General features: G+C 71.9%; 56 protein-coding genes and 1 pseudogene (1 of these 57 only partly in view). 33 read left to right on the top strand and 24 right to left on the bottom strand.

The genetic code is table 11. From position 1 onward, the window contains the following. The 13 genes in view from LO762_RS27770 to LO762_RS27710 are tightly spaced (at most 47 nt apart) and all read left to right on the top strand, a layout consistent with a single transcriptional unit that may run on beyond the window. Nucleotides 1-19, top strand: partial view of a CaiB/BaiF CoA-transferase family protein gene (locus LO762_RS27770; RefSeq protein ID WP_230619068.1) — the 3' end only. The gene continues 1202 nt to the left of window position 1, outside the view; only the last 19 of its 1221 coding nucleotides appear in the window; the start codon falls outside the window, past its left edge; the stop codon is at nt 17-19. Continuing rightward, the gene (locus tag LO762_RS27765) at nt 16-849 is read left to right on the top strand and encodes an NAD(P)-dependent oxidoreductase (protein WP_230619066.1); all 834 of its coding nucleotides are present in this window, start codon (nt 16-18) and stop codon (nt 847-849) included. The genes LO762_RS27770 and LO762_RS27765 overlap by 4 nt, the downstream gene beginning before the upstream one ends. Next, the gene (locus tag LO762_RS27760; RefSeq protein WP_230619065.1) at nt 846-1694 is read left to right on the top strand and encodes an NAD(P)-dependent oxidoreductase; all 849 of its coding nucleotides are present in this window, start codon (nt 846-848) and stop codon (nt 1692-1694) included. Before LO762_RS27765 ends, LO762_RS27760 begins: the two co-directional genes overlap by 4 nt. Next, entirely contained in the window at nt 1691-3157 is a 1467-nt protein-coding gene (locus LO762_RS27755; RefSeq protein ID WP_230619064.1) for an aldehyde dehydrogenase family protein, read from the top strand. The genes LO762_RS27760 and LO762_RS27755 overlap by 4 nt, the downstream gene beginning before the upstream one ends. Nucleotides 3158-3200: 43 nt before the next feature. Then, complete coding sequence (locus tag LO762_RS27750; protein ID WP_230619063.1) at nt 3201-4061, top strand: mycofactocin-coupled SDR family oxidoreductase; 861 nt, start codon at nt 3201-3203, stop codon at nt 4059-4061. A 25-nt stretch (nt 4062-4086) separates the two neighbouring features. Continuing rightward, nucleotides 4087-4278: a ferredoxin gene (locus tag LO762_RS27745; protein WP_230619061.1), complete on the top strand. Its 192-nt coding sequence runs from the start codon at nt 4087-4089 to the stop codon at nt 4276-4278. Between the two features lie 37 nt (nt 4279-4315). Continuing rightward, a complete protein-coding gene (locus LO762_RS33735) occupies nt 4316-5692 on the top strand; it encodes a cytochrome P450 (RefSeq protein ID WP_230619059.1) in 1377 nt (458 codons plus the stop codon). A gap of 47 nt (nt 5693-5739) precedes the next feature. Continuing rightward, complete coding sequence (fdxA, locus tag LO762_RS27735; protein WP_230619057.1) at nt 5740-6060, top strand: ferredoxin; 321 nt, start codon at nt 5740-5742, stop codon at nt 6058-6060. After that, complete coding sequence (locus LO762_RS27730; protein WP_230619056.1) at nt 6060-7730, top strand: OB-fold domain-containing protein; 1671 nt, start codon at nt 6060-6062, stop codon at nt 7728-7730. The genes fdxA and LO762_RS27730 overlap by 1 nt, the downstream gene beginning before the upstream one ends. A 45-nt stretch (nt 7731-7775) precedes the next feature. After that, a complete protein-coding gene (locus tag LO762_RS27725) occupies nt 7776-9257 on the top strand; it encodes an NAD-dependent succinate-semialdehyde dehydrogenase (protein WP_230619054.1) in 1482 nt (493 codons plus the stop codon). A 34-nt stretch (nt 9258-9291) separates the two neighbouring features. After that, nucleotides 9292-9594, top strand: a complete 303-nt coding sequence (locus LO762_RS27720; protein ID WP_230619052.1) for a hypothetical protein — start codon at nt 9292-9294, stop codon at nt 9592-9594. Between the two features lie 24 nt (nt 9595-9618). Then, a complete protein-coding gene (locus LO762_RS27715; RefSeq protein ID WP_230619050.1) occupies nt 9619-10806 on the top strand; it encodes an FAD-dependent oxidoreductase in 1188 nt (395 codons plus the stop codon). A 7-nt stretch (nt 10807-10813) separates the two neighbouring features. Further along, a complete protein-coding gene (locus LO762_RS27710; protein ID WP_230619049.1) occupies nt 10814-11332 on the top strand; it encodes a DoxX family protein in 519 nt (172 codons plus the stop codon). Nucleotides 11333-11380: 48 nt separating this feature from the next. Here the strand turns inward: LO762_RS27710 and LO762_RS27705 are convergent, their stop codons facing one another. Together LO762_RS27705 and LO762_RS27700 are read right to left on the bottom strand one after the other, a co-directional pair. Then, nucleotides 11381-12703, bottom strand: coding sequence for an amidohydrolase family protein (locus tag LO762_RS27705; protein ID WP_230619048.1), 1323 nt, complete (start codon nt 12701-12703; stop codon nt 11381-11383). After that, entirely contained in the window at nt 12700-13860 is a 1161-nt protein-coding gene (locus tag LO762_RS27700; protein ID WP_230619047.1) for a nitrate ABC transporter substrate-binding protein, read from the bottom strand. The genes LO762_RS27705 and LO762_RS27700 overlap by 4 nt, the downstream gene beginning before the upstream one ends. A gap of 252 nt (nt 13861-14112) precedes the next feature. Here LO762_RS27700 and LO762_RS27695 point away from each other — a divergent pair, with 252 nt between their 5' ends. The 4 genes from LO762_RS27695 (at nt 14113) to LO762_RS27680 (ending at nt 17487) form a co-directional block, all read left to right on the top strand. Then, nucleotides 14113-15144 (top strand): isopenicillin N synthase family oxygenase, encoded by a 1032-nt coding sequence (locus tag LO762_RS27695; protein WP_230619045.1) that lies wholly within the window; start codon nt 14113-14115, stop codon nt 15142-15144. A gap of 2 nt (nt 15145-15146) precedes the next feature. Continuing rightward, nucleotides 15147-16352 (top strand): FAD-binding oxidoreductase, encoded by a 1206-nt coding sequence (locus LO762_RS27690; protein ID WP_230619044.1) that lies wholly within the window; start codon nt 15147-15149, stop codon nt 16350-16352. 416 nt (nt 16353-16768) lie between these two features. Continuing rightward, nucleotides 16769-17110 (top strand): hypothetical protein, encoded by a 342-nt coding sequence (locus LO762_RS27685; RefSeq protein ID WP_230619042.1) that lies wholly within the window; start codon nt 16769-16771, stop codon nt 17108-17110. Next, nucleotides 17107-17487, top strand: coding sequence for a hypothetical protein (locus LO762_RS27680; protein ID WP_230619039.1), 381 nt, complete (start codon nt 17107-17109; stop codon nt 17485-17487). The genes LO762_RS27685 and LO762_RS27680 overlap by 4 nt, the downstream gene beginning before the upstream one ends. 211 nt (nt 17488-17698) lie before the next feature. On the opposite strand, the gene LO762_RS27675 is transcribed toward LO762_RS27680, so the two are convergent. The 7 genes from LO762_RS27675 to LO762_RS27645 form a co-directional block, all read right to left on the bottom strand. Next, nucleotides 17699-18361 carry a GntR family transcriptional regulator gene (locus LO762_RS27675; protein WP_230619037.1) on the bottom strand — a complete coding sequence of 221 codons (663 nt, stop codon included), beginning with the start codon at nt 18359-18361 and terminating at the stop codon, nt 17699-17701. Between the two features lie 76 nt (nt 18362-18437). Further along, nucleotides 18438-19433 carry an isopenicillin N synthase family oxygenase gene (locus LO762_RS27670; RefSeq protein WP_230619035.1) on the bottom strand — a complete coding sequence of 332 codons (996 nt, stop codon included), beginning with the start codon at nt 19431-19433 and terminating at the stop codon, nt 18438-18440. A 24-nt stretch (nt 19434-19457) separates the two neighbouring features. Beyond that, on the bottom strand, nt 19458-20306 hold the full coding sequence (locus LO762_RS27665) for an ABC transporter permease (RefSeq protein ID WP_230619033.1): 849 nt from the start codon (nt 20304-20306) through the stop codon (nt 19458-19460). Nucleotides 20307-20312: 6 nt separating this feature from the next. Further along, nucleotides 20313-21095, bottom strand: a complete 783-nt coding sequence (locus LO762_RS27660) for an ABC transporter ATP-binding protein (RefSeq protein ID WP_230619032.1) — start codon at nt 21093-21095, stop codon at nt 20313-20315. Nucleotides 21096-21433: 338 nt separating this feature from the next. Then, nucleotides 21434-21646: a hypothetical protein gene (locus LO762_RS27655; RefSeq protein WP_230619031.1), complete on the bottom strand. Its 213-nt coding sequence runs from the start codon at nt 21644-21646 to the stop codon at nt 21434-21436. A gap of 106 nt (nt 21647-21752) precedes the next feature. Then, complete coding sequence (locus LO762_RS27650; RefSeq protein ID WP_308104705.1) at nt 21753-22352, bottom strand: permease prefix domain 1-containing protein; 600 nt, start codon at nt 22350-22352, stop codon at nt 21753-21755. Nucleotides 22353-22396: 44 nt separating this feature from the next. Further along, nucleotides 22397-22726 carry a helix-turn-helix transcriptional regulator gene (locus tag LO762_RS27645; protein WP_230619028.1) on the bottom strand — a complete coding sequence of 110 codons (330 nt, stop codon included), beginning with the start codon at nt 22724-22726 and terminating at the stop codon, nt 22397-22399. A 104-nt stretch (nt 22727-22830) separates the two neighbouring features. On the opposite strand from LO762_RS27645, the gene LO762_RS27640 reads away from it, so the two are divergent. The 3 genes from LO762_RS27640 (at nt 22831) to LO762_RS27630 (ending at nt 25213) form a co-directional block, all read left to right on the top strand. Further along, the gene (locus tag LO762_RS27640) at nt 22831-23274 is read left to right on the top strand and encodes a hypothetical protein (RefSeq protein ID WP_230619026.1); all 444 of its coding nucleotides are present in this window, start codon (nt 22831-22833) and stop codon (nt 23272-23274) included. Between the two features lie 110 nt (nt 23275-23384). Further along, on the top strand, nt 23385-24551 hold the full coding sequence (locus LO762_RS27635; protein WP_230619024.1) for a sensor histidine kinase: 1167 nt from the start codon (nt 23385-23387) through the stop codon (nt 24549-24551). Continuing rightward, a complete protein-coding gene (locus LO762_RS27630; RefSeq protein WP_308104669.1) occupies nt 24548-25213 on the top strand; it encodes a response regulator transcription factor in 666 nt (221 codons plus the stop codon). Before LO762_RS27635 ends, LO762_RS27630 begins: the two co-directional genes overlap by 4 nt. 5 nt (nt 25214-25218) lie before the next feature. Here the strand turns inward: LO762_RS27630 and LO762_RS27625 are convergent, their stop codons facing one another. Then, a complete protein-coding gene (locus LO762_RS27625; RefSeq protein WP_230619022.1) occupies nt 25219-25623 on the bottom strand; it encodes a TraR/DksA family transcriptional regulator in 405 nt (134 codons plus the stop codon). A gap of 137 nt (nt 25624-25760) precedes the next feature. Here LO762_RS27625 and LO762_RS27620 point away from each other — a divergent pair, with 137 nt between their 5' ends. Together LO762_RS27620 and LO762_RS27615 are read left to right on the top strand one after the other, a co-directional pair. Beyond that, entirely contained in the window at nt 25761-26615 is an 855-nt protein-coding gene (locus LO762_RS27620; RefSeq protein WP_308104667.1) for an aldo/keto reductase, read from the top strand. A 58-nt stretch (nt 26616-26673) separates the two neighbouring features. Further along, nucleotides 26674-27129 carry a peroxiredoxin gene (locus LO762_RS27615; RefSeq protein ID WP_230619020.1) on the top strand — a complete coding sequence of 152 codons (456 nt, stop codon included), beginning with the start codon at nt 26674-26676 and terminating at the stop codon, nt 27127-27129. A gap of 175 nt (nt 27130-27304) precedes the next feature. On the opposite strand, the gene LO762_RS27610 is transcribed toward LO762_RS27615, so the two are convergent. Then, entirely contained in the window at nt 27305-29173 is a 1869-nt protein-coding gene (locus LO762_RS27610) for a hypothetical protein (protein WP_230619018.1), read from the bottom strand. A 102-nt stretch (nt 29174-29275) separates the two neighbouring features. After that, nucleotides 29276-29980, bottom strand: a complete 705-nt coding sequence (locus LO762_RS27605; protein WP_230619017.1) for a hypothetical protein — start codon at nt 29978-29980, stop codon at nt 29276-29278. Between the two features lie 180 nt (nt 29981-30160). On the opposite strand from LO762_RS27605, the gene LO762_RS27600 reads away from it, so the two are divergent. Together LO762_RS27600 and LO762_RS27595 are read left to right on the top strand one after the other, a co-directional pair. Next, complete coding sequence (locus LO762_RS27600; protein ID WP_230619016.1) at nt 30161-30982, top strand: ABC transporter ATP-binding protein; 822 nt, start codon at nt 30161-30163, stop codon at nt 30980-30982. Between the two features lie 363 nt (nt 30983-31345). Further along, nucleotides 31346-32518 carry a winged helix DNA-binding domain-containing protein gene (locus LO762_RS27595; protein ID WP_308104664.1) on the top strand — a complete coding sequence of 391 codons (1173 nt, stop codon included), beginning with the start codon at nt 31346-31348 and terminating at the stop codon, nt 32516-32518. Nucleotides 32519-32547: 29 nt separating this feature from the next. Here LO762_RS27595 and LO762_RS27590 read toward each other — a convergent pair whose 3' ends face one another. Beyond that, the gene (locus LO762_RS27590) at nt 32548-32880 is read right to left on the bottom strand and encodes a helix-turn-helix domain-containing protein (protein WP_230619015.1); all 333 of its coding nucleotides are present in this window, start codon (nt 32878-32880) and stop codon (nt 32548-32550) included. Nucleotides 32881-32926: 46 nt separating this feature from the next. Between LO762_RS27590 and LO762_RS27585 the strand changes: the two genes are divergently transcribed. After that, nucleotides 32927-33880 (top strand): NAD(P)-binding domain-containing protein, encoded by a 954-nt coding sequence (locus LO762_RS27585; RefSeq protein WP_308104663.1) that lies wholly within the window; start codon nt 32927-32929, stop codon nt 33878-33880. A 51-nt stretch (nt 33881-33931) separates the two neighbouring features. Here LO762_RS27585 and LO762_RS27580 read toward each other — a convergent pair whose 3' ends face one another. Genes LO762_RS27580 through LO762_RS27570 form a run of 3 tightly spaced genes read right to left on the bottom strand, consistent with a single transcriptional unit; the run spans nt 33932 to nt 37892 of the window. Beyond that, nucleotides 33932-34762: a 1-aminocyclopropane-1-carboxylate deaminase/D-cysteine desulfhydrase gene (locus LO762_RS27580; protein WP_230619014.1), complete on the bottom strand. Its 831-nt coding sequence runs from the start codon at nt 34760-34762 to the stop codon at nt 33932-33934. A 2-nt stretch (nt 34763-34764) separates the two neighbouring features. Beyond that, nucleotides 34765-35814, bottom strand: coding sequence for a low specificity L-threonine aldolase (locus tag LO762_RS27575; RefSeq protein WP_230619012.1), 1050 nt, complete (start codon nt 35812-35814; stop codon nt 34765-34767). After that, the gene (locus LO762_RS27570; RefSeq protein WP_230619010.1) at nt 35811-37892 is read right to left on the bottom strand and encodes a DUF6421 family protein; all 2082 of its coding nucleotides are present in this window, start codon (nt 37890-37892) and stop codon (nt 35811-35813) included. The genes LO762_RS27575 and LO762_RS27570 overlap by 4 nt, the downstream gene beginning before the upstream one ends. Before the next feature lie 104 nt (nt 37893-37996). Here LO762_RS27570 and gltX point away from each other — a divergent pair, with 104 nt between their 5' ends. Together gltX and galT are read left to right on the top strand one after the other, a co-directional pair. Then, the gene (gltX, locus tag LO762_RS27565) at nt 37997-39385 is read left to right on the top strand and encodes a glutamate--tRNA ligase (RefSeq protein WP_255687950.1); all 1389 of its coding nucleotides are present in this window, start codon (nt 37997-37999) and stop codon (nt 39383-39385) included. A gap of 50 nt (nt 39386-39435) precedes the next feature. After that, a complete protein-coding gene (galT, locus tag LO762_RS27560) occupies nt 39436-40491 on the top strand; it encodes a galactose-1-phosphate uridylyltransferase (protein WP_230619008.1) in 1056 nt (351 codons plus the stop codon). A 13-nt stretch (nt 40492-40504) separates the two neighbouring features. Here galT and LO762_RS27555 read toward each other — a convergent pair whose 3' ends face one another. Then, the gene (locus tag LO762_RS27555) at nt 40505-41359 is read right to left on the bottom strand and encodes a hypothetical protein (RefSeq protein WP_230619006.1); all 855 of its coding nucleotides are present in this window, start codon (nt 41357-41359) and stop codon (nt 40505-40507) included. A gap of 78 nt (nt 41360-41437) precedes the next feature. Here LO762_RS27555 and LO762_RS27550 point away from each other — a divergent pair, with 78 nt between their 5' ends. Further along, complete coding sequence (locus LO762_RS27550; protein WP_230619005.1) at nt 41438-42094, top strand: hypothetical protein; 657 nt, start codon at nt 41438-41440, stop codon at nt 42092-42094. Here the strand turns inward: LO762_RS27550 and LO762_RS27545 are convergent. The 4 genes and pseudogenes from LO762_RS27545 to LO762_RS27530 all read right to left on the bottom strand — a co-directional run bounded on the left by LO762_RS27545 (nt 42091) and on the right by LO762_RS27530 (nt 48901). Then, the gene (locus LO762_RS27545) at nt 42091-43014 is read right to left on the bottom strand and encodes a sulfite exporter TauE/SafE family protein (RefSeq protein ID WP_230619003.1); all 924 of its coding nucleotides are present in this window, start codon (nt 43012-43014) and stop codon (nt 42091-42093) included. The two genes, LO762_RS27550 and LO762_RS27545, sit on opposite strands and share 4 nt — an antisense overlap. 195 nt (nt 43015-43209) lie before the next feature. Beyond that, entirely contained in the window at nt 43210-44271 is a 1062-nt protein-coding gene (locus LO762_RS27540) for a DUF3616 domain-containing protein (protein WP_230619001.1), read from the bottom strand. Between the two features lie 101 nt (nt 44272-44372). Beyond that, nucleotides 44373-44792, bottom strand: a pseudogene (locus LO762_RS27535) (two-component system response regulator); the annotation flags it as partial. Between the two features lie 8 nt (nt 44793-44800). After that, the gene (locus LO762_RS27530) at nt 44801-48901 is read right to left on the bottom strand and encodes a HAMP domain-containing protein (RefSeq protein ID WP_230619000.1); all 4101 of its coding nucleotides are present in this window, start codon (nt 48899-48901) and stop codon (nt 44801-44803) included. Nucleotides 48902-48969: 68 nt separating this feature from the next. Here LO762_RS27530 and LO762_RS27525 point away from each other — a divergent pair, with 68 nt between their 5' ends. The 3 genes from LO762_RS27525 to LO762_RS27515 are packed head-to-tail and all read left to right on the top strand — an operon-like array spanning nt 48970 to nt 50911. Further along, entirely contained in the window at nt 48970-50151 is a 1182-nt protein-coding gene (locus tag LO762_RS27525) for a PP2C family protein-serine/threonine phosphatase (protein WP_230618998.1), read from the top strand. A 17-nt stretch (nt 50152-50168) separates the two neighbouring features. Continuing rightward, the gene (locus LO762_RS27520; RefSeq protein WP_230618996.1) at nt 50169-50480 is read left to right on the top strand and encodes an STAS domain-containing protein; all 312 of its coding nucleotides are present in this window, start codon (nt 50169-50171) and stop codon (nt 50478-50480) included. Between the two features lie 11 nt (nt 50481-50491). Beyond that, complete coding sequence (locus LO762_RS27515) at nt 50492-50911, top strand: ATP-binding protein (protein WP_230618994.1); 420 nt, start codon at nt 50492-50494, stop codon at nt 50909-50911. On the opposite strand, the gene LO762_RS27510 is transcribed toward LO762_RS27515, so the two are convergent. Then, nucleotides 50883-52223, bottom strand: a complete 1341-nt coding sequence (locus LO762_RS27510) for a class II 3-deoxy-7-phosphoheptulonate synthase (protein WP_374201602.1) — start codon at nt 52221-52223, stop codon at nt 50883-50885. The two genes, LO762_RS27515 and LO762_RS27510, sit on opposite strands and share 29 nt — an antisense overlap. Before the next feature lie 49 nt (nt 52224-52272). Further along, on the bottom strand, nt 52273-53250 hold the full coding sequence (locus LO762_RS27505) for an RNA polymerase sigma factor RpoD/SigA (RefSeq protein ID WP_230618991.1): 978 nt from the start codon (nt 53248-53250) through the stop codon (nt 52273-52275). Nucleotides 53251-53412: 162 nt separating this feature from the next. Between LO762_RS27505 and trxA the strand changes: the two genes are divergently transcribed. Together trxA and LO762_RS27495 are read left to right on the top strand one after the other, a co-directional pair. Then, nucleotides 53413-53769, top strand: coding sequence for a thioredoxin (gene trxA, locus LO762_RS27500; RefSeq protein ID WP_230618988.1), 357 nt, complete (start codon nt 53413-53415; stop codon nt 53767-53769). A 64-nt stretch (nt 53770-53833) separates the two neighbouring features. Next, nucleotides 53834-54640, top strand: a complete 807-nt coding sequence (locus LO762_RS27495; RefSeq protein WP_230619187.1) for a putative RNA methyltransferase — start codon at nt 53834-53836, stop codon at nt 54638-54640. Nucleotides 54641-54714: 74 nt separating this feature from the next. On the opposite strand, the gene LO762_RS27490 is transcribed toward LO762_RS27495, so the two are convergent. Continuing rightward, nucleotides 54715-55419: a hypothetical protein gene (locus tag LO762_RS27490; RefSeq protein ID WP_230618987.1), complete on the bottom strand. Its 705-nt coding sequence runs from the start codon at nt 55417-55419 to the stop codon at nt 54715-54717. Between the last annotated feature and the right edge of the window lie 612 nt (nt 55420-56031).

Below are 56031 nucleotides of genomic sequence, written 5' to 3'. Positions count from 1 at the left end.
CGCGGGTGCCGTCACATGAGCACCGCCCCGATCGGAAAAGTGGGCTTCATCGGCCTGGGCAGCCAGGGCGCGCCGATGGCCCGCCGGATCATCGACGCCGGGTTCCGCACCACCCTGTGGGCCCGCCGCCCCGCCACCCTCGACCCCTTCGCCGGGACGTCCGCCGCGCTCGCGTCCGCGCCCGCCGAACTCGGCGCGGCCAGCGACCTGGCCTGCGTGTGCGTCCTGGACGACGCGGGCGTCGAAGAGGTCGTCTCCGGCCCTCAGGGCCTCCTGGAGGGCATGCGGCCCGGCTCGGTGATCGCCGTGCACAGCACGGTCCACCCCGACACCTGCGCGTCCCTGGCAGCCCGCGCGGCCGAGCGCGGCGTGCGTCTCGTGGACGCCCCGGTGAGCGGCGGCGGACCGGCCGCCGAGCAGGGCACCCTGCTCGTCCTGGTCGGTGGCGACACCGCGACGGCCGAACGCTGCCGCCCCGTGTTCGCCGCCTACGGCGAGCCCGTGCACCTCGGGCCTGTCGGCGCGGGACAGCGCGCCAAGCTCATCAACAACCTGCTTCTGGCCGCCAACCTGGGCGTCGCCGAAAGCGCGTTCGCCCTGGCCCGCGACCTGGGCGTCGATCCGGAACAGCTCGCCGTCGTGCTGGCGCGCGGCTCGGGCTCCAGCTTCGCCACCGGCATGATGGGCAGGTCCGGCTTTGTGCTCGGCCCGATGGGCGACAAGGCGGGCCCGCTGCTCCGCAAGGACGTCCGCATCGCCGCCGAGCTGGCCGAAGCCACGGGCGCCGAGGCCGGATCGGTCTTCGACGCCGCCGACGCGGCCCTCGCCTCGATGGGGTGCGCCCGATGAGGCTCGGGTTCGTGGGCGCCGGACGGATGGGCGGCCAGATGGTCCGGCGGCTGCTCGCCGCCGGGCACGAGGTGACCGTCCTGGAGGCATCCGAGGCGGCCCGCGCCGAACTGGCCGAAGCGGGCGCGCGGACCACCGCCGACGTCGCCGACCTCGCGCCCGCCGCGATCGTCGGGATCTGCGTGCACACCGACGCGCAGGTGCGGGCGGCCTGCCTGGACGGCGGCCTCCTCGACACCATGGCCGAGGGCTCCGCTCTCGTCGTGCACACCACGTGCAGCCCCCGCACCGTCGAACTGCTCGGGAGCTACGCCCGCAAACGCGGCATCGCGGTCGTGGACGCCGCGATCAGCGGCGGTCCGCACGACGTCGCGGCGGGCCGGATCACCCTGCTCGTCGGCGGCGCGGACGAGCACGTCGAGCGGGTCAGGCCGTTCCTCGCCGCGTACGGCGACCCGATCCTCCACCTCGGCGGACTCGGCGACGGCCAGCGGATCAAGCTCCTCAACAACGCGGTGTTCGCCGCCAACATCGGCGTCGTCGGCCAGGCCGTCGCCGTCGCGCGACGGCTCGGCGTCTCCGAGACGGCGCTGCTCACCGCGCTGGAGCACGGCAGCGGCGGCAGCCGGGCCCTGGCCGGGATCGCCGGACGCGGCTCCGTCGCCGGGTTCGCCTCCGCCGTCGCGGAGTTCCTCGGCAAGGACCTCACCGTCGTCCGGGAGACCGCCGCCGACCTCGGCGCCGACCTGGGCGCGCTGACCGCCGCCCACGACGTCCTCGCGCACCTGCTCTGGCCGGACCGCGCCCCCACCCCACCCCACCTGAACCCCGGGAGCCCGCAGTGAACAGACTCGGCGAGCGCATGCTCATCGGCGGCGACCTCGTCTCCGCCGGACGCGGCGGCGCCTTCGACAACGTCAACCCGGCCACCGAGGAGGTCGTCGGCGCCGCCCCCGAGGCCGACGCCACCGACGTCGAACGCGCCATCGGCGCCGCCCGCCGCGCCTTCGACACCACCGACTGGTCCACCAACACCGAGCTGCGCCGCCGCTGCCTCGTCCAGCTCCGGGACGCGCTGCGCGCCAACGTCGAGGAGCTGCGGGCGGGCCTCGTCGCCGAGACCGGCACACCGGTCCGGCTGACGGGCGGCGTCGCGCTGGAGGACGCCATCGGCTACCTCGACCACTACATCGGCCTGCTGGAGACGTACGAGTTCGAACGCAGGCTGCCGACCAAGACGATCGGCGGCGCGCCCACCGAACGCGTCGTGCGGCGCGAGGCGGCCGGGGTCATCGCCGCGATCACCCCGTGGAACTACCCGTTCTACCTGAACATCTGCAAGGTCGGCGCCGCCCTCGCGGCGGGCTGCACCGTCGTCCTCAAGCCCGCGCCCGACTCGCCGTGGAGCGCGCTCGCGCTCGGCGAGATCGCCGCCGCGCACACCGACCTCCCGGCCGGGGTGCTCAACGTCGTCACCACCTCCGACAACCGGATCGCCGGGCTGCTCACCGCACACCCCGACGTGGACGGCGTGACGCTCACCGGCTCCACCCTGACCGGCCGCAAGGTGATGGCCGCAGCCGCCGACACCATCAAGCGCGTCACCCTGGAGCTGGGCGGCAAGTCCGCCGCCGTGCTGCTGGAGGACGCCGACTTCATGGCGGCGATCCCCATGCTGGCGGGCTCGATCTGCGCGCACGCGGGGCAGGGCTGCACCCAGCTCACCCGGATGCTCGTGCCACGCACCCGCCTGGACGAGGCGCTCGCCTACGCCAAGGGCACCATGGAGCGCATCCCCTGGGGCGACCCCACCGACCCGGCCAACCTCATGGGCCCCGTCATCAACGCGCGGCAGCGGGACAGCATCCTGCGCTACTACGAGTCCGCCGGACGCGACGGAAGGATCGTGTTCGGAGGCAAGCCCACCGAGAGGTTCTCGCGCGGGTACTACGTGGAGCCGACCCTCATCACGGACGTCGACCCCAAGGCGTCCGTCGCCCAGGAGGAGATCTTCGGCCCCGCCCTCGTCGTGCTGCCCTACGACGACGAGGAGGACGCGGTCCGGATCGCCGACGACACCCCCTACGGCCTGTCCGCCGCCGTCTACGGCGCCGACGTGGACCGCGCGATGTCCGTCGCCCGCCGGTTCCGCACCGGGACCGTCGGCGTCAACGGCGCGATGTGGTTCGACGTCGAGTCGCCCTTCGGCGGCTACAAGCAGAGCGGGATAGGCCGCGAATGGGGCACCGAGGGCCTTGAGGACTTCCTTGAGGTCAAGACGATCGCCTTCCCCCCGGCCGTGGGCTGACCCCGGCCGCACCACCCCACCCAGGAAGAAGAGAGGTACCACCATGGGCCGAGTAGAGGGCAAGGTCGCCTTCATCACCGGAGCCGCGCGCGGGCAGGGCCGCAGCCACGCGGTCCGCCTCGCGGAGGAGGGCGCCGACATCATCGCGGTCGACCTGTGCCGCGACGTCGCGACTAACGACTACCCCCTCGCGACCGCCGAGGACCTCAAGGAGACCGTCCGGCTCGTCGAGGCGCACGGCCGCCGGATCGTCGCGCTGGAGGCCGACGTGCGCGAGCGCTCCCAGCTCGTGGACGCGCTCGGCCAGGGCGTGGCGACGCTCGGCGGGCTCGACGTGGTCGTCGCCCAGGCCGGGATCATGCCGCTGGGCGGCGAGCCCAAGCTCCAGGCGTGGACCGACGTCGTGGACACCAACTTGCTCGGCGTCGTCAACGCCGTGCACGCCGCGCTGCCGCACCTGCCCGACGGCGCGTCCGTCATCGCGACGGGCTCGGCCGCCGCGTTCATGGTCGGCCAGCAGGTCGCGCAGCCGGGCGCCAACCCGGGCGGCGCGGGCTACTCCTACGCGAAGCGGGCGCTGTCGGAGTTCATCCACGAGATGGCCAGGAACCTCGCGCCCCGGATGATCCGCGCGAACGCCGTGCACCCGACGAACTGCAACACCGACATGCTCAACAGCGAGCCGATGTACCGGGCGTTCCGGCCCGACCTGGAGAACCCGACCCGCGAGGACGCGCTGCTGGCCTTCCCCGCCCAGCAGGCCATGCCGATCCCGTTCATCGAGCCCGGCGACGTCAGCAACGCCGTCGTCTACCTGGCCTCGGACGAGTCCCGCTACGTCACCGGCCTCCAGTTGCGCGTGGACGGCGGCTCCTACCTCAAGTTCCACGACTTCCACCTCTGACCCGGCACCCGACAGGAGGCTCATCGTGAAGGTTCGCGTCGACCCGCAGCTCTGCCAGGGCCACACCCTGTGCGCCATGAACGCGCCCGACCTCTTCGCCCTGCGCGACGAGGACGGCCACGCCTACGCCCTCGGTGAGGACGTCCCCGCCGACCTGGAGCCGCAGGCCAAGGAGGCCGCCCGGTCCTGTCCCGAGCAGGCGGTCGTCCTGTTCTGACGCCGGGCCGCCCACAAGCAGCACGCGTAGGAGAAGAGTGAGCACTGAACAGGCGCCTACCGCGGACGCGGAGCGCAAGAAGCACGTCATCAGCCTCGACCGGCACAGCCCCCGCTACCGGCTGGAGTTCGCGGAGCTCGCGACCGAGTTCCACGCTAAGTGCCCGGTCGCCTGGAACGACACGCACGGCGGGTACTGGTTCGCCAGCGGCAACAACGAGCTGTTCGACATCGCCAGGCGCGCCGACGTCCTGTCGAACGACAACGACGTCGACGGCGTGCGGAACGGGTACGTCGGGATCAGCATCCCGCCCGCCTCCGCCTCGGCGGGCGGGAAGCGGCAGCGCGGCGGCTTCCTGGAGATGGACCCGCCCGACCAGCGGTACTACCGGCAGGCGCTGAACCCGTACCTGTCGCCCGCCGCCGTCGCCCGGTGGAAGCCGGTCATCGAGGAGATCACCCGGGCCTGCCTGGACGAGGTGATCGAATCAGGACGGATCGACTTCGTCGACGACCTCGCCAACATCGTCCCGGCGGTGTTCACCCTGGCGATGCTCGGCCTGCCGCTGAAGGACTGGACGGTCTACTGCGAGCCCACGCACGCGGCCGTCTACACCCCGCCCGGCACGCCGGAGTACGACAGGATGCGGGAACTCCAGATGGTGATGGGCCAGCACCTGATGCGGAACATGCTGGCGGTCCGGGCGGACCCGCGGCCGGGGCTCATCAACGAGCTGCTCAACGTCGAGATCGACGGCCGCAGGCCGGACGAGATGGAGGTCTTCGGCGTCGTCATGCTGCTCATCGGCGGCGGCTTCGACACCACCACGGCGCTGACCGCCCACTCGCTGGAGTGGCTGTCGGAGAACCCCGCCGAGCGGGAGCGGCTCAGCCGGGAGCGGGACACCCTCCTGGACAGCGCCACCGAGGAGTTCCTGCGGTTCTTCACCCCCGCCGTCGGCGACGGCCGCACCGTCTCCCAGGACTGCGTCATCAACGGCACGGAGTTCAAGGAGGGCGACCGGCTGTGGCTGTCGTGGGCGATGGCCAACCGTGACGCGAAGGTCTTCGCCGACCCGCACCACGTCCAGCTCGACCGGAAGGGCAACCGGCACGCCAGCTTCGGCCTCGGCATCCACCGGTGCATCGGGTCGAACGTGGCGCGGTCGGTCTTCAAGACCATGGTCACCGCCGTCATGGACCGGCTGCCGGACTACGTGTGCGCCCCCGGCGGGGCCGTGCACTACGACACCACCGGCGTCATCAACGGGATGAAGCACCTACCGGCGACGTTCACGCCAGGCCGGAGGCTCGGCCCCGGCCTGGCCGAGACGATCGAGCGGATGCAGCGCGTCTGCGACGAGCAGCGCCTCGCCGAGCCGATCACCGTCCGGGCCACGACGGCCAGGCTCTGAGCCGCCGGGTCCACAACACCAGCGAGTGAGACGAAGGGGAGTGCGTCGTGGCCTACGTGGTGGCCCAACCCTGTGTCGACGTCCTCGACAGATCCTGTGTGGACGCCTGTCCCGTCGACTGCATCTATCCGGGCGAGCGGATGGCCTACATCCAGCCGGACGAGTGCGTCGACTGCGGCGCCTGCGAGCAGGTGTGCCCCGTCGGGGCCATCTACTACGAGGAAGACCTCCCGGAGGAGTGGAAGGACTACACGCGGATCAACGCGGACGTCTTCGCGGAGGTCGGGTCGCCCGGCGGCGCCTCCGCGCTCGGTTCCCTGCCCGACCACGCCTCCGTGGTGGGGCTGCCTTTGAAGGAGGACCGCTGATGAGCGCGTCGGGACGGCCGCTTCCCTTCGTCACACCGTGGACGGAGTTCTATTGGCGCTCCGGGGCTGACGGAAGGCTGCGGATTCAGGAGTGTGCCTCCTGTTCGGCTCTCATCCATCCGCCCAAGCCGGTGTGCCCTTCGTGCCGGGTTGACGGGCCCGGCGTGCGCGAGGTGTCCGGGAGGGGGATCCTGTTCGGTTTCACCGTGAGCCACCGGTTCTTGTTGCCGGGGGTTCCTGGGCCTTTGATCGTGGCTCAGGTGGCGTTGGAGGAGGATCCCCGGGTTCGGCTCACCACGCGGCTGGTGGACTGTGGGGAGGCCGACCTCGAACTCGGGATGGCGGTGGAGGTCGTCTTCGAGCGGGTCGAGGACGTGTGGCTGCCGCTCTTCCGGCCCGGCGCGGCTCAGCCGGAGACGCCGTCCCCCCTGCCGGACGATGAGCTGACCGCTGAGCGGGTGGCCTCTCTGGTGCGGCCCGCACGGGTCGTCAAACGGTTTGAGGACGACGCTGTGCTTTCCGGGATCGGGAGGTCGGCGATCGGGCGGCGGTTGATGACCGATCCGCTGGCGTTGACGGTGGCGGCCTGCCGGGCCGCCGTGGCGGACGCCGGGCTCACGATGGACGACATCGACGGGCTGTCCACGTACCCCGGCGGCGGGCTTGAGCACGGCATGGGCGAGGGCGGCGTGACAGCCCTGGAGGCCGCGTTGCGGCTGCGTCCCACCTGGTTCAACGGCGGCGGGGAGACGTTCGGGCCCGGCGGGTCGGTCGTCGCGGCGATGCTCGCGGTGTCGGCCGGCCTCGCCCGGCACGTGCTGTGCTTCCGGACGGTGTGGCAGTCCACCCACGACACGCTGCTACGACAGGGCGCCTTGGGCGTGCCGTCACGGGGGCGTGTGACCGGGGACATGGGCTGGGGGATGCCCTTCGGGGCCACCTCGGCGGCGCACACGCTCGCGCAGACGGCGCAGCGCCACTTCCACCGGTACGGGACGACGCGGGAGACGCTCGGGTGGATCGCCCTGAACCAGCGGGCCAACGCGGCGCTTGATCCGAGTGCCGTGTACCGCGATCCGATGACGATGGACGACTACCTGTCGGCGCGGCCGATCACCACGCCGTTCGGGCTGTACGACTGCGACGTCCCGTGTGATGGTTCGATCGCCGTCGTAGTGTCGGCCGCCGAGACGGCCGGGGACCTGCGGGTGCGGCCGGTGCGGGTCGAGGCGGTCGGGACGCAGATCATCGAGCGCCTCGAATGGGATCAGAGCACCTCGACGCACGAGCCCCAGGTGCTCGGCCCCGCCGCGCACCTGTGGACACGGACGTCGCTGCGGCCGTCGGACGTGGACGTCGCGGAACTCTACGACGGATTCACGTTCAACTGCCTCTCGTGGATCGAGGCGCTCGGGTTCTGCGGCCTCGGTGAGGCGAAGGACTTCCTTGCGGGCGGCAAGAACATCGCCCGTGACGGGATCCTGCCGCTGAACACGCACGGCGGGCAGCTCTCGCACGGCCGGACGCACGGGATGGGCCTGCTGCACGAGGCGATCGTGCAACTGCGCGGCGACGCCGGGGAACGGCAGGTGCCCGACGCGCGGGTGGCCGTGGTGAGCAGCGGCGGCCTCACCCCCAGCGGCGCCATGCTGCTGCGGGCCGACCGGTGACCCCCGGCTCCGTCCGGCGGTCGCGGATCGGGAATCATTGACGATATGAGACATGTAGAAACGTCGATCGGAGGAGACGTGCGGGACGGGGACACCCTGTTCATCGACGGCAAGTGGCAGGGTGCCGACGACGGCGCGACCTTCGACGTCACCGACCCGGCCACCGGCGACATCGTCGGCACGGCCGCCGACGCCGGCGCCGCCGAGACCGACCGGGCGCTCGCCGCCGCCACCGCGGCGTTCCCCTCCTGGAGCAGGGAGACCGCCTACCGGCGCGCGGAGGTGCTGTGGAAGGCGCACGACCTGATGCTGGAGCGGTCCGAATCCCTCGCCGCGCTGATGACGCGCGAGCAGGGCAAGCCACTGAAGGCGGCCCGCAACGAGGTGCGCTACGCCGCGAGCTTCCTGAGCTGGTTCGCCGAGGAGGCCAAGCGCGTCTACGGAGGCACGATCCCGTCAGCCCGCGCCGACCAGCGGCTCACCGTGCTACGCCAGCCGGTCGGCGTCGTCGCGGCGATCACCCCGTGGAACTACCCGGTCTCGATGATCACCCGGAAGGTGGCACCCGCCGTCGCCGCCGGCTGCACCGTCGTCCTCAAGCCCGCCGAGCAGACCCCGCTGTGCGCCGTCGCCGTGTTCGACCTGCTCGCCGAGGCGGGGCTCCCGGCGGGCGTCGCCAACCTCGTCACCGCCGCGCGGCCCGAGGCCGTCGGCGACCGGCTGCTGGACGCGCCCACGGTCCGGAAGCTGACGTTCACCGGCTCGACCGCCGTGGGCAAGCGGCTCGCAGCGCGCGCGGCCGCCACCATGAAGCGGGTCTCGATGGAGCTGGGCGGGCACGCGCCCCTGCTCGTGTTCCCCGACGCTGACCCGGCGCACGCCGCCAAGGGCGCCGCCCTCGTCAAGTTCCTCAACACCGGGCAGGCGTGCATCAGCCCGAACCGGATCTTCGTCCACCGGTCGGTCCTCGACGCGTTCACCGCCGAACTCGTCGCCCGCGTCTCCCGGCTGGAGGCCGGGCCCGGCGACCGTCCCGGCGTCGCGATCGGGCCGCTCGTCGACGACGCGGCGCTGGCCAAGGTCGCCGCGCAGGTCGAGGACGCGGTCGCGCGCGGGGCCCGCCTGCTGGCCGGAGGGCACCGGCTCACCTCCGACGGGCTGTCTTCCGGCCGCTTCTACGCGCCGACCGTCCTCACCGGGGTGGACGAGACCATGCGCGTCTACCACGAGGAGACGTTCGGGCCCGTCGCCGCCGTCATCCCCTTCGACACCGAGGAGGAGGCCGTCCGGCGCGCCAACGACACCGAATACGGCCTCGCCTCCTACGTCTACACCAACGATCTCGGCAGGGCGGTCCGCGTCAGCGAGGCGCTGCGCTTCGGCATCGTCGGCGTCAACGACATCGACCCGACCGGCGCGGCCGCGCCCTTCGGCGGCGTCGGCGCCAGCGGCCTGGGCCGCGAGGGCGGCGCGCAGGGCATCGAGGAGTACCTGGACGTGAAACTCGTCGGCCTCGTCGCCCGCTGAACCCCCGACTTCCGCAACAGCAAGGAGCACCCGCATGAAACTCCGCGTAGGGCAGACCCTCCGCAGCACCGTGGACGGCACCGCACTCGTCGTCGTCCGCTGCCCCGCCGACGACCTCACCGTCACCTGCGGCGGCCGCGCCATGACCGACGAGCAGGCCCCCGCCCAGGCCCCGGCCCTCGCCGACCCCGGCGCAGGCGCCCTCCTGGGCAAGCGCTACACCGCCGACGGCGTGGACATCGAACTCCTCTGCGTCCAGCCCGGCACCCACCCGGTCGCCGTCAACGGCGCCGAGGTCGCCCAGAAGACCGCCAAGCCCCTCCCCGCCTCCGACTGACCGGCGGGGGGAGAGGTGAAAGGCGTGCCTTCGCATGTTGTGGTGGTCGGGGCCGGGCTCGGCGGGGTGAAGACCGTCGAGCGGCTGCGGGCCGAGGGGTACGGCGGGGCGATCACCCTCGTCGGGGGTGAGGCGCATCCGCCTTACGACAGGCCGCCGCTGTCCAAACAGATCCTCAAGGGGCAGTGGGAGCCTGAGCGGGTCGTGCTGCGCGACGACGTGGCGCTCGCCGAACTCGGCGTGAAGACGCGGTTCGGGGTCCGGGCGACGTCGCTGCGCGGCACCACGGTCGGCCTCGCGGACGGTTCGGAGGTCGCGGGCGACGCCGTCGTCGTCGCGACCGGCGTTGTGCCGCGCACCCTGCCCGGCCAGCCGGACGGCGCGCACACCCTGCGCACCCTGGGCGACGCGCTCGCGCTGCGCGACGCGCTCGGCCCGGCGCGGTCGCTGCTCATCGTCGGCGGCGGCTTCATCGGCGCCGAGGTCGCCTGTGCGGCCGCCGAGGCCGGAGTCGCGGTGATGGTCCTGGAAACGGCCGCCGTGCCGTGTGAGCGGGCACTGGGGCCCCGCGCGGGCATGCTGGCGGCGCGGCTGTTCACCGAGGCGGGCGTCGCCCTGCGCTGCGGAACCGCGCTCACCGGCTTCGCCGACGCCCGCACCGTCACCCTCGCCGACGGCACGACGCTCGGCGCGGACGCCGTCCTGGTGAGCGTCGGCGCGGCGCCCGACCTCGCCTGGCTCGACGGCACGGGCAGCCGCGCGCAAGGCGGCCTCGCGTGTGACGAGCGCGGCCGCGCGCTGGGCGCGGAGTCCGTCTGGGCGGTCGGCGACGCCGCCGCCTGGTGGGACCCGGCCGCCCTCGCCCACCACCGGGGCGAACACTGGACCACGACCCTTGACCAGGCGGCGGCCGTGGCGTGCGATGTGCTCGGCGCGCCGCTCCCCAAGGCGGCGCCCCCGTACGTCTGGTCCGACCAGTTCGGCATGAAGATCCAGACCGTCGGCCGCACCGGCGCCGCCGACGAGGTGCTCACCCTGCACGGCGCAGGGCTGGAAGGAGGCCCCGTGAAGGGGACGGTTCTTGGCTACTTCACCGGGGACGCGCTCAGCGGGGTCGCCTCCTTCGGTGCGCCCGCTTTGTTCGTCCGCTATCGGGCGCTCGTCGCCGCCGGGGCGTCACGGTCCGCCGTCCTCGCCCAGGCCGGACGGTGAGGGCACGATGATCGAGACTGATCTGGCCGCCGCCCTGCTGCGGCTCACCCTGGGCGTCACGATGGTCGCGCACGGCTGGAACCACGCCTTCGGCGGCGGCCGCCTTTCGGGGACGGCCCGCTGGTTCGAGTCCATCGGCATCCGTCCGGGCCGGGTCCACGCGCTGCTCGCGACGGTCACCGAACTGGGCGCGGGCGTCCTCCTCCTGGCGGGACTCCTGAACGCGCTCGCCACCGCCGCCGTGGTCGGCACGATGGTCGTCGCCCTGGTGGCCAACCACCTGAGGAACGGGTTCTTCATCTTCCGTCCGGGCGAGGGCTACGAGTACGTCCTCATGATCATCCTGGCGGCCTGCGCCCTGGCCGCGCTGGGGCCCGGCCGTTGGTCCGTGGACCACCTCGTCGGCCTCGCCCTGGACGGCCCGTGGGGTCTGCTCGTCGCCGCTGGCGGCGGTGTGGGCGGCCTACTGCTTCTGGCCGCCTGCTGGCGGCCCTCCCGCGCACCGGCGGAGACCCCCTCCTCCTGACCGGTGCCCTACGCCGGGGCGGGTCGCGCGTGCGCCTGCCCCGGCCCGTCAGAGCGCCAGGAGACGGGCCGTCAGGTCCGCCTCGTCCAGGCGGGTGCTCCTGCCGTCGCGGATGACGGGGTCGCCGTTCACGAGCACCGTGTCGACGAGGCGCGGGGTGCCCGTCGTCAGCAGCGTCGCCGAAGGGTCGCGGACGGGCAGGACCGCGTAGTCACGGTCGAACCGGAGGAGCGTGAGGTCGGCCGGGGAGCCGGGCGTGACACCGCTCGTCGGGGAGGGGAGGCCGAGCACGCGGTTCGCGCCCGCGCAGGCCAGGTCGAGCATCGCGGGCGCGGGCAGCAGATCCGCGCGCCGGTGCAGGGCGCGCTGCACGTAGGAGCCGAGCCGCAGGGCCTCCAGCATGTCCTGGGTGTCGTTGCTGGCGGCGCCGTCCACCCCGAGCCCGACGCGTAGACCCGCCTCCAGCATCTCCGGGACGGGAGCCACACCGCTGCCCAGACGCATGTTGCTCACCGGGTTGTAGGAGACCGCCACCCCATGCGCCGCCAACGTCCGCATCCCGGCGGCCGACAGCTCGACGCAGTGGACGGCCAGCAGCCTGTCCCACAGGAAGCCGGACGCCTCCAGGAACTCCACCGCGCCCAGGCCCGTGTGCGCGCGGCACATGTCGTCGTCCGTCGTCGTCTCCAGCAGATGGATGGAGACGGTCATGCCACGGGCCTCGGCGAACTCACGGACCACGGCCATGCCCTCGGGCGTCAGGCAGCGCGGGTTGGGCACCGCGAGCGCCATGGTGATCCGGCCGTCGCCCTTGGCGGCGCGCGCGGCCAGCTCGTCGGTGTGCGCGAGCGCCTCGCCGAGCGGCTGGACCAGGCGGGGGTCCGAACCCCACTTGCGAGTAGCGTCCACCCGGTCGGTGACGCCGCGGCCGAACACCGCGCGGATCCCGACGTCCTCCAGCGCCCGCAGGACGGCGTCGTGCAGCTCCGGCGACGGCGAGGGCCACATGTGCTCCACGAGCGTCGTGGTGCCGCTCCTGAGCGCCTCCAGCGCCCCTGCGGCGGCGGCCAGGTAGGCCCGTTCGGGAGTGAGCGCGACCGTCTCCTCGGCCACCGACAGCAGCCACGAAAGCAGCGGCAGCCCCTCCCCGACGCCCCGCATCAGCGCCTGCTGGAGGTGCGTGTGGGTGTTGACGAAGCCCGGGATCACGTGGGCGCCCGCGCCGTCGATCCCCGCCGTGCCGGGCACGTGGTCGCGGACGGCGGTGACCACCCCGTCCTCGAACAGGACGTCCTGGTGGGGCGCCCAGGCGCCGTCGCGGTAGACGGTGGCGTCCACGACGGCGCCGGGGCTGTGGTGCTGCGCGGTCACTTGATGCCGATCTTGTGGTCGGTGAACCGGTCGGTGAAGAAGTCCTCCGGCCTGAGGTCAGAGGGTACGTCGATACCCGCCGCCTTCAGGACGGGCGCAAGCATCTCCACCTGCTCCGTGACGCGCTTGGTGTCATAGGTGCCCAGGGAGCCGTCCGCCTCGTTCCCGATCAGCCCCTTGTCCTTCAGGAGCTGGGCGCTGTAGGTCGCCTCGCCCTCGCTGTAGGGGAAGAAGGAGACGACCTCGGCGACCATGTCGATGATCACCTTGTTCGTCGCGTCGGGGGAGGTGAGGTAGTCCACGCCCGCCTGCTGCACGAGCGGGACGAGCTTCTCCAGGCAGGGCGCCAGCTTCTCCAGCTTGTCCGCGCGGACCGAGAGGTTGGACGCGTAGATGTCATAACCCGCGTCCTTGAGAAGCTGGTACGCCACAGGCTTGTTCCAGGCCGGCGTCTGCTTCTCGAACGTGTAGGGCTCGGAGTTGGCGAAGCCCTGGAGGGCGATGTCCGGACGGCTGGCGAAGCGCGCGGGCGAGCCGTCGTAGCTCTCGTCGATCTGCGACTTCTTCACCAGCCCCTGCGCGACGAGCCACTGAGGGTAGTACTGGCCCTTCGAGACGACGACGGACGCGTCGGTCTTGCCGATGTCCGCGATCGTCTTCCACTGCGGGTACGTCTTGGGGTCCCACAGCAGGATCGCCGGGGTGTGCGACAGGAGCGGCGTCACCCCTACGACGCGCTGCTCTCCGGCGGCCGCGACGAGCTGGTCGCCGTGCACGAGGCCGAACGAGATCTTCTCGTCCACGTACATCTGGGACGGCACGGACTGGAAGCCGATGGCCGGGCCGCCCGCCCGCAGCGTCAGCTTCACGCCGGTGTCCTTGCCGCCCGCCACGAGCGGGCCGGTGATCGCCTTGGCGTCCGAGTCGACCTTCGCGCCGGGGCCGAGCAGTTGGAACATCGCGCCCATGTCGGACTGCGGCTGCCACTGGAGCTGGACGACGACCTCGGCCGGGCAGGCGCCGTCCAGGCGCTGCTCCTGCGGGGCCGCCTCCAGCGCGGCGGAGGGGGCCCCGTCCGCCGTCTCGTCGGCGCCGCAGGCGGTGAGGGCGAGGGCGCCGACCGCGCCCGCGGCCAGCATCGTGGTGAACCGTCTCATGTGCAACGCTCGCTCTCTGGGGAATGTTGGTGGGTGGATTGCATGTAAACATGGGTTTGTGTCGGTGCCGTTAAATCGCTGGATCCGAGCAGGATCCCTGGATTGCACACATGGGCTTAACCTGGTGTTACCTGGATGACATACCGAGGTCGCAGGCTGGTTCCCGGAACCAGGGATTACATGCAACCCCTGAAGTTGCCGGACCGGGCGCCTCTCGTACCGCCGGCCCCGTCACGAGAGAGGGAAGAGCCCATGTTCACCGTTCCCGTCCTGGACATCAGCCCCTACCGCGCGCCCGGCGCGCACGCGGGCGCCTCGGCCGAGTGCGCGCGCGTCGCCGCCGAACTCGACAGCGCCTGCCGCGAGGTCGGCTTTGTGCAGATCACCGGGCACGGGGTGCCCGACGCCGTCATCGACGGCCTCGGCGCCGCGCTCGACACGTTCTTCGGCCTGCCGCTGGAAGCCAAGAAGGCGTACCGCAGGCCGGGGGAGAACCGCGGCTACTCCCCGCCCAAGTCCGAGTCCCTGAGCCGCAGCCTCGGCATCACCACCGCCATGAACGACTTCTACGAGTCCTTCACCGTCGGGAGCGAGCGCTCCTGGTACGCCGACCCGGACCTGCCGGAGGCGAGCTACGCGGACAACACGTGGCCGGACGCCGCGAGCACGTTCCGCCCGGCCGTCGAAAGGTACTTCGCGGAGGTACGGACGCTCTCACGGACCCTCCTCCGCGTCTTCACCGACGCGCTCGGCCTACCGCAGGGCTACTTCGACGGCATGACGGGCCGCTCCATCGACGCGCTCAAGATGAACAACTACGCGCTCCCCGAAGGAGAGGCCGTCGCCGGAGAAGTCCTCGGTATGGGCGCCCACACCGACTTCGGCATCCTCACCGTCCTGTGGGCCGACCGGGTGCCCGGCCTCCAGGTCCTCGACACCGACGGCGTCTGGCACGACGTCCAGCCCGCCGAAGGCGCCTTCCTGGTGAACCTCGGCGACGCGATGGCCCGGTGGACGAACGACCGCTGGCTGTCCACCGTGCACCGGGTCGACCCGCCCGTCGTCGGAGGCTCGATCGTCCGGCGCCGCTCCGCCGCGTTCTTCTTCGACGGCGACCACGACGCCGTCATCGAGACGCTGCCCGGCTGCGCCGACACCGCGTCCCCCGGCTACCCGCCCATCACCATCGCGGAGAACATCGCCATGAAGGTCGCGGGCCTCAAGGGCACCGGCGCCGTCTCCACCCCGCTCCGCGAGACCGACCGCGTCCGGGCCGCCCGCTGACCATGCCCCGCACCACCCTCGACGGCCTCCTCCGCACCCCCGACCGCCCGTTCCCCTCACCCGACGGCCTCGCGCCGCCGTCCGGGGAACGCCCACGGACGGTCGCCGAACTCACCGCGCTCGTCGCCCGCGCCGCCCGGCACGGCATGCCCCTGACCGTCCACGGCGCGGGCACGGCCCCACCCGTCCCGGTCCGGCCCGGCGATCCGGGGGAGTACCTCGGCGGGCGTCTGGGAGGCGTCCTGCGGCCGGGCGGTGCGGGTCGGCCGGGTGTCGGGGGAGCGGGGCTCGTCGTGGACGTCAGGGGCGTGGCGGGGGTGCTGGCGGTCGAGCCGGGCCGGATCTCGCTGCTGCCCGGCACGGTGCTGCGCGTCGCGGAGGAGGCGGCCCGCGCGACCGGGCAGGAGCTCGCCCTCCTGCCCGGCTCCGCCGACGTCGCGACGGCTTCCGGCTTCGTGTGCGGCGGCGGCCCCGTCGCGCTCGGCTCGGCCTCGCACGGCGCCCTCCGCGACGGCAACGTCCTCGCCGTCGAACTCCTCACCCGCGAGCCGACCCCGCGCCACGTCCGCCTGGAGGGCCCCGACGTCCTACCCGTCCTGGGCTCCCACGGCCGCCCCGGCGTCCTCACCCGGGTGGAACTCCGCCTGGTCCCGGCCCGCTCCTACACGCCGGTGTGCGCCGTCTTCCCGTCCTTCGACTCCTGCTGCCGCTTCGCCTGGTCCGTAGCCACCAGCGACATCCCCACCCGCCTCCTCTCCCTCCACCGCCACCCCAGAACCTCCCTCCCCCTCACCTCACCCGACCTCTGTCCCGACGCCCCCATCACCCTCCTCCTCCCCGACACCAACGCCCTCCCCGAACTGGCCGCCCGAGCCGCCACCCACGCGGGCCTCCTCACCCCCTGGCCCGAATCCCCCTCCCACCTCCCCTACAGCCACCCCACCCTCTGGCCCCACCCCTCAACCCCCCGCCTCCCCTGGCTGGAAGGCGAATACTCCCCCCACCAGGAGCCCCTCTTCCTGGCCCAACTCCACTCCACCACCCTCCGCCCCTGCGCCCCCCACTTCCACCACCTGGAACTCCACCGCACCCCCCAAAAAACCCTCCAAACCCTCACCTTCCCCCCACACCCCCCACCCACCCCCCTCCCCCTACCCGACCTAAAAACCACCACCACCACCTCCTTCAACCAAACCCTCCACCTCTAACCCCACCCCCACCCGACATCCCGCACGACAGCCCGCCGCCCCGCCGACGCGGAGCGATGGCGAGCCATCGGTCAACCCGCCGGACGGCACGATCTCCTGCGGAAGGACCGGCAGTTCCGCCGACTACGACGCCGATTCGCCGCCCGGATGGCACCGTAGAGACCGCTCCACCACCTTCACCCTGTTCACCGGCGCGGCCCCGGACAAGCCGACCGCCCAGCCCGCCCTCGCGGCCGTGGTCGCACAGGTACAGGTCGTCGGCGAACCGGAGCTGCGTGACGAGGGCGCGACGCTGACCGGAATGTTCGGATTCGGGGCTGGGTGAGGAGAGTGCGGTGGGGAGGGGGTGGGTGAGGGCATTCGCCGGGTGTGCCGCGCTCGCGGGGGTTCTGGTGTTCGGTGCGGGGTGTTTTCTGGTGCCGATTGATGAGGGGGAGGACGTGGGGGTGTCCTTCTCGGTGCTCAACGAGTGGGACAGGCCGGTCCTCCTCGTGGTGGAGGACACGGACGGGAGGCTGGAACTCGGCCCGATCCGTCCCGGTCCGCGGAGCGCGATGCTCGCCGACGGCTGTCGCGGCCACCGCTCCGCACTGCGGACCGCTGGCGGCGCCCTCGTCGCCGAGGCGTACGGCCTTCTCTGCCCGGCCTCCGTCTGGGTCATCGACCCCGACGGCACCACCCACCTGGACCGTCCGGCCGGAGAGACCCGAGGGGCGCGCGTGGGAGCCGGGTCCACCTCGAACGGAGAAAGGCGGTGAGCGGCGTGTGGGAAAGCTGGCGAAAGGTGTGGGGGCCGCTTTCGGGGGCCTGGCTGGTCGGCGGCTGTGTGCTGCCCTACAACAGTGTTCCCGCGCCGGAGGAGTACTTCCAGGTGCGCAACGGCATGGACAGGCTGGTCGTGGTGATGGTGGACGAGGGAGACGGGCGACGTCCTTTCCGCCTCCTGAGGGTCCACGCCAAGTCGGAAAAGCGCCTGCTCACCTCCTGCAGAGGCGTGCGGGTCTTCCTCGTCGATGCCGAGAGCGAAGAAAGGCTGGCGCAGATCGACGGCCCGGCCTGCCCGGGCGACCTCTGGATCATCGAACCGAACGGTACCAACCGCCTGGAAAAGATCCCGCCGGACGAGGAACGGTGATGTCGCGTCAGTTCGGAGAAGGCTTCGGGGGGGAGGGTGGTGTCGGGTCGGGGTTGGGGGGTGCCGTTGCCGGTGGTGGTGTTCGGGGTGGTGGTGATTTCCTGGTCGGTCGTGGTGAACGTCGTGGTGTTGGTGTTGGGGAATCGGGCGGGTTATTCGGAGGAGTAGGTGGGTGGTCGGTTTGAGGTGGTCAACCGGTCGGCGGAGGGGGTTAGGGGTGGGTTGTCAGCCAGCGTTTCATTCGGGTGGTGAGGGCGGCTACGTGGGCGGCGGCGGTGGTCTGGGCGGCGGTGGGGTCGCCGGCGTCCAGGGCGGTGAGGATGGCTCGGTGTTCGGCGAGGGCGTGTTCGCGGTTGCGTTGCACGGACCAGAGGCCGGAGCGGTAGAGGTGGGCGCGGGCGTCGAGGCGGTGGAGGGCGTCGCGGAGGGCGGCGTTGCCGGAGGCGGCGCGGATCGCTGTGTGGAACTCCAGGTCGAGGGCGGCCTCGGTGTGCGGGTCGGGCTCGCGGGACAGGAGGTCGGCCTGCCGCTCGATGATCGCGGCGAGCCCGGCGAGGCCCGCGTCGTCGATCTTGAGGGTGGCCTCGCGGGCGGCGAGGCCGTCGAGGACCTCCCGCACCTGCATCACGTCGAAGATCGACTCCTCGTCGATCACCGCGACCTTCGCGCCCGCGTACGGGGTGTGCACGGCGATCCCGTCGTAGATGAGCCGCTGCACCGACTCGCGGACGGGGCTGCGGCTGACGTCCAGCTCCGCCGCCAGCGCCGGGACGCTCAGCGGCGTGCCCGGTGGCAGCTCGCCCGAGAAGATCCGCTCGGTGAGCCGGTGATAGACGGTGTCGACGAGCAGCTCGCCGTTGTCGCTACTGCCCATGGTCCTTCCTCCGCGCCGTGACGGCCCGGCCGGGCCGTCACGGCGTCCGTGCGGGCCGGGCGGCCCCTGCCGTCCCTCAGGCTTTGCGCTCATCGTAGTTGGCCGTGACGCGCTGCCTCAGGTACTCCGCCGCGGTGATCGGCGCGTACTTGCCGCCGGGGCTCTCGATGAGGGCGTCCCGGTTGGCCTGCGCGAAGAACGGGATGCTGAAGCGCGGCCCGGTGTACTCCCCGGCGACGGGCATCCGCACCCGGTGGAAGTTCGACATGAGCTGGTCGTCGGACCAGCGCATGAGCATGTCGCCGATGTTGCAGGTGATCGCCTCCGACGACGGCGGCACCGGCGTCCACTCCTGCGCGTCGGCGTCCCGGCCGGGGCAGACCTGGAGGCCGCCCTGTCCGTCGCGCTGGAACAGCAGGGTGAGGCAGTCGAAGTCGGTGTGCGCGCCGGCCCGCCACACCGCCGGGTCGGGCTCGTAGTCGTCGGGCAGCGCGAAGTAGTGGATGAGCCGGAGCGTCGACTGGTAGTCCGCGCCGGCGGGGTCGTGGGCGCGGGCGAAGAAACCGGTGTCGAAGCCGAGCCGGTCGGCGAAGCAGGACAGGACCCGCATGGCGACGTCCCAGCAGCGCGCCTCGAAGTCCAGCATGAACTCCTGGAAGCCCGGAAGGTCCGTCTTGTCCGGCCAGAGGGAAGCCATGTGCGGACGGGTGATCTGGTAGGACTCCTTGCGGTCCGGCGTCCCGATCGACGGCCGCACCTGGGTGAGCGACTCCCAGCCCGCGTTGTGCTCCTTGACCAGCGGGACCTTCCCCTTGACGTGCTCGGGCAGCGCGAAGAACCGCGCGGCCTCCGCGAACGCGCGGTCGACGAGCGCCGGGTCGATGCCGTGGCCGGTGATCTGGAAGAAGCCGATCTCGGTGGCGGCCCGCCACAGCGCGTCGGTGATCTCGGCCTTGCGGGCGTCGAAGTCGGTGAGGTCGATGACCGGGATCTGCCGGTCGGTCGTCTCGACCCCGAGCCCGCCCATCCGGGCCTCCTTGTTGAGCTCGGCGAGTGAGTAGTCGGTGGTCATGCTCCTGCTTTCGTTGTCGTGGCGTCAGCGGGCGCCGGAGGAGTGCCACCGTCCGACCGCGAGCCGCGAGGTGAGCGCGAACAGCGAGAAGACGGCGACGCCGAAGAGGGAGGCGAGGAAGATGGCGGCGACGAGGTCGTGCGAGCGCAGCGTCGCCTGGTAGGCGGCCAGCAGCGTGCCGATGCCCGGCTCGCCCTGGGCGAAGAACATGTCGCCGATGATCGCCCCGACGACGGCCTGCCCGGACGCGATCCGCAGGCCGGTCAGGATCGACGGGAGCGCGGCGGGCAGTTCCAGGCTGAGGAGCCTGCGCGGCCCCGACGCCCGGCCGAGCGTGAACAGCTCGTGCAGGCTCCGGTCGATGGAGCGCATCCCGAAGTGGGTGTTGGTGATGATCGGGAACAGCGCGATGATCACGCAGACGACGGTGCGGGAGAACGAGCCGTAGCCGAACCAGATGCCGATGAGCGGCACCAGGGCGAGCACGGGTACGACCTGGAGCATCACCGCGTAGGGGAACACCACCTGCTCGACCACGCGGGACCGGCTCATGAGGATGCCCGCGAGGACGCCGATCAGGGTGGCGACGGTGAGGCCGAGCGCGGTGATCCGCGCCGTCACGGCGAGCGCCTCCAGCATCGGCCTGACGTGTTCGGGGTCGAGGAGCGCCCTGGTCAGCACCTCGTGGGCGGGCGGTAGCAGGAACCGGCGGTCCGGGGTCAGGAGCGCGTAGCTGACGAAGTACCAGGCGGCCAGGCCCAGCACGATCGACAGGGAGGGCACGAAGGCGCGGCGCGCCCAGGCGGCGCGTGGCCGCTTCGCGGACGTGGCTTCGGGGGCCGTCTTCACGGCGGGGAGCGTGGTGCTCGCCATGGCCGCTCACCCCCGCCCGTGCAGGAGCGCGGACACCTCGGACACCCGCGCGACGAACCGCGGGTCGAACCGGATCGCCGCGTCCCTGTCGCGCGGCAGGCCGACCTCGACGACGCCGCTGATCCGGCCGGGCCGCGCCGACATCACCACCACCCGGTCCGCGAGGTAGACCGCCTCGGACACGGAGTGGGTGACGAGCATCGCGGTGAACTCCGCGCGGCGGTGCAGCTCCAGCAGCTGGGACTGCATCTCGTCCCTGGTGAGCTCGTCGAGCGCGCCGAACGGCTCGTCCAGGAGCATCACCTCCGGTTCCAGGGCGAGGGCGCGGGCGAGCGAGACCCGCATCCGCATCCCTCCGGACAGCGCCCTGGGGAGCTGCTTGGCGAACGCCGTCAGGCCGACGGCCTCCACCGCCGCGTCCACACGCCGCTCCCGCTCGTCCTTCGGCAGCTTGGCGAGCTGCGTGAGCAGCGCGACGTTCTTGCGGACCGAGCGCCACGGAAGCAGCGTCGGATCCTGGAAGATGAACGCCGCCGACGAGGTGCCGAGCGCCACCGACCCGGCGGTGGGCCGCTCCAGGCCCGCCGCGAGCCGCAGCAGCGTCGACTTGCCGCAGCCGGACGGCCCGACGATCGCGACGAACTCGCCGCGCGCGACGCTCAGCGTGACGTCCTCCAGCGCGGTGGTGCCCGTGGCGTAGCGCATGCGCACGCGGTCCACGGAGATCTGCTGCCCGTGCAGCAGATGCCCGGCGTCCACGCCCTGCATCGTGTCGATCAGTGCCCTCACCGCATCCAGCTCCTTCCGGTGTGCTTCCCGGACTCGGTATGTCCCAGTCTGGGGGATTACATGTAGATCCTTGGAAGCCCCGCGCGGTAAACATCGTGTTTCCAACCCCTCTCCATGCCGACAAGCTGCATCTTTGCTACCTAAGCCGCGAACGTCACAAACCGCCCAGCATCCCGAACTCCACCAAAACACCGCGTTCTAGACGCTTCTCCGGCCTTGATTGAATGTAATCATGCGCCTCTGACATTTTCCGCGGGCGCCAGACCGCCACCGGCACCACCACCGCCCGACCGCGCCGGACGCGGGCCCGCACCGACCGCCGCGGGCCCGCGCCGGGTTCAGCGCTCGTCCTCGTCCGGCAGGTCCTCCAGCCGTCCCGCGAGGTCGAGCAGCTTGACCACGAGGACGGCGGACAGGACGGCGATGACCGTCCAGACGGCCAGCGGCCACCAGCGCGCGCCCGGCGGCGCCACCGCGAGGATCACGCCGAGGCCGACCAGCAGGGCGGCGACTTGAAGGCTCGCGGCACGGCGCAGGTCCCGGGGGGTCATGGGGTCTCCTCGCATCAGGGGGTGGGTCCGGAGATCGTTGCATTCCGGACACCCGCCGAGCCCCGTCGGCGGGGAACCGTGACGGAGCCGGATCTCGGCGCGCGGCCTAGGACGCGAGGCGGAGGCAGGCGCGGCAGGCGCGGGCGGACGCCGCGACCGCGCCGTGGCCCGCGAGCGCCGTCGTGACGGCGAGGGCGAGCAACGGACCGTCGATTCCGCGCAGTGCGGCGAGGCAGGAGGCGGCGGTGCCCAGGGCGAGGGCGACGGACGCCGCGGTGCCCGTCCAGGCCATCGCCCTGGGGAGGGCGCCCGGCGCCGGGAGACGGCGCGCGAGGCCGCCCGTCGCGGCGAGCACGGCGACGGCCAGGAGCGCAGCCCCGGCGGCCACGGCGGCGAACGGCAGCGCGAGCAGCCGCGCGGCCGTGCCCTCCCACAGCGGCGCCCAGCAGGCCAGCGGCACCGGGACGGCCAGCGCGACGGCCCACGCGGTGTGCCGGGCCTGCGCGACGGTCAGCTCGCGCTGGCAGGCCGCCGCGACCTCGGCGACCGGCCCGAACCGCCGCACCGCCTCCCGCTCCGCGTCCCGGACGGCCCACCCCTCCTCGGCCAGCTCCGCGACGGCCTCCTCCAGACCGCCCTGGATCTCTTCCACCAACCGCGCTCGCACACGTTGCGGCCCGTGCAACGCGCTCTCAAGCTCCCGCACGTACTCGCCCACGGTCGAGCTGGGCGCGTCGGCCCTGGGGAGGGTCACGGCGTGGGGAAGGGGTTGAGGACGGAGCCGATGGCGAGGGTGAACTCCCGCCAGGCGGTGCGTTCGTCGGTGAGGGCGCGGCGGCCCGCGTCGGTGAGGGCGTAGCGGCGGCGGCGCCGCTCGCCGGTGGCCTCCCAGGAGCTGCGCAGCAGGCCGAGCCGCTCCAGCCGGTTGAGCGCCGGATAGACCGTGCCCTTGCGCAGCTCCAGGGCGCCGCCGCTGCGCTCCTCGACGGCCGTGATGATCGCGTAGCCGTGCAGCGGGCCGCCTTCGAGCGCGGCGAGCAGCAGGGCGTCCAGATGCCCCCGGACGGAATCCGCCTTCATGGATAGGCAGCCTACCTAACCGGACGGTCGCGTGATAGACAGTCAGGCAGCCAACCTATTGGTAGCCGATCGATCGGCTGCCGTACCCCTCGGAGGAGCTCCCGGTGACCAAGGTCCTGCTTTCCGCGCACGTCATCGCCGCGATCCTGGCGATCGGCCCCGTCGCCGTCGCCGCCTCCCTGTTCCCCCGGTACGCGAAGGAGGCTGCCGGAGGCGGCGGCACGGACGGGACCGCGGCCTTCCTGCACCGGATCTGCCGCGTCTACACGGTCGTCGGTGTCGCCGTCCCCGCCTTCGGCTTCGCCACCGCGCAGGCCATGGGCGTGCTCACCGACACCTGGCTCCTTGTGTCGATCGCCCTGACGGCCGTCGCGGGCGCCCTCCTCCTGTTCGCCGTCCTTCCGGCTCAGCGCCGTCTCCTCGCCGAGCCCGCTCAGGCCCCATCCGTTGCGGCCCGCCTTGGCATGGTGACGGGTGTGTTCAACCTGCTCTGGGCCGTCGTTGTGGTCCTGATGATCGTCCGGCCGGGGTCGACCACGGGCGCCTAGCTCCGAGCGACCCGGCCGGGTCGTCCTTGCGACGGGAACGGGGCCTACTTAAGTACGGCGTTCGCCTTGCGTGATCCCGCGCGCCCGGCAGCCCGCATACATTGCAGGTCATGGGCCATGTCCGCCGGACCCGCCGCGAGTGGGCCATCGATCTCGGGCTCGTCGCCCTGGCCGCCCTGGTCACCCTGCAGATCGCCGCGGAGCTCCCGCTGCCCGGCGATCCGGGCCCGGTCGCCAGGAACGCCGAGTACGCCGCCGCCGCGCTCGGCTGCGCGGCGCTGCTCCTGCGTCGGCGCTGGCCCGCCCCGCTCGCGATCGTGCTGATGCTCGCCGCGAGCCAGGCCCACTACCTGCTCGCCCCGGTCGTCGTCGCGGTGTACACCGCGGCGGCCACCGCGCGCGCACGGGCCGTCGTGTGGGTCGCGGTCGTGGCCGTCGCGCCCGTCCCCGCCGTCCTGCTGCGGCTGCCGGACTACACGGAGGAGAGGCTCAGTAGCGCGCTGACCTACCTGGCCGCCGTCGTCGCCGCGTTCGGGTGGGGGCTGTTCCGCAGGTCGCGCGTGCAGCTCCTGGCGTCGCTGCGGGAGCGCGCGGAACTCGCCGAGGCGCGCGCCGAACTGCGCGCGGAGGGCGCGCGCCGTGAAGCGCGCGAGGAGATAGCCCGCGAGATGCACGACGTGCTCGGGCACCGCCTCTCCCTGCTCAGCGTGTACGCGGGTGCGCTGGAGTTCAACGCAGGGGCCTCGCATGAGGAGGTCGCGCGCGCAGCCGGGCTCATCCGGGAGAACGCAAGGCTCGCCCTGTCAGACCTCCACGAGGTCATCGGGTTGCTACGCGCCGACCCGGACGAGGCCGACCGCCCCCAACCCGACCTGTCCGACCTGGCCCGGCTCGTCGGGGAGGCCCGCGCGGCGGGCGCGGAGATCCGCCTGGAGGGCCCGCCCAACGACGCCGTGCCACCACCGGCCATTGGACGGGCCGCCTACCGGATCGTCCAGGAGGCCCTCACGAACGCGCGTAAGCACGCCCCGGACGAGCCCGTCACCGTGGCCGTCGAAGGAGGGCCGGGAGAGGGGCTCACCGTCCGGGTGAGTAATCCGCTGCCGGAAGGCTGGACGCCGCCAGACGACGACGGGCACGGCCTGCTCGGTCTCGCCGAGCGTGCCAAGCTCGCCGGGGGCCGCCTCACGGCAGGCCCGGCGGGAGACGCCTTCCGGGTGTCGGCGCGCCTCCCGTGGCCCGTCGGCAAGGACGCCGATGAGAGGGTGGACGGGTGATCCGCGTCCTGCTCGTCGACGACGACCCCCTGGTGCGGGCGGGCCTGCGCCTCATGCTGGGCGGCGCGCCCGACATCGACGTCGTCGGGGAGGCCGCCGACGGCGCGGAGGTGCCCGCGCTGGTCGCCGCGCACGCCCCCGACCTCGTGCTCATGGACATCCGTATGCCGGTCGTAGACGGCCTCGCCGCTACGAAGGCGTTGCGTGCCCGTCCGGGCGCGCCGGAGGTGCTCGTCCTCACCACGTTCCACACCGACGCGCACGTGCTCCGCGCGCTGCGGGCCGGGGCGGCGGGCTACCTCCTGAAGGACACGCCGCCCGCCGACCTCGTCGCCGCCATCCGCGCCGTCGCCGAGGGCGACCCGGTGCTGTCCCCGGCCGTCACCAGGCGGCTCATGCGGCATGTCGCGGGCGGCCCCGGCCGGGACGACAGGGCGGCCGCCGCGCGGGCCCGCCTCGCCCGGCTGGGCGACCGCGAGCGCGAGGTGGCACGGGCCGTGGGACGCGGCCTGTCGAACGCCGAGATCGCCCGTGAGATGCACCTGGCGCTGTCCACGGTCAAGACCCACGTCTCGCAGATCCTGACCCGCCTCGACCTCAACAACCGCGTCCAGATAGCCCTGCTCGTCCACGACGCCGACTCCTCCGACGACACCCCCTGACCGCGTCAGCGCCGCGGACGGGCGGCGCAGGGAAGGCACAGCCGCGTGGTCGGCCGGGCCTGGAGCCGGGCCGGAGGGATCGCGTCCCCGCAGCTCTCACACGTCCAGAAGGCTCCGGTCCGTAGCCTCTCGGCCGCCTGGTCGAGCGCGTCGAGGTCCGCGCGGGCCCGGCTGAGGGACGCGTCGAGCTGCGCGCGCTCCCAGGCGACGGTGGCGCCCTCGGGGTCGTGCTCGTCGTCGATGTTGCTCTGCTCCGCGGAGGCCACCAGCTCGTCCCACAGCCGCGTCAGCGACGCGATCAGGGTGACGGTCTCGCGTCTGGCCCGCGCGACCTGGGCGACGGCTCCGCGCCTGACGTCCTCGGGCACCGCCTCGGCGCCGCCGGGCTCCTGATCAGGCGCATCGTCCATACCGCGCATAACGTCGCCCCTAGAGCGGCGATTCCCCTACGCCCGGCGCCGGACCGGTCACCCCTGGGACCCGGCGTGGTGGGCGACGGGGTACGCCTGATGTAATCGATCAAGGGTAACGACGAGGGGGTGCCGCCGTGACGTCGCTGTTGAACCCGTCAGGCACGTTCAGGATCGCGGGCAAGGAGGTGCGCCGCCTCGGATTCGGGGCGATGCGGATCACCGGGCCCGGCGTCTGGGGCGAGCCGCAGGACCGCGCGGAGGCCGTCCGGGTCGTCCGCCTCGCCGTCGAGTTGGGCGTCGACCTCATAGACACGGCCGACTCCTACGGGCCGTACGTCAGCGAGGAGATCATCCGCGAGGCCCTGCACCCGTACATGGACAACATCCTCATCGCGACGAAGGCCGGATTCGTCCGGACGGGCCCGGGGGAGTGGCACGTCCTGGGCGACCCGAACTACCTACGCCAGCAGGTCGAACTGAGCCTCCGCAGGCTCGGCCTGGAGCGGATCGAGCTGTTCCAGCTCCACCGGATCGACCCCAGGTTCCCCGTGGCCGACCAGGTCGGGGTGCTGCGCGACATGGTGGTCGAGGGCAAGATCGGCGCTATCGGCCTGTCCGAGGTGACGGTCGAGCAGGTCGTCGAGGCGCGCCGCACCGCCGACATCGCGACCGTGCAGAACCGCTACAACCTCACAGACAGAGGCTCGGCTGACGTACTGGAGTACTGCGAGGCCCAGGGCATCGGCTTCATCCCGTGGTACCCGATCGCCGCGGGCGAGCTGGCGGGCCCGGACAGCCCGCTGCTGACCGTCGCGGAGTCCACCGGCGCCACCCCCGCCCAGATCTCCCTGGCGTGGCTCCTGGCGCGCTCCCCGGTCATCCTGCCGATCCCCGGCACGTCCTCCACCACCCACCTGGAGGAGAACATGGCGTCCGTCTCGGTCACCCTGACCCCCGACCAGGTCGCCAACCTCACCGCCCTTGCCTGACCGCCCGGAAGACCGGGCCGGTCTGGTCGGCGCGGACGGGGCGCGCTAGCGTGACGGGATGAAGATCGGTGAAGTGGTGCCGGATTTTACGGCGCCGGATGAGACGGGGACCCCGCGCACGCTGGGCGGACTGCTCGCCGACGGGCCTGTGGTCCTGTTCTTCTACCCGGCGGCCTTCACGCCGGGCTGCACGGCGGAGGCGTGCCACTTCCGCGACATCGTCGGCGAGTTCAAGGCGCTCGGCGCGAGCCCCGTCGGCATCAGCGGCGACAGCGTCGAGCGGCAGGCGGAGTTCAGCGGCAAGTACGACCTGGGCTACCCGCTGCTCGCCGACCCGGACGGCGAGGTCCGCCGGTTGTTCGGCGTCGCCCGCAACATCGCGCTCGCGCCGACCAAGCGGATCACGTTCGTCATCGACACCGACCGGACCGTGCTCGAGGTCGTGAAGAGCGAGCTGCGCATGAACGTGCACGCCGACCGCGCGCTCGCCGCGCTCCGCCAGCGCGGCGCCTGACCAGCCGGAACGCCCCCAGTTCGCCGCAGGGCCCCGCGCACACCCTCAGGCGCTCCGAGTTGCGCCGGGCACTTCCCGGCGCCGCTGGGCGGCGCTGAGCGCCTCCTGGGGCGACCCGGGCGGGCCCGCCGAGAACCCGCACGCGGCGCGCCGCCCGGCCGGAACCGACCCCGGCTCAGGCCGTCTGGGGCCAGCTGCTCAGGTCGCGGAACCGCTGCTCGGGCAGGAGGCGCAGGCCGCTCGCGGCGGCCGCCGGGTCGCCGAGGAACCTGTCCATGTCGAAGCGCCGGGACTCCGCGACGGTCAGCACCCCGCACAGCAGCGCGCCCTGCACGTGGACCAGGATGAACGGGCCGATCTGCGCGAACGCGTCACCGGCGGCCTGGAGCTCGACGGCGAGCGCGTGCAGGGCGTCGCGGCGCGGGTCGGCGGCGGTGCCGCGCAGGCCGTCGAGCAGCGCCACGAAGTCGCGCCGCAGCCGCGCCGGGTTCTTGCCCGCGAGGTAGTACTGGGTGCGCCAGGGCGACTCGCCCGCCGGGACCTGCATCCGGACCCGCAGGTCGACGGCGTCCACCAGGTTCTCGTAGGACTTCGACAGCAGCTCGTGCGAGAGCGGGCGCGCCCCCACGAGGCCGCCCCTGACCGTCGTCGGCTCCTGGTCGCCCGCCGCGCGCTGGCCCGCGATGTGGTCCTCGACGGCGTCCAGCGCCTGGGCGAGGTCGCGGTAGCGCTCCAGGTCCCTGTCGCGTTCGGCGTCCAGCTCGTCGAGCCGGTCCAGGGCGAGGTCGGTCCTTCCGCGCAGGGCGACGAGCTCCGTGCGGATCACCTCCAGGGCGGCCGGGTCGTCCAGCTCCTCCAGGCGGCGGGGCAGCTCGGGGAGGCGTTCCGGCCTCGCGACCCGCTCACGCAGGTCGGCCACCGCCTCGTCCAGCCGCTCGGCCTGCTCGGCGCGCGTCAGCCGCAGCTCCGACAGCGCGTCCGCGAGCCGCACCGTGTGCTCGTCGCTCGCGGCCCGCAGCTCCGCCAGCTCGGCGGCCAGCTCCCGCACCGCCGTGTCGTTCCGTGGCCCGGCCGCCAGCTCCTCGATCCGCGCCTCCGCCGCCTCGTCGGCCTGCCGAGCCCGCGCGACGGCCTCCGCCAGCCGCTCCCCGTCCTCCCGCACCACCCGAGCCAACTCCCCGACCGTCTCCTCAGCCCCCCGCACAACCCCCGCAAGGTCGTCCACTCGCGCGTCCGCCGCCTGCACCGTCTCGGCGAGGGTCTCGACGTGCACGGCAGCCGCGCGCGCGTCTTCCGCGAGCCCGTCCACCCGCGCGTCGGCCGCTTGCACGGTCTCGGCGAGGGTTTCGACGTGGGCGGTGGTGGCGCGGGTGTCTTCGGTGAGGGTTTCCAGGCGGGCGTCGGTGGCGCGGAGCGCGTCGGTCAGGCCGTTGAGGCGGAGGGTGGCGATGCGGATGGTCTCGGCGAGTTCGCCGACGCGCTGGTCGGTGGCGCGGCGGGCGTCGTCGAGGGCGGTCTCCAGGGCGGCGCCCTGGCGGGCGTGCTCGGCGGTGACGGTGTCGGCGAGCGCGTTCTGGTCGGCGGCGACGCGGCGGGCCTCGGCGAGCGCGGCCTGTGCCTCGGCGCGCAGCTCGGTGAGGGTCGCCTCGTGGTGGGCCAGGGCCGCGTCGATCTTCGCGCCCTGCCCTCGGCGGACCTCGGCGACGGACGTCTCCAGGCGGCTGGTCTGCTCCTCGACCCTCGTCATGTACCCGGCGAGCTCGTCGTAGCGGCGCAGGGCCGAGACGAGGTCCTCCTGGGTCTGGGCGAGCTCCGTGGTGCGCTTGGTGAGCCGGGCGAGGTCGGCGGCGTCCGGGCGCCCGGCGAGGTCCGCGCGGAGCGTGTCGAGCGCCTCGAGGGCCTCGCGCAGCCGTTCGGAGGCGCGCTCGGTCGACTCCCGCTGGGCGGTGCGTTCGGCCGTCTCGCGTCTGGTCCGGCCGAAGGCCAGGTAGAGCTCGGCACCGGCGACCGCCAGGCACGCGACGACCAAGAACACCACCAGCATGGCACTCCTCTAACGGGGCTTGGGTATCCCTTGACGATAAGCCCTGAAATGCCCCTCTGGCAGGGGGTTTCGGATGTGTCGGGAGAGATTTCCGACAACGGGTCAGGCGGCGGCTCCGTCGAGCGCCCCGGCGGCCCGCGCCGACCGCGCCGGACGGGATGTGAGACAGCACGTTCCGCACGCCTCCGTCTCCGGCAGGGTGACCCACAGACAGCAGGTTCTGCGCCGTGGCGGGTCGAGTTCCATGAGGTCGCGGACGGGCCGTCCGGCGAGTGCCAAGAGCTCGGCGGGGTCGGCGGGCGGTAGCAGGTGCGCGTAGGCGGTGACGGGCCGGGTGAGGGATTCGGCCACCGAACCCCACAGGTTTCGGCGGCCCGCACGGGCCACCTCCGCGAGCGCGTCTATGAGCGGCCCGTGCAGGGTGGAGAGGAGCCCCGCCAAGTCCGTCGTGGTACCGACGTCGGAGGCCGTTCCGATACGCATGTGCGGTTCTTCCTCGCCGAGGTCGCGCACGCGGAGCGTGTCGGGGGTGAACGCCGGAAACATCCCGGTGAGCGACCAGGAGAGCGCGATCGGTACGGTCGTCCAGTACGCATAGCCCTTCCACCACAGTGTCGCGCCGACGTGGCGGGGGGCGTTCCAGCGCGCTGAGTGCCGGGTCACCATCGCGTCGAGGGTGTCGCGGTGGGTGGTGGCGAGTTGGGTGACGGTGGTGCCTCCGGTCTCGCGAAGGCCGGGCGCCGTGCCGGGCAGGTCGCCGGACGCGGCGAGTGTCCCCAGAAGGGACAGCAGTGGCTGAAGCGTCATGGGGGTCTCCGAGGACTTAGGTGAGGCTAACCTAAGTTAGCATGCCTGCGGACGCTGAGTCATCACGTCTCCCGCCTCGCCGAAGGTCTTACCTCCTCGCTATGCTCGTGGCTGAGGCAAGGCTTGCCTAAGTGACATCCGCTCGTCCCGGGCGGCCGACGGGACGCGGAAGGTACGCCGATGACCAAGACGACGACACGGCTGCGCGCCGAAGGGCTGCGCCTCGCGTACGACGGCCGGATCGTCGTGGACGGGCTCGACCTGGAGATCCCCGACGGCAAGGTCACCGCCGTCATCGGTCCCAACGGCTGCGGCAAGTCCACCACCCTGCGCGCGCTGGGCAGGCTGCTGAAGCCGCGCGCCGGAAGCGTCATCCTCGACGGCGAGCTCATCGAGAGGCTGCCCACCCGCGACGTCGCCCGCACCATCGGCGTGCTGCCGCAGTCGCCCATCGCGCCCGGCGGCCTCACCGTCGCCGAACTCGCCGCGCGCGGCAGGCATCCGCACCAGAGCTGGTACCGGCCGTGGTCGCAGGCCGACGAGGACGCCGTCACCGCCGCCCTCGCCCGCACCGAACTGCTCGACCTACGCGAACGCCAGGTGGACGAGTTGTCGGGCGGCCAGCGGCAGCGCGCCTGGATCGCGATGGTCCTCGCCCAGGGCACCGACCTGCTGCTGCTCGACGAACCCACCACGTTCCTCGACCTGGCGCACCAGATCGACGTGCTCGACCTCGTCCGCGAGCTCAACGACGACGGTCACACCGTCGTCATGGTGCTGCACGACCTGAACCTCGCCGCCCGCTACGCCCACCACCTCGTCGCGATGCGTGACGGCGCCCTGGCCGCGCAGGGCGAGCCGGCCGAGGTGCTCACCGCCGATCTTGTCCGCGACGTGTTCGGCCTCGAGGCGCAGATCATCAGCGACCCGTCCTCGGGCACCCCGCTCGTCATCCCGCTGAGCCGCCTGCGCACGCCGCGCCCCGTGGCCGAGACGGGCTGAGACGAGACGGGCTGAGACGAGACGGGCTGAGCCGAGACGTCGAGACGTGTCGAGACGTAAGGAGGCCGGGCCGCTCAGCACCAGGGGGCTGCACTGAGTGACCCGGCCGTGTCCACACCGTCCCTCACCCTGGCCCCGGAGGACCGTCATCCGCTGGTCTGGGAACCGGTGGGAGTCTTTCCGCTGATCCAAGGATGCCCAAGCGGCGCGTCTCCGACACCATGCTTTCGGTAAAGAAAGGCAAGCCTTACCTGAGTGGAGGGGTACCGTCACCTAGCCGAACGGCGCTTTGGTGTGGTTCGCCGGTTAGGTCCGTTCGGGCAGGGCCGGAGAATGTCGGTGGGGGTCGTTAGCCTGGCGGGCGTGGAAGAGTTCACGTACGCGCAGGCACGCGGCCTTGTGGCGCGGCGGCAGGGGCTGGCGGGGCAGCGGCTGGCCTCGGTCGAGGACGCGGCGCGGGTCGTCGTCGGCGCGTTCGGTTCGGCGCCCACGTGCTACCTGACGTTCGCCGCGCGCGTCGAGGGGTTCCGGCTGGCCGATCTGGATCGCGCGCTGTACACCGAGCGCAGCCTCGTGCGGGTCCGCGCCATGCACGAGATGAACTTCGCGGTCGGCGCCGCCGACCTGCCCGTCGTGCTCGCCGCCACACACGCGGGAGGGCCACGCGCGCGGGCCCGCCTGCTCAAGCAGATCGGCATCACCGAGGACGAGTACGAGGCGCTCTCCGCGCGCGTCCTCGCGCACCTCGCCTCCGTGCCGTCGGCCACCGGCGCCGAGATCCGGGCCGCCCTGGGCGACGTCGTCAAGGACTTCCAGTACGTCATCGCGCTCATGGGCAGGGAGTGCCGCCTGGTCCGCGCCGAGGTGCGCGGCGGCTGGCGCAGCGACGCCTACGCCTACACCGCCTGGGAGTCCTGGACGGGCACGCCGCCGACCAGGGCGGAGCCGGAGGAGGCGCGGGTCGAGCTGGCCCGCCGCTACCTGCACGGGTTCGGCCCCGCCACCGTCGCCGACCTCAGGTGGTGGGCGGGCTGGACGGTCCGCGACACCAAGGCCGCCCTCGCCGAACTCGACACCACGGAGGTCAGCGTGGCGGGCGCGCCCGCCCTCGTCCTCACCGCCGACCTCCCCGACCTGCGCGACGCCGCCCCGCCCACCGGCGTCCGCCTCCTGCCGTACTGGGACGCCCTGATGATGGGCTACGCCCTGCCCAACCGCGCCCCCCGCCTCACCACCCCCGACACCCATCCCCACGTCTACGACAAGTCCGGCAACGGCACCTCCGTCATCCTCCACGACGGCGTCGTCGCCGGAGTCTGGGACTTCGACGCCACCCCCGAATCCCTCACCCTCCGCCACGCCCTCTTCCCCGACACTCCACCGACCCTGCTCCCCGCCCTGGAGGCCGAAGCCGCACTCCTGTCCACCGCCCTCGACCTCCCCGCCCCCACCCTGACCCCTGCCCCGCCCCCAGCCCCGCTCGCCACCGCCAGCGCCCGCAACGCCTTCATGTCCCCCATCCGCCTCGCCACCTGAACCAACCCCGGGCCGTCCCTACCCGGCGGCTACGAGGCCGGTCGGAGGTGGTCGTCGGCCCAGGCGCCCAGGGGGTCCAGCGCCTTGTTGAGGGCCTGCCCGACGGGGGTGAGGGAGTACTCGACGCGCGGCGGGGTCTCGGGGTGGACTTCACGGCGCACGATGCCGTCGGCCTCGAGTTCGCGGAGCTGGGCGGCGAGCACCTTCTCGGTGACGCCGTCCAGGGCCCGGCGGAGGGCGCCGAAGCGGCGGACTCCGTTGTCGAGCTCCCAGAGGATGGCGACCTTCCAGCGGCCCGCGATGACGTCGAGAGCTGCGGCGGTCCCGCAGTGGTGGGCGGCGGGTCGGCCTGTCGTGCGCAACGGGTGCCTCCTGAGCTTGTCGCTTTCCCCAAGGTAACCACCCACCTTGAAGTGCGTACTTGTGACCGGGTACGGGCCGCACGAGGGTGAGGGCATGACGATCTTCGCGCACCCGACGACACCGCACGACACACCGGCAGCCAGGGTGAGCCTGCTCGGAACCGGGGCGATGGGCACCGCGTTCGGGCGGGCCTGGCTGGCCGCCGGCCATCCCCTCACCGTCTGGAACCGCACGGCCGAGCGCACCCGTGACCTCGCCGCGGCGGGCGCCGACGTCGCGCGGACCGCCGCGGCCGCCGTCGCGGCCGCCGACCTCGTCGTGACCGTCCTGTGGGACGACGCCTCGGTCGGGACGGCGCTCGACGGCGCCGACCTCACCGGACGCGCCCTCGTCGACCTCACCACCGGCACGCCCGAGGACGCCAGGGGACGGGCCGCGTGGGCGCACGGGCGCGGCGCCCGGTTCCTCAGCGGCGGCGTCATGGCGGTCCCGCCGATGATCGGCGTGCCCGGAAGCGGCGCCTTCGTCCTCTACAGCGGCGACGACGACGTGTTCGCCGCGCACCGGGACACGCTGGCGGTCCCGGCCGAGCCGCACTACACCGGCGCGGCGCCCGGCCGCGCGGCGCTGCTCGACGTCGCCCTCCTGAGCGCCATGTACGGCATGTTCGGCGGCACGACCCACGCGTTCGCCCTGGTCCGCGACGAGGGCCTCGACCTGCCCGCCTTCGCCGACCTGCTCGCCGGCTTCCTGACGGCGATGGCCGGTTCCGTCCACGAGACCGCCGCCCGACTGGCGGCGGGCGCGCCCGAACCGGACACCGACTCCGGTCTGCGCATGCAGGTGGCGGGCGCCGCCACCCTGCTGCGCACCGCCGCCGAGCGGCGGGTCTCGCCGGAGCTCGTCGCCCCCTACCTGGCCCTGATGGAACGCGCCCTCAGAGAGGGCAGGGAGAAGGACGGCGACGCGGGGCTCCTCGACCTCCTACGCGCCCCCTGACGGGACGCCGGGACCGACGGAAGGGGACGGTGGCCCCTGGAAGGCCCCGTCTCAGCCGGTGATGACGGCGACGACCGTCGTGCCGGTAGGCAACTCGCCGGAGGCGGCCATCGCGTACACGCCGTAAAGCATCTTGCCGGTGTAGATCGGATCCAGGGCGACCCCGTGGCGGGCGGCGAAGTCGGTGACGAAGGCGTCCAGTTCAGGGGTCGTGCGCGCGTAGCCGCCGTGGTGGAAGTCGGTCCGCAGGGACCAGGCCGCGCAGGCGCGCCCGTACTCGTCCTGGAGGCGGCGGACCTCGTCGGCGAGGAACCCGCCGCCCTTCAGCACCGCGAAGCCGAGCGCGCGGGCGCCGGGACGCAGGCCGAGCGCCAGCCCCGCGAGCGTCCCGCCCGTTCCGACGGGGCAGCACAGCACGTCGTACGGGACGGTGATCTCGGCGGCGAGCTCCGCGCATCCCCGCACCGCGAGCCCGTTCGAGCCGCCTTCCGGCAACACATAGAACCGCCCGGGAGGCACCGGTTTGTCCCGATAGGCCGTCCGCGAGACGTACCGCAGCTCCATCCCGCGCGCCGCCGCGAACGCCAGCACCGGATTGAGCGGAACGTGCTCCTCGCCACGGATGACGCCGATCGTCCGGAACCCGAACCGCGCCCCGGCCGCCGCCGTCGCGCGGATGTGGTTGGAGTAGGCGCCGCCGAACGTCAGCAGGGTGTCGTGCCCGAGCGCGGCCGCCTCCGCGAGGTTGTACCGCAGCTTCCGCCACTTGTTCCCGGGAATCTCCGGATCGATCAGATCGTCCCGTTTCAGCAGCAGCCTGACCCCGCCGAGCCGCGCGTCGAAGACCTCCACGAGCGGCGTTGGCGGGACGTCGGACAGCACCGTCAGCCGCGCAGCTCCGCGGCGACGGCCGCCGCGAACGCGTCGATGTCTGCCTCTGTCGTGTCGAACGAGGCCATCCACCGGACCTCGCCCGTCCGCTCGTCCCAGGTGTAGAACCGGAACCGCTTCTGCAGCCGCTCGGTCGCCTCGCGCGGCAGCACCGCGAACACCGCGTTCGACTGGACGGGCCGCAGCACGGTCAGCCCCGGCAGGCCCCTGACGGCCTCCTCAAGGCGCCGCGCCATCGCGTTGGCGTGCCGGGCGTTCCGCAGCCACAGATCGCCCTCGTAGAGCGCGATGAGCTGCGCGGAGACGAACCGCATCTTGGACGCCAGCTGCATCGCCGACTTCCGCAGGTACTTGATCGGCCCGGTCAGCTCCGGATTGAGCACGACGACCGCTTCGCCCAGCATCGCCCCGTTCTTCGTACCGCCCAGCGACACGAGGTCCACCCCGGCGTCCGTCGTGAACGAGCGCAGCGGCAGGTCGAGCGTGGCCGCCGCGTTGGCGATCCGCGCGCCGTCGACGTGCAGCAGCATGCCGCGCTCGTGCGCGTGCACAGCCAACTCGGCGATCTCCTCGGGCGTGTAGCAGGTGCCCAACTCCGTCGTCTGGCTGATCGAGACGGCGTGCGGCTGCGCCCTGTGCTCGTCGCCCCAGCCCCACGCCTGCCGGTCCACCAGCGCGGGCGTGAGCTTGCCGTCGGGTGTCGGCACGGTCCACAGCTTGATCCCCGAGACCTTCTCCGGCGCGCCGCCCTCGTCCACGTTGACGTGGGCCGTCTCCGCGCACACCACCGCCGACCAGCGGCTTGTCGCGGCCGACAGCGCGACGACGTTCGCGCCCGTCCCGTTGAACACCGGGAACGCCTCGGCGCGCGCCCCGAAGTGCTCGCGGACGACGTCCTGGAGGCGGGCCGTGTAGTCGTCGCCCCCGTAGGCGCCCTGGTGGCCTCCGTTGGCCTCGGCTATCGCGTCGAGCACCTCGGGGTGGATGCCCGAGTAGTTGTCGCTCGCGAAGCCGCGCGTAGACGGATCGTGCAGGGTGCTCATGCGGCCCGGATCCCCTTCGTGGAGTCGATGACGTCGCCCAGGCGCTTGGCCAGGGCCTCGTAGAACATGCTGAGCGGGAACTCGTCGGGCAGCACCGCGTCCACCCACGCCCTGGGCGGCTCGGCGAGCGGCAGCGCGTCCGCGCCCCGCGCCCACGTGGAGCCCGGGTGCGGTTCTACGTAGCGCGCGACGAGGTCGTGGGCGGCGAGCCAGTGGGCGAGCTTCGGCCTGTCGATGCCGTCCCGGTACAGCTCCTCGACCTCCTCGCACAGCGCGGTGACGGTCGCGGGCAGCCGCTCCCAGTCGAGCGTAAGCCGGTTGTCGGTCCAGTGCAGCACGCCGTGCTTGTGCAGGTAGGCGAACAGCAGCTGGCCGCCGAGGCCGTCGTAGTTGCGCACCCGCGCCCCGGTGATCGGGAAGCGGAACAGCCTGTCGAACAGTATCGCGTACCGCACGAGCGGGGCGTGCGGGACGTCGAGGCGGGTGGCCTCCCGGAACGTGTTCAGGTCGCAGCGCAGCTCCTCCAGGGCGTACATCCAGTACGGCATCCGCTGCTTGATCATGAACGGGTCGAAGGGGAGGTCGCCGTGGCTGTGCGTGCGGTCGTGGATGAGGTCCCACAGGACGAACGTGTCCTGGGCGAGCTCCTGCGACGCCAACAGGCGGGCCGCGTCAGGCGGGAGCGGTAGGCGGAGCGTGTCAGCGGCGGCGAGAGCGACGCGACGGAAGCGGGCCGCCTCCCGGTCGCAGAAGATGCCGCCCCACGTGAACCGCGCGGGCGTCTCCCGGACGGCGACCGTCTCCGGGAACAGCACAGCCGAGTTCGTGTCATAACCGGCGGTGAAGTCCGTGAAGGCGACCGGCACGAACATCGGGTTGTCGTACCTGGCGCGTTCCAGCTCGGCCAGCCAGTCCGGCCAGACGACGCGCAGCAGGACCGCCTCGACGTTCCGGTCGGGGTTGCCGTTCTGCGTGTACATCGGGAAGACCACGAGGTGCTCCAGGCCGTCCTCGCGGCGCTCCTGCGGCTGGAACGCCAGCAGGGAGTCGAGGAAGTCCGGGACGCCCAGGCCGTCGGCGTCCCAGCGGCGCAGGTCGGCCACGCAGGCGTCCAGGTAGGCGGCGTCGTGCGGGAACAGCGGCGCGAGCGCCTGGACGGCACCGACGATCCGCTCGACCGCCTTGCGCGCCTCGGGGACGGACGCCGCAGGCACCGACCCGTCCTTCAACTGCAACGGACGCAGCTCCTCGACGGCCTCCTTGAGGTCCGTCCACGCGGGATGCCTTACCGCCTCGGAGGCGATGGCACCCGAGGACGTCGTAGGCTCCCCGGCCGCCCACGTGACGATGCCCTTCCACAGGGCGGCGTGGTCGAGCTCGTCGATGGAGTCGTCGCCGAACAGGTCCGAATCAGCGAACACCGCTACGCGCCCCGCACCGGCGCGTAGCGCGACGGCCAAGGGCGCACCGGCCGGGTCGGCGCTGGGCGACGTCCGCAAGAGCACCTCGCCGCCTACCGGTGCCGTCAGCGCGCCCGCCCGGTAGAAGCAGACGGAGCCGACGCCCGCGAGCACGTCGTCACCCTCGGACGGCGCGGCGCGCTCGGCGAGCACCCAGTGCGCGGAGTCGCGGTGGCGGCGGCGCGGGTCCTGGACCGTCGTGGAGACGACGCCGACCTCGAACCGGGCGAGGAGCTCGTCGAGGTTCGTCCCGTACTTGTCCTGCTCGCACTCGGCGAGGACGACGAGGCCGCCGCCCGCCCTGACGAACGCCTCGATCGCGTCGAGTTCCCCGGCGGTGAAGACGGGGGAGCCCAGGCCGGTCGTGCGCTCCCACCTGTCCTCGGCGGGGTGGGCGATCACCAGGACGTCGTTGCCCTCCAGTGCGGCTTGGGTGAGCGGCCCTTCGGTGTGCGGCTCGATCCCGTGGCCCGCCGCCCTGAGCAGCTCCGCCGCGCGCGTGTAGCCCGCGTCGGCGGGGTGCCCGGGATTCATGGCGCGGACGGCGTCCGGCCTGATGCTCCACGCCTCCCGGTGCGCCTCGTCGAACAGCACACGTGCGAAGCCTCGTCCACCCATGGCGAACCTCCCGATCAAGCCACTGCCTACAATAGATCTTACGGGCTATACCGTACTAGAAAGGAAAATCTTCTGTCAGCCTGGACCAGCGCTAGGCTTTCCCCATGTCTTCTTCCGTCTCCTCGAAGGTCCGGGTGCGCTTCGCGCCCTCGCCCACCGGCATGTTCCACGTCGGCGGCGCCCGCTCCGCCCTGTTCAACTGGGCGATCGCCGAGCAGACCGGCGGCACCTTCGTGCTGCGGATCGAGGACACCGACGCCAACCGCAACCGCCCCGAGTGGACCGAGGGCATCATCAGCGCGCTGGCGTGGATCGGCATCAACGCCGACAGCCCGCACTTCGAAGGCCCCCTCATGCAGTCCGCGCAGGAGCCGCAGCACCGCGCCGCCGTCGCCGGGCTGCTGGAGCGCGGCCGCGCCTACCACTGCGCCTGCACCCGCGAAGAGGTCATCGCCCGCACCGGCGACCCCAACCGCGGCTATGACGGCTTCTGCCGCGACCGCGGCCTCACCGAGGGCCTCGTCCGCTTCCGCACCCCCGACGAGGGCGCCACGACCGTCGACGACAGGGTGCGCGGCACCGTCGAGTTCCCCAACGCCGCGATGGAGGACTTCGCCATCGCCCGCAGCGACGGCTCCCCGCTGTTCATCCTCGCCAACGTCGTCGACGACATCGAGATGGGCATCACCGAGGTGCTGCGCGGCGACGAGCACCTGTCCAACACGCCCAAGCAGCAGCTGCTCTGGGAGGCCCTGGGCCACTTCCCGCCGGTCTGGGCGCATGTGCCGGTCATCGTCAACGAGAAGCGGCAGAAGCTCTCCAAGCGCCGCGACAAGGTCGCCCTGGAGGACTACAAGGCCGAGGGCTACCTTGCCGACGCGATGGTGAACTACCTGATGCTGCTCGGCTGGGCGCCGTCCGGCGACCGCGAGATCGTCCCGTGGGCGGAGATGGTGGGCGAGTTCGCCGTCTCCGACATCAACAGCTCGCCCGCGTTCTTCGACGTCAAGAAGCTGCGCGCGATCAACGGCGAGTACATCAGGGCGCTGTCCCTGGAGGCGTTCACCGAGGCCGCCGAACCGTTCCTCGACCCGTCGTGGGACCGCGAGGTGTGGAAGCGGCTCGCCGAGCTGGCGCAGACGCGCGTCGCCGTCCTGTCCGAGGTGCACAACCTGGCGGACTTCGCGTTCCTGGACGAACCGGTCTTCGACGAGCAGTCCTGGAACAAGGCGATGAAGGAGCCCGCCGCCGAACTGCTCGCCGCCACCGAGGACGCCTACCGCGACGCGCCCTGGAACGCCGAAGAGCTGAAGACCCGCCTTGAGGCGGTCGGTACGACGTTCGGGCTGAAGCTCGGCAAGGCGCAGGCGCCCGTCCGCGTCGCCGTCACCGGCCGGACGGTCGGGCTGCCCCTGTTCGAGTCCCTCGAGGTGCTCGGCCGCGACCGTACCCTCGCCAGGATCGCCGCCGCACGGGCGCGTTTGGCGTCCTGATCGGCCCCGGTTGAGGGTGGGTTGACGGCGTCAGGGAGAGATCTTCCGGTATGAGGCGTACTCCGATCACGCTGTCGGACGGCAGGGAACTCATCTACTTCGACCTGCCGTCCGATCCGCCGCGGGAGACCCGGGACGTCCGGGACCTGCCGGAACCGCCCCAGGCGTCCGAACTGCGGTACGACGAGCCGCGCGGCGAGTGGGTGGCGATCGCCGCGCACCGCCAGGCCCGGACCTTCCAGCCGCCCGCCTCCGAGTGCCCGCTCGACCCGTCACGGCCGGGGTTCGCGACCGAGATCCCCGGGCCGTACCGGGTCGTCACCTTCGAGAACCGGTTCCCGTCCTTCTCGCAGCGGATCGAGGGGTCGCCCACCGGGCCCGGCCTACGTCCCGGCCAGGGGCGCTGCGAGGTCGTCTGCTTCACACCCCGCCACGACGGCTCCTTCGCCGACCTGCCGCATGAGGACGTCCGGCTCGTCATGGACGCGTGGGCGGACCGGACCGAGGCCCTCTCGGCGACGCCCGGTGTCGAGCAGGTCTTCCCGTTCGAGAACCGGGGCGAGGAGATCGGCGTCACCCTCGCCCACCCGCACGGCCAGATCTACGGCTACCCGTACGTCACGCCCCACACGGCACAGCACCTGGCGGCCCTTGAGCGCGACGCCGACGTCTTCACCAGGCTCCTCGACCGGGAACGCGCGGGCGGCCGCGTCCTGGTCTCCAATGACCACTGGACGGCGTTCGTGCCCTACGCGTCCCGCTGGCCGTTCGAGGTCCACGTCTACCCGCACCGGCGCGTCCCCGACCTCACCGCCCTCACGCCCGCCGAACGCGACGCCTTCGCCCCCGTCTACCTCCCCGTCCTCAAGGCCCTGAACTGCCTCTTCGACGTCCCGGAGATGCCCTACATCGCCGGCTGGAACCAGGCCCCCGTCCGCCTGGCCCGCGACACCTACCACCTCCACCTCCAGCTCTTCACCATCCGCCGCGCCGCGACCAAACTCAAGTACCTCGCCGGCTCCGAATCCGCCATGGGCGCCTTCGTCAACGACGTCCGCCCAGAACAGGCCGCCGCCCTCCTCCGTAGCGCCCTCCCTCAGCCCTGACCGGCCCCACCCGTCAGCCGCTCCGTCCCCCAGGAAGGAATTCCAGTCGCACACCGTCGGATTCCCGGATGAGGAACGTGGCGTTCACGCCCGGCCGCCATCCCTCGGGCAGCAGGTAATAGCGACCCGCGCGGGAGAACAGCAGCCGCAGCCCCGTATAGCGAACGCTGTAGGCGTGCCCTCGTGGCAGCGGCGTGTCCTTGACGCCGGGGCCCGAGAGGCCGAGAGGCTTGGCCGAATAGACGACGACGGCGGTGCGCTCGGACAGGTGCGCGGCGATGTTCTCGGCCTCCGCGGCGCCCTGCTGTGACGCGTAGGCCCCCGCCGCCCACAGCGCGCAGGCCGCCGCGACGGCGAGGCCGAGCGCACGGTGGAACGCGTCGGCGGCACGGGTGACGAGGACGGCCCCCGCGGCCGTCAGCGCGAGCGCGAGGTAGAGCGGGTCGGCCACGCCCGCACGGGCCAGGGCGACGAGCCCGGCGGCGCCGACCAGCAGGACCAGCCCCAGCCTGCCGAGCGCCGTCTCGCTGCGCGCCAGGTCCACGACCCGGCGCAAGAGCCGTGCCACCCGCTCCGGGACGAGCCGCCGCGCCCACACGGGCGGGGACGGCCTGAGCCGGAGCGCGCCGGTGACGACGAGCCACCCGGCCGCCAGGGCTATCAGCAGCGAGGAGAAGACCGTCGCGCTACTGCGCAGCACATATTCGGTCACGCCTATTTCGAGATCGAGCGGGTTGAGCTGGAAGTACCGGTGGACGGCGTTCGTATAAGCCCAGCCCATGTAGAAGAGCACGGCGACGGCGAGCGAGATATGCGCGGTGAGGATTCCGGCCAGCCGTTCCGCGTTGAAAGTGCGTTCCGCAGCCATGGCGCTTTCTCCTGGGAGCGATGGCGATGGTGTGTCATTTCGGTACATTAGGGAGTGGCTCATGGTCGGAGGTGGTGAATGTCGGAATTTCTGGTGCGTGTCCTCGCCGCCGCCCTCGCCGTGCTCTTTCTGGCCGCCTGCGGCACGCCGACCAGGGACAGCGCCTCGGCCGGGGACGGCGCCGATCCGACGCCGGGCCCGAGCGTGTCCGACCCGTGCGGCGCGGACATCGGAGGCGACGACGTGCCTCCGGTCTGCGTCTCGTCGGACCCGGTGCCGACCGGTGTGCGCACCACGTCCGAGGCGCCGTGCTCCAAGGACGTCCCCACCCTCTGCAACGGACCCGTCCGCCCGGAATGGGGCGACGGACAGCCCGCCTTCACCGTCACCGTCTCGGGTCCGGGCGGCGTCTACGTCGAGAGCGGCGCGGCCGCCTCGGAGCCCTCCCTCTGCTCGGGCACCTGTGAGTACGTGGCCACCTCCACCACCCTCCCGGTCACCTTCACCCCCGAACCCGGTCACCACCTCCACAACCCCAAGACCGGCACCCCCACCTGGCCCTTCCCCTGCCTGGCCCAGAGCGGCGACGTCCCCTGCACGACCCTCGCCTCCACCCTGGCCGACCAGTCCCTTCACTTCACCACCAGCCCCAACACAACCCCCACCCCCGGACCCGGCACCCCCGAACCCACCACGTCAGCCGCGACCACTCCCACTCCGGAGACCACCCCCTAGCCGACGCCGGGCGGGGATAAGCGGAAGGTGATGGAGCCGGGGTAGTGGCCGGCGGAGCAGGTGAAGGGGAGGCGGCCGGGCGGGGGAGAACCGAGATCCAGCCGCTGTTCCCCGGTGACGGGCAGGGCGAGCGTCACGTCGCGGGACGGGATCTCGAAGGCCCGGGTACAGCCTTGGGTTCCGTCCGTGCGCAGCACCAGGGTGGTCGGCACGCCCGCGCGGGCCGCCAGCAGTGCCGGGCGGTAGCCCCGGTCGAGGGCGTGCACGGTGATGGTCTGGCCGGTGGCGCCCAGGGCGACGAACCGGGCGTCGATCGCGGTCGGGGCGCGCGCTCCGGAGGCCCAGCCCGTGAGCCGGAGGCCGCCGACGACGGTCCAGGCCGCGACGCCCAGCAGCACCACGCCCAGCACTCGCGCGAGCCGCCCCCGCAACAGCCCCGCCCCGAAGCCCAGGACCCCGGTCATCGGCGCCGTCCCGAGCACGAACCCGCCCATCACCGCGGCCCCCTGAACCGGCGAGCCGGACGCGACGGCGAGCAGCTCCGCCGACACCGTCAGCCCGCACGGTACAAAAACCGTCGCCGCCCCCACGAGCCACCCGCTCCGCAGCCGCGACGGCTTCGCGCAGGCCCGCTCCCGCCGCACGACCCCGAGCAGATCGAGCGCGAAGTAGACCACCACGAGCCCCGACACCAGCAACAGCATCCCGCGCACCTCAGCCCCCGGTTTCACCTGACTCCCCAACAGCCCGAGCAGCACCCCCAAGATCACGTGCACCACCACCTTCGCCCCCAGAAATCCCGCGACATGCCTGCCGACCTCCCCGTCCCGCACCACCCCCGCCAGCAGCCCCGTGTGCAACACCCCGCACGTCGTGGCCCCCGCGAGCACTCCCATGCCCGCCCCGGTACCGAACAGCACCGCCGCACTCACTCGCCCTACCTGCCCGCCCGACCGCCACCCTCAACCCTCGGTAACGAAACCATCACCACAGAGCAACCAGGAAAAGCCCGACCACCAACAAACCAACCCAAACCCGCCACTCGCCCCCGCTGTGCCTCCGCCGCAGCGGAGACACAGCGCATCGACCTGATCGCCCGGCAATCCGGGTGGGGGTCAGGAGGGAGGGAGGGGGAAGGGGAAAAGGTCGGCGAGCATGCCGCCGCCTTCGGTGTGCCGGGATTCCGAAGGGCTGTCGTAGACGACGAGGAGGGTGTCGTCGATGATGGCGATGCCTTCGGCGTGGTCCTCGCCGTCGCCGTGGGGGAGGTCGCCCAGGTGGTCCAGGGCGGGCACAAAGGCGGGGGCGTCGGCCTTGACGGCGTCGGGCCAGCGGAAGAGGCGCACCGGCCCGCTCAGCGACATGGAGGGGCCCGCCAGGACGAGGAGGTCGTCGCCGTCGGGGCACAGGTCACGGATGCCGAGGCCGCGCAGGTCGAGGAAGTGCGTGTGGTACCGGGCGCCGTTCAGCGCGCGCAGCCGCAGCCGTCCGGGGGCCGCCGGGTCGGATTCGGGCCAGATCTCCACGAGGGCGGCCCAACCGCGCAGGACGGGCCCGCGGAAGCCGACGTAGATCCGGTCCCCGTGCAGCGCGACGCCCTCGACGTCCACCCCGTTGTCCTTGGACGGGATCGCGAAGAACGGCCCCAGGTGCGGATCGTCGGCCAGCAGCTCCGCCAGGGAGTCGCCCCGCCCGCCGAGCACCTCCGCCCGACGCCCGTCCGCGGCCTCACGCACCGGCACCGGCAGCCCGTCAGGCCCCTGCTCCAGGGGGAGCCGCACAAGGATGTACCGGTTCTCCTCCCGCACGACGGTCGCGAGCCGCTTCCGGGACTTGCCTGCGGAGTGCTCCTGCTTGACCCGCTTGCGCTTCAGGCTGTGCGACCCGACGGCCCACAGCCACCCGTCCCCGCTGGCGAGCCCTTCGAGGTCGGCCTCCTCGTCGGCGCCCGCAGGCAGGTCGACGAAGTCGGCGAGCCGGTAGGTGACCTGCGAGGAGTACCCCGTGACGGCGCCGTCAGGCCCGCGTACCTCGGTCAGCCGCTCGATCGTCGCCGTCTCGTCGCCCGCCACCCAGAGGCAGCGGCCGTCGCGGCGCACGGCCGACAGGTTCGTGTGGGTCTCGGCCGCCCGGCTCTCACTGCCGAAGACAAGCTTGATTTGACGTAGCGCGATCACGAAAGTGATTTTTCCATACAAGCAAGACCGAATTACTGGTTTTCGCCCGTCCTGGGACGTGCGTCACCGTCCAGCCGCCCCTGGAGCAGCGCCGCCTGCTCCCGTAGCTGCGCGGCCTGCCTCCGCAGCTGCCGGTTCTTGTTGTGCAGCTCCACGAAGACCGACACCTTCGCGCGCAGCACCCACGGGTCGAACGGCTTGGAGATGAAGTCCACGGCCCCCGCCTGGTAGCCGCGGAACGCGTAGTCCGGGTCGCTGTTCACGGCGGTCAAGAAGATGATGGGGACGTCGCGGGTCCGCTTGCGCCGCTTGATGTCGCGGGCGGTCTCGAAGCCGTCCATGCCCGGCATGACGACGTCGAGGAGGATGACCGCGTACTCGTCGGTCAGAAGCGCCTTCAGCGCCTCCTCGCCCGACCGCGCGCGCACGAGTTCCTGGTCCAGGGACGACAGGATCGCCTCCAGGGCGATGAGGTTCTCCTCCCGGTCGTCCACCAGGAGGATCTTGACCTTCTCGTTCACGCGGTCGTTCACTCACTCGCCTCCGTGCGTTGCAGCCAGGTGCGCATCACGCTCAGCAGATGGTCGACGTCGACGGGCTTGGGCACGTAGTCCGACGCGCCGGACGCCAGGCTGTCCTCCCGGTCTCCCTGCATCACCTTGGCGGTGATGATGATGATCGGCAAATCGGCGAACTGGGGCATGTCGCGGATGGCGGCTGTGGTGGCATACCCATCCAGGCCCGGCATCATCACATCCATCAGGACAAGTGACACATCCGGGTTGTGCTGGAGCACGTCGATGCCCGCCTGCCCGTCCTCGGCGTACAGGACGTCCATCCCGTACCCCTCAAGGACGCTGGTGAGAGCGAAGACGTTGCGTACGTCGTCGTCCACGATGAGCACCTTGCGCCCGGTGAGCACGACGTCGGTGTAGTCCGACGGGGTCTCGTCGTCGAGCAGGTTCGCGTAAGGCGACAGCTCGGAGGCGGGCGGCGCAGGCGGCAGCGGCGGAAGCAGCGTGTCCGGAAGCTGCCCGCCGAACTCCACGGGCAGATAGAGCGAGAAGGTGCTCCCCTGGCCCGGCCTGCTCTCCACCCGGATCTCACCGTTCAGCAGCCGCGCGATGTTCCGGCTGATCGACAGGCCCAGGCCCGTCCCGCCGTAGCGGCGCGAGGTGGTGCCATCGGCCTGCTGGAACGCCTCGAAGATGAGCTGGAGCTTGTCCTCGCTGATGCCGATGCCGGTGTCGGCGATGCGGAAGGCGACGAGCCCGTCCGCGCCCTGGAGCGCCGGAGAGGCCACCTCCGACGTCGAGGCCGCCTCGATGACAAGCCGCACCTCGCCGTCCTCGGTGAACTTCACGGCGTTCGACAGGAGGTTGCGCAGCACCTGCTGGAGCCGCTGCTCGTCGGCGATGAGCATCTGCGGCGTGCCCGGCTCGATCCTGACGTCGAACCCGAGCCCCTGGTCGACGGCCAGCGGCCGGAACGTCGCGTCCACGTACTCGACGAGCTTCGCGAGCTCCAGCGGCTGCGGATGGACATCCATCTTGCCCGCCTCGACCTTCTCCAGGTCGAGGATGTCGTTGATGAGCTGGAGCAGGTCGGTGCCCGAGTCGTAGATCGTCTTGGCGAACTCGACCTGCTTGGCCGTCAGGTTGCCCTCGCCGTTCTCAGACAGCAGCTTGGCCAACACGAGGAGGCTGTTGAGCGGCGTGCGCAGCTCATGGCTCATGTTCGCGAGGAACTCCGACTTGTACCGCGAGGAGACGGCGAGCTGCTCCGCGCGCTCCTCCAGGGTGCGGCGGGCCTGCTCGATCTGGAAGTTCTGGATCTCGATCGCCCGGTTCTGCTTGGCCAGCAGCGCCGCCTTCTCCTCCAGTTCGCTGTTGGAGCGGCGCAGCTCGGCCTGCTGCCGCTGCAGCTCATCGGAGCGTTCCTGCAACTCCCGCGTGAGCCGCTGCGACTCCTCGAGCAGCGCCGCCGTCCTCGTCGTCGCGATGATCGCGTTGATGGTGACGCCGATCGTCTCGGTGAACTGGTCGAGGAAGTCGCGGTGCACCGGGGTGAACCCGCCGAACGACGCGAGCTCGATCGCGCCCAGCAGGTCGTCCTCGAACACGATCGGCATGACGATGACGCTCGCCGGGTCCGCCTCGCCGAGACCGGACTCGATCCGCAGGTACCCGCGCGGCACGTTCGCCACGATGATGGCCCGCCGCTCGGCCGCGACCTGCCCGACGAGGCCCTCGCCGAGCGAGAACCGCGCCCGGCCCAGCCGGTCGGCGGGGATGCCGTACCCGGCCGTCAGGACGACCTCCGCCTCGTCCGCGAGGTACAGCGCCCCGTACTGCGCGCCGACGGTCGGCGTCAGCTCGTTGACGATGAGCTGGGCGACCTGGAGGAGGTCGCGGTGGCCCTGCATGAGGCCGGTGATCCGCGCCAGGTTGGTCTTCAGCCAGTCCTGCTCGGTGTTGGCCCGTGTGGTCTCGCGGAGGTTCGCCACCATGAGGTTGACGTTGTCCTTGAGTTCGGCGACCTCGCCGCGCGCCGCCACGTCGATCTCGCGGGTCAGGTCGCCGCTGGCCACGCCGGACGCGACCTCGGCGATCGCCCGGACCTGGGTGGTCAGGTTGGACGCCAGTTCGTTGACGCTCTCCGTCAGCCGCTTCCACGTCCCGGACACGCCGGCCACCTCGGCCTGGCCGCCGAGCCGCCCTTCGGAGCCGACCTCACGGGCGACACGGGTCACCTCGGAGGCGAACGACGAGAGCGTGTCCACCATGGTGTTGATCGTGGTCTTGAGTTCGAGGATCTCGCCGCGCGCGTCCACGTCGATCTTGCGGGTGAGGTCGCCGTGCGCGACGGCGGTCGTCACCTGGGCGATGTTCCGGACCTGTCCGGTCAGGTTGGTCGCCATGTTGTTGACGTTCTCGGTGAGGTCCTTCCAGACGCCCGAGACGCCCCGTACCTGCGCCTGGCCCCCGAGCCGTCCTTCCGTGCCGACCTCTCGGGCGACGCGGGTGACCTCGTCCGCGAAGGCCGAGAGCTGGTCCACCATCGTGTTCAGGGTCAGCTTGAGCTGGAGGATCTCGCCCTGCGCGTCCACGTCGATCTTCTTGGTGAGGTCGCCCTGCGCCACCGCGGTGGCCACCTGGGCGATGCTGCGCACCTGTCCGGTCAGGTTGGTGGCCATGTTGTTGACGTTCTCCGTCAGGTCCTTCCAGACCCCGGAGACGCCCCTTACGTTGGCCTGCCCACCGAGGTTGCCTTCGGTGCCCACCTCTCGGGCGACGCGGGTGACCTCGTCCGCGAACGCCGACAGGGTGTCCACCATCGTGTTGACGGTGTCCTTCAGTTCCAGGATCTCACCCTGGGCGTTCACCGTGATCTTCTTCGACAGGTCGCCGTAAGCCACGGCCTTCGTCACCTGGGCGATGTTGCGCACCTGGTAGGTCAGGTTCGTCGCCATGAAGTTGACGTTGTCGGTGAGGTCCTTCCAGACGCCCGAGACACCTCGTACCTGGGCCTGCCCGCCGAGGTTGCCTTCGGTGCCGACCTCTCGGGCGACGCGGGTGACCTCGTCCGCGAAGGCCGAGAGCTGGTCCACCATCGTGTTCAGGGTCAGCTTCAGTTCGAGGATCTCGCCCTGCGCGTCCACCGTGATCTTCCGCGACAGGTCGCCCTTCGCGACCGCCGTCGCCACCCCGGCGATCCCACGGACCTGGCTCGTCAGGTTCGACGCCATGTTGTTGACGTTGTCGGTGAGGTCCTTCCAGACGCCCGAGACGCCGCGCACGTTCGCCTGGCCCCCGAGCCGCCCTTCCGTGCCCACCTCACGCGCCACCCGGGTGACCTCGTCCGCGAACGCCGAGAGCTGGTCCACCATCGTGTTCACCGTGAGCTTCAGCTCCTGCAGCTCACCCGCCGCCTCGACGGTGACCTGCCGGGTCAGGTCGCCCTTCGCCACCGCCGTCGTCACCACGGCGATGTCACGGACCTGCGCCGTCAACCTCCCCGCCATCGTGTTGACGGCGCTCGTCACGTCCCGCCAGCGGCCCGACATGCCACGCAGCGACGCCTGCCCGCCCAGCCGCCCTTCGATCCCGACCTCACGGGCCACCTGGGTGACCTCGGAGGTGAACTCGTCAAGCTGGTCCACCATCAGGTTGACCGACCTGGCCATCCGCAACAGCTCGCCGCGCAACTGCCGACCACCCCAGCGCAGCTCCACCTTCCGCGACAGGTCGCCGCCCGCCACCGCCTCCACGACCCGCGCCATCGCCGTCGCCTGGCCCGTCAGCGTGTCCAGGAGGGCGTTGGCGGCGTCCACCGTGCCCGCCCACGACCCGCCGCCGGGACCGTGCGTCAGCCGCTCCTCGATCCGCCCCTCGCGCGACACCTCCTTGCGCACCCGCGTCATCTCCTGATGCTGGTGCGCCGCGCGTTCCCGGATCTGGTCGAGCAGCAGCAGCCCCGTCGCGACCCCGCCCTGGGACGACGCCGCCGCGTGCTCGCGCAGGTCACCATCGCGCAGCCGGGTCAGCGCGATCAGCAGAGGCTCCAGATCGGCGTCGCTGTAACGCGGGCTGTGGTCAAGCCGTGAGTCCGAAGCGGTGGTCCGAGGCATAGGCTGAAGCTCCTAAGAAGTCCAGTTAGGCAGTCTGCCACTGATCGAGTCGACGACGGGACCGAACCATGACCACTTCGGCGGAACTCGCCGACCGGACCTGGCGCGGATGGATGACGTACGTCGCCGAGGCCAGCGAACTGCTCGCGGGAACGCTCGACCCCGGTGGAATCGTCGCCCTGACCGCACAGATCGTCGTCCCTCGCCTGGCCGACTGGTGTGTCGCCTACACCGCGGAAAGCACATCGCCCGCCTACGTCTGGCACACCGACGAGGACAGGTCCGACGCGCTCAAGGAGTTGCTGGCCGTGGAAGGCCGGCCCGCAGAAGGCCCGCCCGTGCCCTGGGGGAACACGGATCTCGCTTGCACGATACCCCTGGTCGCGCGTGGACGTACCCTCGGCGTGATCTGCGTGGGAAGGTCCGTCAAGTTCCCGCCCGACCACTACGAGCTCGCCGAGGAGATCGTCCGAAGGGCGGCCCTCGCCCTGGACAACGCGCTCCTGTACGCCGAACAGAAGGCCACGAGCCTCGCCCTCCAGCGCAGCCTCCTCCCGCCCGGCCTCCCGGACCTGCCCGGCTTCGACGTGGCCGTCAGCTACAGGCCCGCCGGCGAAGGCGCCGAAGTAGGCGGCGACTTCTACGACGTGTTCACCTGCCCGCCGGGCCCCGACGGTGAACCCCGCTGGCGCTTCGCCATCGGCGACGTGTGCGGCACAGGCCCCGAGGCCGCCTCCGTCACCGGCCTCGCCCGGCACGCCCTGCGCATCCTGTCCGGTGAGGGCATGCCGCTGCCCGACGTCGTCGAACGGCTCAACCGGCTGATCATCGACGAAGGGCCGCGCGGAAGGCTCCTCACCCTCCTGCACGGCGAACTCACCGCGTCCGGCGCCCTCACCCTCGTCTGCGCAGGGCACCCGCTGCCCCTGATCCTCGCCCCCGACGGCACCGTCACCGAGGCCGCCAACCCCCAGCCGCTCCTCGGCGTCATCGAGGAGATCGAGTTCACCGTCGACAACCTCACCCTGAGGCCCGGACACGTCCTGTTCTCCTGCACGGACGGCGTCACCGAGCGCCGCGACGGAGACGTCCTCCTGGGCGACGCCGACGGCCTGGAGACGATCCTGGCGCGCTGCGCGGGCCTCTCCGCGGGCGCGGTCGCCGCCGCCGTCGAACGGGCCGTCGACGAGTTCTCCGCCGAGCCGGGTCACGACGATATGGCGATCGTGGTTCTGCGGGCCAACGGCTGACCGGATATGTTGGTCCCGTGGGTTTGGCCTTGCAGACGACACGCACGGAAGCCCGGGCGCTGGTGACGGCGCGCGGCTCGATCGACCTGCACTCCTCCGAGAGCCTGCGCGGCTGTCTCGTGGAACTCGTCGACTCGGGCCACAACGAGATCGTCCTCGATCTCACCGCCGTCGACTTCTGCGACTCCTCGGGCCTCAACGTGCTCGTCCGGGCCTACAAGCACGCCCGCGCCGAAGGCGCCGCCCTGTCCGTGACGGGCGCCTACGGCAGGGTCGAGAACGTCCTGCGCACCACCGGGCTCGACCGCTTCCTCATCCGGCAGAGCTGAGCGGGAACGCCATGCCGACCACGGAGACGAGCCTGCGCGCGGCGCCCAGCACCGAGGCCGTGGAACTCACCAGGCGCCTCGCCGCCCGCACCATGCGCTCCTGGAACCTCGTGAAGGCCGAGGAGGCCGTCACCGCGATCGTCGCGGAACTCGTCGCCAACGTCGTCCAGCACGCCTGCACGCCGCTGGAGCTGCGCCTGGCCCTGCTGGACGGCAAGGTCCGCATCGAGGTCCGCGACCGCGACGACAGGCTGCCCGTCCCGCGCGTCGCCGACATCCTCGCCGAGGGCGGCCGCGGCATGTTCCTCGTCGAGGTCTACTCCACCCGCTGGGGCGCCGAGGGCGCGCCCGGCGGGGGCAAGGTCGTGTGGGCCGAGGTCGAACTCGACCCCGGCCCCGACGTCAGCCGCGGTACATCTCCGCGACCATGAAGGCCAGGTCCAGCGACTGCTGCCGGTTCAGGCGCGGGTCGCAGGCCGTCTCGTAGCGCTCGTGCAGGTCGCTCTCGGCGATCTCGTTGCCGCCGCCCACACACTCGGTGACGTCGTCGCCGGTGAACTCCAGGTGGACGCCGCCCGGGTGGGTGCCCAGCTCACGGTGCACCTCGAAGAAGCCAGCGACCTCGTTGACGACGTCGTCCAGGCGGCGCGTCTTGTGGCCGGACGGCGCCTCGAAGGTGTTGCCGTGCATCGGGTCGCAGATCCACGCGATCGGCGCGCCCGAATCGGTGACCTTGGCGACGAGGTCGGGCAGCACGTCCCTGACCTTGCCCGCGCCCATCCGGGTGATGAACGACAGCCGGCCCGGCTCGCCCTCGGGGTTCAGCTTGTCGATCAGCGCGAGCGCGTCGTCCGGCGTGGTCGTCGGGCCCAGCTTCACGCCGATCGGGTTGCGGATGTGCCGCAGGAACTCCACGTGCGCCCCGTCGAGCTGACGAGTCCGCTCGCCGATCCACAGGTAGTGGGCCGAGACGTCGTAGGGCAGGCCCGTCCGCGCGTCGATACGGGTCAGCGCCCGCTCGTAGTCCAACAGCAGCGCCTCGTGGCTGGAGAAGAAGTCGACCTCGGAGAACTCCTCCGGCTCGATCCCGCACGCCCGCATGAACGCCAGCGCCCTGTCGATCTCGGCGGCCAGCAGCTCGTAGCGGCGCCCGGCCGGGCTCGCCGACACGAAGTCCTGGTTCCAGGCGTGCACCTGACGCAGGTCCGCGTACCCGCCCTTGGTGAACGCGCGCGTCAGGTTCAGCGTCGTGGCGGCCGAGAAGTAGGCGCGCAACAGCCTCTGCGGATCGTTCCTACGGGACTCCGGAGTGAACTCCACACTGTTGACCATGTCGCCCCGATAGGCCGGGAGCGTCACGCCGTCCCGCGTCTCGGTCGGCTTGGAGCGCGGCTTGGCGAACTGGCCGGCCATGCGCCCGATCTTCACCACCGGGACCCGCCCGGCGTAGGTGAGGACGACCGCCATCTGCAACAGCGTCTTGATCTTGTTCCGGACGGCGTCGGCGTTGGACCCGTCGAACGTCTCCGCGCAGTCACCGCCCTGGAGCACAAAGGCCTCGCCCCGCGTCACCGCGGCCAGCCGCTCCTTGAGCTGGTCGCACTCGCCGGCGAACACCAGGGGCGGCTGGCCGGAGAGCTCGGCCGTCACCGCGGCCAGCTCCGCCGGGTCGTCCCACTCCGGCTGCTGCAGGGCTGTCAGGTTCCGCCAGGCGTCGAGGTCGGGCGTCGGGGTGCTCTGAATGCTCACCGACTCAGGTTAGATCAGGCCCCGAGTGCTCGTCACGGCGACGCTACGCGGCGGCCGGGGTCTTGGTCTCCACATGGCGCTCAACCGTCGATTCCAGCACCAACTGACGCAGGCGGCGCAACGAACGGTCGGTGATCTGGCGGACGCGGTTGTGGCTCAGCCCGTACCGCGCGCCGATCTGCGCGTACGACTGCGGCTCGCCGCTCTCCATCCCGAACCTCGCCCGCAGGATCGCCTGCTCGCGTGCCGGAAGGCGCTCCAGCATCCGGGCAAGGCCCTGGAGGTCGTCGGCGGCCACCACCTCGGTCTCGGGGGTGATCGCGTCCGGGTCCTGGAGCAGCGTGCCCATCGGGGTCTCGCCCTCCTCGTCCACGCTCGCGTCCAGGCTCGCCGGATCGCGCCGCCAGCTCAGCAGCTCGTCAACGTGCTCGGGCGTGGTGTCCAGCGCGTCCGCCAGCTCCTCCCGCAGCGGATCACGGCCCAGCTCGCGGCCGAGGGTCCGCTCGGCCCTGCGCAGCCGCGACAGTTCCTCCTCGACGTGCACGGGGAGCCGGATCGCCCGCGCGGTGTGCGACAGGCCACGGCCGATGGCCTGCCTGATCCACCACGTCGCGTAGGTGGAGAACTTGTAGCCGCGCTGGTAGTCGAACTTCTCCACGGCCCGCATGAGGCCGAGGTTGCCTTCCTGGATGAGGTCGATGAGGGGGAGCGACTCCGTCGGGTACTTGCGCGCGATCGACACCACGAGCCGCAGGTTCGCCTCCACGAAGCGCTGCTTGGCCCGCAGGCCGAGGTCCGCGACCTCCTGGAGTTCCGCCAGCCGGACGCCTTCGGGCAGGGACTCCCCGTCGACGAGCACGCCGTCGATCAACTGTTGGGCGAACAGGCCCGCTTCGATCGCCTTGGCCAGCTCGACCTCCTCGACCGCGTCGAGGAGGGGGCGTCGCCCGATCCTGTCGAGGTAGGCGCCGACGAGGTCCTTGTCCGGAGTGTCCACTGTCGCGCCACGAGTTGCAGCCATCCCGGCCCTTCTCTGCTTGAGGGTTCCCTACACTGCCAACGTTAATTACGGCTCTGTGATTCCCGTTTTCGTCAGGGAATAGCCAAGCGCCGTACCGCTGCTCTACGGGGTGCCCACTTCGAGGGGCTTCCAATACCGCCCAGAACGGGAGAGAACCGCATCATGGCAACGGTCCAGCTGACGGACGCCACCTTCGACGAGGTGGCCCAGCGCGACGGCATCGTCCTGATCGACTTCTGGGCCTCCTGGTGTGGCCCTTGCGTACGCTTCGCCCCAGTCTACGAGAAGGTGTCGGAGAAGAACCCGGACATCACCTTCGCGAAGGTCGACACCGAGGCCGAGCAGGCACTCGCCGCCCGCTTCGACGTCCGCTCCATCCCCACCGTCATGGCGGTGCGGGACGGCGTCATCGTCTACGCCGCGCCCGGAGCGCTGCCCGAGGACGCCCTGGAGGACATCATCAGCCAGGTCCGCGGCCTCGACATGGACGACGTCCGCAAGCGCCTCGCCGAAGGCTGACCGTCCCCGGGGCCCGCGAGCGCCGCGCGGGTTGCCCGGTCGCCGCGGGCCCTAGCCTTGGGACGTGCTGAGCGACGTCGTTGACCTCCTTGCCTGTCCCGTGTGCGGGGAGGGCCTCGCCCTGGACGAGCGGGCCTTGCGCTGCCCGTCGGGGCACTCCTACGACGTGGCGAAGCAGGGGTACGTGAGCCTCCTGCCGGGCAACGCGCACACCGGCACCGCCGACACCCCCGCCATGGTCGCCGCCCGCGCGGCCTTCCTCGACGCGGGCCACTACCGGCCCCTGGCCGACGCGCTGGCCGGGCTGTCCACCGGCACCGTGCTCGACGCCGGTGCGGGCACCGGCCACTACCTCGGCGCGTGCCTCCGCGACGCCCCCGGGCTGGCGCTGGACATCTCCAAGCACGCGATGCGCCGCGCGGCCCGCGCCCACCCGCGGATCGGCGCCGTGGTGACGGACCTGTGGCGTCCGCTGCCCGTCCGCGACGGCGTCGCCGACACCCTCCTGAACGTCTTCGCCCCGCGCAACGCCCCCGAGTACCGCCGCGTCCTCCGCCCCACCGGCCGCCTCCTCGTCGTCACCCCCCGGCCCGACCACCTCGCCGAACTCACCACCCCCCTCGGCCTCCTGAAGGTCGACCCCCACAAATCCACCCGCCTGGCCGAGACCCTTCACCCCCACTTCACCCTCCAGGACACGACCACCATCCGCGTCCCCCTCACCCTCACCCCCGCCGAAGCCACCACCCTCATCACCATGACCCCCAACGCCCACCACCTCCCAGAGGCCGAACTGCGAGCCCGGCTCCCCACCTCCACCCCGCTCCAAGCCACGGCCCACGTCCACCTCACCCTGTACACGCCCACCTGACCTCCGCAGGCCACAGATCTCCGCAGGCCACAGAACTGTCACCAGTCGGCCACGCGGGCCCCGTGCGGGGTGGTTCAGCGGGCGGTTCGGGCTAGTTCCAGGGCTAGTTGGGGGGTTTCGCCGGGGGTGAGGGTGGGGGGAAGGGGGAGGGCGGTGGGGGTCTGGACAAAGGAGAGGGAGACGGAGCGGATGGTGGCGTTGAGGAGGAGGCTCTGGAGGGCCTGGCCGGCGCGGAGCCAGGAGGTGGGCGTGTTGGCGGGGGTGGTGAGCACGGCCGTCTGGGGGCCGCCGCTTCTGGGGAGCCAGTGGAGGGTCGTGCCCTCCAGGCGCGCGGCTTCGGCCAGCTCCTGGAGGACGGGGAGCGGGGGGTGTTGGTCGCCGTAGGGCTGCCGGGTGGGGAGCGGCTGGAGGCTGGCCGCGTAGAGGAGGCGCTCGACGGGACGGGAGCGGCGCGGTCCGGTCAGGCGGACCGAGGCCAGGAGCGAGGGGTGGCCTGCGGCGGGGAGAAGCCGGACCACGGGGGAGTAGCCGACCTGGGCCGCCGAAAGGCGGAGGTTGAAGAGCGCCGCGCCCGCGCTGAGGTGAAGGGACCTGCCGCTGGGGTCGGCGGACGCCGCCGCGGGCATCCGCGAGCGGTCGGCGTGGACCTCGACGGAGCCGGGCAGCGCGACGAGCCGGGCGCCCCGGATCTCGGGCAGGGCGGGCGCGAGCGCTCCGGCGACCACAAAACGGCTGGCGTTGCGCTCGTTGAGCGCGCCCGCGACGGCCACCGACGACACCGCGACCCCTCTCTCCGGCGCCCCGCGAGGCGGTCCGGACCCCATGACCTGTGTGGTCCCCGAGACCAGCAGAAGGTACAGAATCGGATGTGTCGGGCGCCACCCTCGTTCGGTTTGACCCCTCGCGAGCGGTTGCGTAAGCTCAGCGAGCCGATCCACGGAAAACCCCTGCGAACCTCAGCGTCCGCGGGTTACCCTGGTCAGGCCAGCCCGTTGAGGGGATGCAGGACGCCACAGGCGGCCGGCCCCGGTGGGACTCCACTCCGGTAGGAACAAGCGGACTTCTCGAAGTTCGGGGTTACTGCTGTGCGCGGAAATGGGCTGGGTGTGGGAAAACGTCGCGGAAAACGCGCCGGTTTGACACTCCAGAAGGGCCTGCTAAATTAGAGACATCGCAGCGAGGGAAACGCCGAAAGGCGCGGAACACACTGCGGCCCGTTTCTTGAGAACTCAACAGCGTGCTAAAAGTCAGTGCCAATTAAGGCCAGGACTTCGGTTCTGGTCATCCTCGTCTGAGGATTTCTTTGAGGCAATACGGACAAAGGCAGTACTGGATTTAAAACCAGCCAGACCTTGTTCATTTGCCAGTTTCAACACCGATGGGTTTGGCTC

The sequence above is a fragment of the Actinocorallia sp. API 0066 genome (assembly GCF_020991275.1).
Taxonomy (GTDB): Bacteria; Actinomycetota; Actinomycetes; order Streptosporangiales; family Streptosporangiaceae; genus Actinocorallia.
The sequence above is the reverse complement of the archived record's forward strand: the minus strand, read 5'-3'. Positions and strand labels throughout refer to the sequence as shown.

Excerpts from the sequence above, each read along its gene's own strand:
- LO762_RS27765 (WP_230619066.1), top strand. The coding sequence starts at position 16 with ATGAGCACCGCCCCGATCGGAAAAGTGGGCTTCATCGGCCTGGGCAGC.
- LO762_RS27760 (WP_230619065.1), top strand. The coding sequence starts at position 846 with ATGAGGCTCGGGTTCGTGGGCGCCGGACGGATGGGCGGCCAGATGGTC.
- LO762_RS27750 (WP_230619063.1), top strand. The coding sequence starts at position 3,201 with ATGGGCCGAGTAGAGGGCAAGGTCGCCTTCATCACCGGAGCCGCGCGC.
- LO762_RS27730 (WP_230619056.1), top strand. The coding sequence starts at position 6,060 with ATGAGCGCGTCGGGACGGCCGCTTCCCTTCGTCACACCGTGGACGGAG.
- LO762_RS27725 (WP_230619054.1), top strand. The coding sequence starts at position 7,776 with ATGAGACATGTAGAAACGTCGATCGGAGGAGACGTGCGGGACGGGGAC.
- LO762_RS27720 (WP_230619052.1), top strand. The coding sequence starts at position 9,292 with ATGAAACTCCGCGTAGGGCAGACCCTCCGCAGCACCGTGGACGGCACC.
- LO762_RS27710 (WP_230619049.1), top strand. The coding sequence starts at position 10,814 with ATGATCGAGACTGATCTGGCCGCCGCCCTGCTGCGGCTCACCCTGGGC.
- LO762_RS27700 (WP_230619047.1), bottom strand. The coding sequence starts at position 13,860 with ATGAGACGGTTCACCACGATGCTGGCCGCGGGCGCGGTCGGCGCCCTC.
- LO762_RS27695 (WP_230619045.1), top strand. The coding sequence starts at position 14,113 with ATGTTCACCGTTCCCGTCCTGGACATCAGCCCCTACCGCGCGCCCGGC.
- LO762_RS27690 (WP_230619044.1), top strand. The coding sequence starts at position 15,147 with ATGCCCCGCACCACCCTCGACGGCCTCCTCCGCACCCCCGACCGCCCG.
- LO762_RS27675 (WP_230619037.1), bottom strand. The coding sequence starts at position 18,361 with ATGGGCAGTAGCGACAACGGCGAGCTGCTCGTCGACACCGTCTATCAC.
- LO762_RS27670 (WP_230619035.1), bottom strand. The coding sequence starts at position 19,433 with ATGACCACCGACTACTCACTCGCCGAGCTCAACAAGGAGGCCCGGATG.
- LO762_RS27665 (WP_230619033.1), bottom strand. The coding sequence starts at position 20,306 with ATGGCGAGCACCACGCTCCCCGCCGTGAAGACGGCCCCCGAAGCCACG.
- LO762_RS27655 (WP_230619031.1), bottom strand. The coding sequence starts at position 21,646 with ATGACCCCCCGGGACCTGCGCCGTGCCGCGAGCCTTCAAGTCGCCGCC.
- LO762_RS27645 (WP_230619028.1), bottom strand. The coding sequence starts at position 22,726 with ATGAAGGCGGATTCCGTCCGGGGGCATCTGGACGCCCTGCTGCTCGCC.
- LO762_RS27635 (WP_230619024.1), top strand. The coding sequence starts at position 23,385 with ATGGGCCATGTCCGCCGGACCCGCCGCGAGTGGGCCATCGATCTCGGG.
- LO762_RS27625 (WP_230619022.1), bottom strand. The coding sequence starts at position 25,623 with ATGGACGATGCGCCTGATCAGGAGCCCGGCGGCGCCGAGGCGGTGCCC.
- LO762_RS27615 (WP_230619020.1), top strand. The coding sequence starts at position 26,674 with ATGAAGATCGGTGAAGTGGTGCCGGATTTTACGGCGCCGGATGAGACG.
- LO762_RS27610 (WP_230619018.1), bottom strand. The coding sequence starts at position 29,173 with ATGCTGGTGGTGTTCTTGGTCGTCGCGTGCCTGGCGGTCGCCGGTGCC.
- LO762_RS27605 (WP_230619017.1), bottom strand. The coding sequence starts at position 29,980 with ATGACGCTTCAGCCACTGCTGTCCCTTCTGGGGACACTCGCCGCGTCC.
- LO762_RS27600 (WP_230619016.1), top strand. The coding sequence starts at position 30,161 with ATGACCAAGACGACGACACGGCTGCGCGCCGAAGGGCTGCGCCTCGCG.
- LO762_RS27575 (WP_230619012.1), bottom strand. The coding sequence starts at position 35,814 with ATGAGCACCCTGCACGATCCGTCTACGCGCGGCTTCGCGAGCGACAAC.
- LO762_RS27570 (WP_230619010.1), bottom strand. The coding sequence starts at position 37,892 with ATGGGTGGACGAGGCTTCGCACGTGTGCTGTTCGACGAGGCGCACCGG.
- gltX (WP_255687950.1), top strand. The coding sequence starts at position 37,997 with ATGTCTTCTTCCGTCTCCTCGAAGGTCCGGGTGCGCTTCGCGCCCTCG.
- galT (WP_230619008.1), top strand. The coding sequence starts at position 39,436 with ATGAGGCGTACTCCGATCACGCTGTCGGACGGCAGGGAACTCATCTAC.
- LO762_RS27555 (WP_230619006.1), bottom strand. The coding sequence starts at position 41,359 with ATGGCTGCGGAACGCACTTTCAACGCGGAACGGCTGGCCGGAATCCTC.
- LO762_RS27550 (WP_230619005.1), top strand. The coding sequence starts at position 41,438 with ATGTCGGAATTTCTGGTGCGTGTCCTCGCCGCCGCCCTCGCCGTGCTC.
- LO762_RS27530 (WP_230619000.1), bottom strand. The coding sequence starts at position 48,901 with ATGCCTCGGACCACCGCTTCGGACTCACGGCTTGACCACAGCCCGCGT.
- LO762_RS27525 (WP_230618998.1), top strand. The coding sequence starts at position 48,970 with ATGACCACTTCGGCGGAACTCGCCGACCGGACCTGGCGCGGATGGATG.
- LO762_RS27515 (WP_230618994.1), top strand. The coding sequence starts at position 50,492 with ATGCCGACCACGGAGACGAGCCTGCGCGCGGCGCCCAGCACCGAGGCC.
- LO762_RS27505 (WP_230618991.1), bottom strand. The coding sequence starts at position 53,250 with ATGGCTGCAACTCGTGGCGCGACAGTGGACACTCCGGACAAGGACCTC.
- trxA (WP_230618988.1), top strand. The coding sequence starts at position 53,413 with ATGGCAACGGTCCAGCTGACGGACGCCACCTTCGACGAGGTGGCCCAG.